Annotated in this window: 56 protein-coding genes and 3 pseudogenes (2 of these 59 only partly in view); 34 read left to right on the top strand and 25 right to left on the bottom strand. The window is 65.3% G+C overall.

Features of this window, described 5'->3' with window-relative positions:
* The 4 genes from WS70_RS17705 to pxpB form a co-directional block, all read right to left on the bottom strand.
* Window positions 1-130, bottom strand: the beginning of a protein-coding gene (locus tag WS70_RS17705; protein ID WP_059469372.1) for a DUF969 domain-containing protein. Its footprint begins 620 nt before the window's first position; the window shows 130 of its 750 coding nt (coding positions 1-130); the start codon lies at window positions 128-130; its stop codon lies off the left edge, out of view.
* A 505-nt stretch (window positions 131-635) separates the two neighbouring features.
* Window positions 636-1400 (bottom strand): 5-oxoprolinase subunit PxpA, encoded by a 765-nt coding sequence (pxpA, locus tag WS70_RS17695; RefSeq protein ID WP_059469353.1) that lies wholly within the window; start codon window positions 1398-1400, stop codon window positions 636-638.
* A gap of 56 nt (window positions 1401-1456) precedes the next feature.
* Window positions 1457-2536 carry a 5-oxoprolinase subunit C family protein gene (locus tag WS70_RS17690; RefSeq protein WP_059597535.1) on the bottom strand — a complete coding sequence of 360 codons (1080 nt, stop codon included), beginning with the start codon at window positions 2534-2536 and terminating at the stop codon, window positions 1457-1459.
* Window positions 2533-3189 (bottom strand): 5-oxoprolinase subunit PxpB, encoded by a 657-nt coding sequence (gene pxpB / locus WS70_RS17685; protein WP_059597534.1) that lies wholly within the window; start codon window positions 3187-3189, stop codon window positions 2533-2535. Before pxpB ends, WS70_RS17690 begins: the two co-directional genes overlap by 4 nt.
* Window positions 3190-3337: 148 nt before the next feature.
* Between pxpB and WS70_RS17680 the strand changes: the two genes are divergently transcribed.
* The gene (locus tag WS70_RS17680) at window positions 3338-3850 is read left to right on the top strand and encodes a winged helix DNA-binding protein (protein WP_059469350.1); all 513 of its coding nucleotides are present in this window, start codon (window positions 3338-3340) and stop codon (window positions 3848-3850) included.
* 197 nt (window positions 3851-4047) lie between these two features.
* On the opposite strand, the gene WS70_RS17675 is transcribed toward WS70_RS17680, so the two are convergent.
* A complete protein-coding gene (locus tag WS70_RS17675; RefSeq protein ID WP_059597533.1) occupies window positions 4048-4644 on the bottom strand; it encodes a 5-formyltetrahydrofolate cyclo-ligase in 597 nt (198 codons plus the stop codon).
* A gap of 21 nt (window positions 4645-4665) precedes the next feature.
* Between WS70_RS17675 and WS70_RS17670 the strand changes: the two genes are divergently transcribed.
* The 6 genes from WS70_RS17670 to WS70_RS17645 all read left to right on the top strand — a co-directional run bounded on the left by WS70_RS17670 (window position 4666) and on the right by WS70_RS17645 (window position 12867).
* Window positions 4666-6621: a lytic transglycosylase domain-containing protein gene (locus WS70_RS17670; RefSeq protein WP_059469348.1), complete on the top strand. Its 1956-nt coding sequence runs from the start codon at window positions 4666-4668 to the stop codon at window positions 6619-6621.
* A gap of 114 nt (window positions 6622-6735) precedes the next feature.
* A complete protein-coding gene (locus WS70_RS17665) occupies window positions 6736-7695 on the top strand; it encodes a complex I NDUFA9 subunit family protein (RefSeq protein WP_059469347.1) in 960 nt (319 codons plus the stop codon).
* 64 nt (window positions 7696-7759) lie between these two features.
* Window positions 7760-8407, top strand: a complete 648-nt coding sequence (locus WS70_RS17660) for a glutathione S-transferase family protein (RefSeq protein ID WP_059469346.1) — start codon at window positions 7760-7762, stop codon at window positions 8405-8407.
* A complete protein-coding gene (locus WS70_RS17655) occupies window positions 8404-9645 on the top strand; it encodes a multifunctional CCA addition/repair protein (RefSeq protein WP_059597532.1) in 1242 nt (413 codons plus the stop codon). Before WS70_RS17660 ends, WS70_RS17655 begins: the two co-directional genes overlap by 4 nt.
* 617 nt (window positions 9646-10262) lie before the next feature.
* Window positions 10263-10445 (top strand): hypothetical protein, encoded by a 183-nt coding sequence (locus WS70_RS31640; protein WP_156437907.1) that lies wholly within the window; start codon window positions 10263-10265, stop codon window positions 10443-10445.
* 217 nt (window positions 10446-10662) lie between these two features.
* Window positions 10663-12867 carry an ATP-binding protein gene (locus WS70_RS17645; protein WP_059597531.1) on the top strand — a complete coding sequence of 735 codons (2205 nt, stop codon included), beginning with the start codon at window positions 10663-10665 and terminating at the stop codon, window positions 12865-12867.
* On the opposite strand, the gene WS70_RS17640 is transcribed toward WS70_RS17645, so the two are convergent.
* On the bottom strand, window positions 12831-13553 hold the full coding sequence (locus WS70_RS17640) for a response regulator transcription factor (protein ID WP_059469342.1): 723 nt from the start codon (window positions 13551-13553) through the stop codon (window positions 12831-12833). The two genes, WS70_RS17645 and WS70_RS17640, sit on opposite strands and share 37 nt — an antisense overlap.
* A 473-nt stretch (window positions 13554-14026) precedes the next feature.
* On the opposite strand from WS70_RS17640, the gene WS70_RS17630 reads away from it, so the two are divergent.
* Window positions 14027-15598 (top strand): helix-turn-helix domain-containing protein, encoded by a 1572-nt coding sequence (locus WS70_RS17630; protein ID WP_059597529.1) that lies wholly within the window; start codon window positions 14027-14029, stop codon window positions 15596-15598.
* Here WS70_RS17630 and WS70_RS17625 read toward each other — a convergent pair.
* From WS70_RS17625 to WS70_RS17565, 13 genes are all read right to left on the bottom strand, one after another.
* Entirely contained in the window at window positions 15579-16292 is a 714-nt protein-coding gene (locus WS70_RS17625) for a glycoside hydrolase domain-containing protein (RefSeq protein WP_059597528.1), read from the bottom strand. The two genes, WS70_RS17630 and WS70_RS17625, sit on opposite strands and share 20 nt — an antisense overlap.
* Before the next feature lie 50 nt (window positions 16293-16342).
* Window positions 16343-16996 (bottom strand): glycoside hydrolase domain-containing protein, encoded by a 654-nt coding sequence (locus WS70_RS17620; protein WP_059469371.1) that lies wholly within the window; start codon window positions 16994-16996, stop codon window positions 16343-16345.
* Between the two features lie 53 nt (window positions 16997-17049).
* Window positions 17050-18969 carry a hypothetical protein gene (locus WS70_RS17615; RefSeq protein WP_059597539.1) on the bottom strand — a complete coding sequence of 640 codons (1920 nt, stop codon included), beginning with the start codon at window positions 18967-18969 and terminating at the stop codon, window positions 17050-17052.
* Between the two features lie 217 nt (window positions 18970-19186).
* On the bottom strand, window positions 19187-19486 hold the full coding sequence (locus tag WS70_RS17610; protein WP_226382781.1) for a hypothetical protein: 300 nt from the start codon (window positions 19484-19486) through the stop codon (window positions 19187-19189).
* A gap of 59 nt (window positions 19487-19545) precedes the next feature.
* Window positions 19546-19863 carry a hypothetical protein gene (locus tag WS70_RS17605; protein ID WP_059469337.1) on the bottom strand — a complete coding sequence of 106 codons (318 nt, stop codon included), beginning with the start codon at window positions 19861-19863 and terminating at the stop codon, window positions 19546-19548.
* Window positions 19860-20960, bottom strand: a complete 1101-nt coding sequence (locus tag WS70_RS17600; protein ID WP_059469336.1) for a hypothetical protein — start codon at window positions 20958-20960, stop codon at window positions 19860-19862. The genes WS70_RS17605 and WS70_RS17600 overlap by 4 nt, the downstream gene beginning before the upstream one ends.
* A gap of 43 nt (window positions 20961-21003) precedes the next feature.
* Window positions 21004-21351 carry a hypothetical protein gene (locus WS70_RS17595; protein WP_059469335.1) on the bottom strand — a complete coding sequence of 116 codons (348 nt, stop codon included), beginning with the start codon at window positions 21349-21351 and terminating at the stop codon, window positions 21004-21006.
* Between the two features lie 49 nt (window positions 21352-21400).
* Window positions 21401-21934 (bottom strand): RebB family R body protein, encoded by a 534-nt coding sequence (locus WS70_RS17590; protein WP_059597527.1) that lies wholly within the window; start codon window positions 21932-21934, stop codon window positions 21401-21403.
* Between the two features lie 5 nt (window positions 21935-21939).
* Entirely contained in the window at window positions 21940-22092 is a 153-nt protein-coding gene (locus WS70_RS17585; RefSeq protein WP_236861869.1) for a RebB family R body protein, read from the bottom strand.
* 127 nt (window positions 22093-22219) lie between these two features.
* Window positions 22220-22492: a RebB family R body protein gene (locus tag WS70_RS17580; protein ID WP_059469332.1), complete on the bottom strand. Its 273-nt coding sequence runs from the start codon at window positions 22490-22492 to the stop codon at window positions 22220-22222.
* A gap of 59 nt (window positions 22493-22551) precedes the next feature.
* A complete protein-coding gene (locus WS70_RS17575; protein ID WP_006024228.1) occupies window positions 22552-22818 on the bottom strand; it encodes a RebB family R body protein in 267 nt (88 codons plus the stop codon).
* A 38-nt stretch (window positions 22819-22856) separates the two neighbouring features.
* Entirely contained in the window at window positions 22857-23126 is a 270-nt protein-coding gene (locus tag WS70_RS17570; RefSeq protein WP_006024229.1) for a RebB family R body protein, read from the bottom strand.
* A 32-nt stretch (window positions 23127-23158) separates the two neighbouring features.
* Window positions 23159-23449: a RebB family R body protein gene (locus WS70_RS17565; RefSeq protein WP_006024230.1), complete on the bottom strand. Its 291-nt coding sequence runs from the start codon at window positions 23447-23449 to the stop codon at window positions 23159-23161.
* Window positions 23450-23633: 184 nt separating this feature from the next.
* Here WS70_RS17565 and WS70_RS32970 point away from each other — a divergent pair, with 184 nt between their 5' ends.
* Complete coding sequence (locus tag WS70_RS32970; RefSeq protein ID WP_226382780.1) at window positions 23634-24065, top strand: hypothetical protein; 432 nt, start codon at window positions 23634-23636, stop codon at window positions 24063-24065.
* Window positions 24066-24317: 252 nt separating this feature from the next.
* On the opposite strand, the gene WS70_RS17555 is transcribed toward WS70_RS32970, so the two are convergent.
* The 3 genes from WS70_RS17555 to flgA all read right to left on the bottom strand — a co-directional run bounded on the left by WS70_RS17555 (window position 24318) and on the right by flgA (window position 26875).
* Window positions 24318-24755, bottom strand: coding sequence for a flagella synthesis protein FlgN (locus tag WS70_RS17555; protein WP_059469331.1), 438 nt, complete (start codon window positions 24753-24755; stop codon window positions 24318-24320).
* 79 nt (window positions 24756-24834) lie between these two features.
* Window positions 24835-25179, bottom strand: coding sequence for a flagellar biosynthesis anti-sigma factor FlgM (flgM, locus tag WS70_RS17550; RefSeq protein ID WP_059469330.1), 345 nt, complete (start codon window positions 25177-25179; stop codon window positions 24835-24837).
* 103 nt (window positions 25180-25282) lie between these two features.
* A complete protein-coding gene (gene flgA / locus WS70_RS32425; protein ID WP_059597526.1) occupies window positions 25283-26875 on the bottom strand; it encodes a flagellar basal body P-ring formation chaperone FlgA in 1593 nt (530 codons plus the stop codon).
* A 236-nt stretch (window positions 26876-27111) separates the two neighbouring features.
* Here flgA and flgB point away from each other — a divergent pair, with 236 nt between their 5' ends.
* The 14 genes from flgB (at window position 27112) to WS70_RS17470 (ending at window position 41043) form a co-directional block, all read left to right on the top strand.
* On the top strand, window positions 27112-27603 hold the full coding sequence (flgB, locus tag WS70_RS17535; RefSeq protein ID WP_010112961.1) for a flagellar basal body rod protein FlgB: 492 nt from the start codon (window positions 27112-27114) through the stop codon (window positions 27601-27603).
* 83 nt (window positions 27604-27686) lie between these two features.
* The gene (gene flgC / locus WS70_RS17530) at window positions 27687-28112 is read left to right on the top strand and encodes a flagellar basal body rod protein FlgC (protein ID WP_059469328.1); all 426 of its coding nucleotides are present in this window, start codon (window positions 27687-27689) and stop codon (window positions 28110-28112) included.
* A gap of 53 nt (window positions 28113-28165) precedes the next feature.
* The gene (gene flgD / locus WS70_RS17525) at window positions 28166-28999 is read left to right on the top strand and encodes a flagellar hook assembly protein FlgD (protein ID WP_059469327.1); all 834 of its coding nucleotides are present in this window, start codon (window positions 28166-28168) and stop codon (window positions 28997-28999) included.
* Window positions 29000-29026: 27 nt separating this feature from the next.
* Window positions 29027-30268 carry a flagellar hook protein FlgE gene (flgE, locus tag WS70_RS17520; RefSeq protein ID WP_059597525.1) on the top strand — a complete coding sequence of 414 codons (1242 nt, stop codon included), beginning with the start codon at window positions 29027-29029 and terminating at the stop codon, window positions 30266-30268.
* Between the two features lie 26 nt (window positions 30269-30294).
* Window positions 30295-31056: a flagellar basal-body rod protein FlgF gene (gene flgF, locus WS70_RS17515; protein WP_059469325.1), complete on the top strand. Its 762-nt coding sequence runs from the start codon at window positions 30295-30297 to the stop codon at window positions 31054-31056.
* A 32-nt stretch (window positions 31057-31088) separates the two neighbouring features.
* Entirely contained in the window at window positions 31089-31877 is a 789-nt protein-coding gene (flgG, locus tag WS70_RS17510; protein WP_059597524.1) for a flagellar basal-body rod protein FlgG, read from the top strand.
* 20 nt (window positions 31878-31897) lie between these two features.
* Window positions 31898-32614, top strand: coding sequence for a flagellar basal body L-ring protein FlgH (gene flgH, locus WS70_RS17505; RefSeq protein ID WP_059469323.1), 717 nt, complete (start codon window positions 31898-31900; stop codon window positions 32612-32614).
* The gene (locus tag WS70_RS17500) at window positions 32608-33798 is read left to right on the top strand and encodes a flagellar basal body P-ring protein FlgI (RefSeq protein WP_059469322.1); all 1191 of its coding nucleotides are present in this window, start codon (window positions 32608-32610) and stop codon (window positions 33796-33798) included. The genes flgH and WS70_RS17500 overlap by 7 nt, the downstream gene beginning before the upstream one ends.
* Window positions 33799-34728: a flagellar assembly peptidoglycan hydrolase FlgJ gene (gene flgJ / locus WS70_RS17495; protein ID WP_059469321.1), complete on the top strand. Its 930-nt coding sequence runs from the start codon at window positions 33799-33801 to the stop codon at window positions 34726-34728.
* Window positions 34729-34951: 223 nt separating this feature from the next.
* Window positions 34952-35710 carry a flagellar brake protein gene (locus WS70_RS17490; protein ID WP_059469320.1) on the top strand — a complete coding sequence of 253 codons (759 nt, stop codon included), beginning with the start codon at window positions 34952-34954 and terminating at the stop codon, window positions 35708-35710.
* Window positions 35711-35882: 172 nt separating this feature from the next.
* Window positions 35883-37889, top strand: coding sequence for a flagellar hook-associated protein FlgK (gene flgK, locus WS70_RS17485; protein WP_059469319.1), 2007 nt, complete (start codon window positions 35883-35885; stop codon window positions 37887-37889).
* Between the two features lie 15 nt (window positions 37890-37904).
* A complete protein-coding gene (flgL, locus tag WS70_RS17480) occupies window positions 37905-39137 on the top strand; it encodes a flagellar hook-associated protein FlgL (RefSeq protein ID WP_059597523.1) in 1233 nt (410 codons plus the stop codon).
* A 93-nt stretch (window positions 39138-39230) separates the two neighbouring features.
* Window positions 39231-39677: a hypothetical protein gene (locus tag WS70_RS17475; protein ID WP_159082914.1), complete on the top strand. Its 447-nt coding sequence runs from the start codon at window positions 39231-39233 to the stop codon at window positions 39675-39677.
* A 58-nt stretch (window positions 39678-39735) separates the two neighbouring features.
* A complete protein-coding gene (locus WS70_RS17470) occupies window positions 39736-41043 on the top strand; it encodes a solute carrier family 23 protein (RefSeq protein WP_059469316.1) in 1308 nt (435 codons plus the stop codon).
* 372 nt (window positions 41044-41415) lie between these two features.
* On the opposite strand, the pseudogene WS70_RS33640 reads toward WS70_RS17470, so the two are convergent.
* Both WS70_RS33640 and WS70_RS17460 read right to left on the bottom strand, forming a co-directional pair.
* Window positions 41416-41511, bottom strand: a pseudogene (locus tag WS70_RS33640) (transcriptional regulator); the annotation flags it as partial.
* Between the two features lie 215 nt (window positions 41512-41726).
* Window positions 41727-41969: pseudogene (locus tag WS70_RS17460) on the bottom strand (IS110 family transposase); the annotation flags it as partial.
* A 458-nt stretch (window positions 41970-42427) separates the two neighbouring features.
* Between WS70_RS17460 and WS70_RS17455 the strand changes: the two are divergent.
* From WS70_RS17455 to tssF, 9 genes are all read left to right on the top strand, one after another.
* The gene (locus WS70_RS17455) at window positions 42428-44899 is read left to right on the top strand and encodes a type VI secretion system Vgr family protein (RefSeq protein ID WP_059597521.1); all 2472 of its coding nucleotides are present in this window, start codon (window positions 42428-42430) and stop codon (window positions 44897-44899) included.
* Window positions 44900-44910: 11 nt separating this feature from the next.
* The gene (locus WS70_RS17450; protein ID WP_226382779.1) at window positions 44911-45663 is read left to right on the top strand and encodes a DUF4123 domain-containing protein; all 753 of its coding nucleotides are present in this window, start codon (window positions 44911-44913) and stop codon (window positions 45661-45663) included.
* A 40-nt stretch (window positions 45664-45703) separates the two neighbouring features.
* Entirely contained in the window at window positions 45704-48271 is a 2568-nt protein-coding gene (locus WS70_RS17445) for a T6SS effector BTH_I2691 family protein (protein WP_059597519.1), read from the top strand.
* 3 nt (window positions 48272-48274) lie between these two features.
* On the top strand, window positions 48275-49348 hold the full coding sequence (locus tag WS70_RS17440; RefSeq protein ID WP_108033972.1) for a DUF6708 domain-containing protein: 1074 nt from the start codon (window positions 48275-48277) through the stop codon (window positions 49346-49348).
* Between the two features lie 152 nt (window positions 49349-49500).
* Complete coding sequence (locus WS70_RS17435) at window positions 49501-50571, top strand: DUF6708 domain-containing protein (RefSeq protein WP_108033971.1); 1071 nt, start codon at window positions 49501-49503, stop codon at window positions 50569-50571.
* A gap of 20 nt (window positions 50572-50591) precedes the next feature.
* Entirely contained in the window at window positions 50592-50963 is a 372-nt protein-coding gene (locus tag WS70_RS17430; protein ID WP_156438201.1) for a hypothetical protein, read from the top strand.
* 80 nt (window positions 50964-51043) lie between these two features.
* Window positions 51044-51304, top strand: a complete 261-nt coding sequence (locus WS70_RS17425) for a PAAR domain-containing protein (RefSeq protein ID WP_059471967.1) — start codon at window positions 51044-51046, stop codon at window positions 51302-51304.
* Window positions 51305-51316: 12 nt separating this feature from the next.
* On the top strand, window positions 51317-52243 hold the full coding sequence (locus WS70_RS17420; protein WP_059471966.1) for an AcrVA2 family anti-CRISPR protein: 927 nt from the start codon (window positions 51317-51319) through the stop codon (window positions 52241-52243).
* 4 nt (window positions 52244-52247) lie between these two features.
* Window positions 52248-54125 carry a type VI secretion system baseplate subunit TssF gene (gene tssF / locus WS70_RS17415; protein ID WP_059596858.1) on the top strand — a complete coding sequence of 626 codons (1878 nt, stop codon included), beginning with the start codon at window positions 52248-52250 and terminating at the stop codon, window positions 54123-54125.
* A gap of 74 nt (window positions 54126-54199) precedes the next feature.
* Here the strand turns inward: tssF and WS70_RS17410 are convergent.
* A pseudogene (locus tag WS70_RS17410) lies at window positions 54200-54996 on the bottom strand (transcriptional regulator GcvA); the annotation flags it as partial.
* A 97-nt stretch (window positions 54997-55093) separates the two neighbouring features.
* On the opposite strand from WS70_RS17410, the gene WS70_RS17405 reads away from it, so the two are divergent.
* Entirely contained in the window at window positions 55094-55696 is a 603-nt protein-coding gene (locus WS70_RS17405; protein ID WP_059471964.1) for a chromate transporter, read from the top strand.
* Window positions 55693-56067 carry the 5' portion of a chromate transporter gene (locus WS70_RS17400; protein WP_010113459.1) on the top strand. The gene runs 156 nt beyond the window's last position, so only the first 375 of its 531 coding nucleotides appear in the window; the start codon lies at window positions 55693-55695; its stop codon lies beyond the right edge, outside the window. The genes WS70_RS17405 and WS70_RS17400 overlap by 4 nt, the downstream gene beginning before the upstream one ends.

The raw sequence follows: 56067 nt of genomic DNA, 5'->3' as shown, positions 1-56067 counted from the left end.
GGAAGTGCGCGCTCGCGGCCGTCGCGATCGCCGCGGTCGCGACGATCAGCATCGGATTGAAGCGCAGCGCGAAGCCGGCGACGATCACAGCGACGCCAATCAGCGGCCATAGACTTACGGTGCCTTGCATGAACATTCTCCTGACATGGGTTGACGCGCGCCGTCTTCGGGCGGCGCACGGCGGCTTGCGATCGGCGCGCGGCCGTCGCGCCGATGGGCCTTCGCGGCTCTGACGGCCGCTCGGGACTGCGGGGCGGGCGCGCGGTTCTTGCGCGCCCGCCCGATCCAGGCGATGGCGACGGCTGTCGCGCGCAAGCGTGAGCGCGCGCCGGCCTTCGCAGCGTCGGCGAATCGTTCGTGCGGCGGGCGTGGCCCGCCGCATGCAAGGCGTCGTGTGTGCCCGGCGGGTGGCGAGCGCCAGGCGGTTCTCATGCTTCGCGGCCCGTCGTGCACTGCGCGGGCCGGCCGGGCGGTCGTTCGTGCAAGCCGGGGCGGGCGGCGCGCGTCGGCGCTGCCGCCGCTCGGACGGCCACGCATGTCACGCGTGGCGCAATGCGCGCGCGCGGCGTCGGCAAGCCGCTCGCGCCAGGCCGGGTCGCTGCGTCGACGAGCGCCGCCGGCTGCGCGTCCGGTCCTTACGCGCGTTCCCCTGCGTGCACCGCGCCGGGCGCTTGCACGTCGATGCCGGCGGCTTCGAGCGCCGCGCGGATCCGTTTGGCGAACGCGAGCGCGTGCGCCCCGTCGCCGTGCAGGCAGACCGTCTGTGCATTGAGGGGCACCCATTCGCCCGTGACCGCGCGCACGCGCCGGCCGCAGACCATCTCGAGCGTGCGCGCGAGCATCTCGTCCTCGTCGTCGACGAGCGCGCCCGGCTGGCTGCGCGGCACGAGCGAGCCGTCCGCGCGATAGCCGCGATCGGCGAACACTTCCTCGACGGCGGCGAGCCCCGCGTGCCGCGCGGCGTCGACGAAGCCGCTCTTCGCGAGGCCGAACACCATGAGCGACGGATCGAAATCGTGGATCGCGGAGACGACCGCGTCGGCGATCTCGGGATCGCGCGCGGCCTGGTTGTACAGTGCGCCGTGCGGCTTCACGTGCACGATGCGCCCGCCTTCCGCCAGCGCGATCGCAGACAGCGCGCCCAGTTGATACAGCACGCCGGCGTAGATTTCGCCTGCCGGCAGGTCCATTTCCTTGCGGCCGAAGTTCTCCGGATCGTGAAAGCTCGGATGTGCGCCGATCGACACGCCTTTCTCCACAGCCCAGCGCACGCAGTCGCGCATTGCCTGGGCGCCGCCCGCGTGCCAGCCGCACGCGATGTTCGCCGACGTGACGAGGCCGAGAAGCGCCTCGTCCGAGCCGCACCCTTCGCCGAGGTCGGCGTTCAAATCGATTTCCATGATGTTTCTGCCCAAAGCGTTCGCGCCCGGCCGCGCAGCCGCGCCCGGTCCTTCAATCATGCCGCCACTCCACGCGCGGCGAGCGCGCGCTGCAGCGCCTCCTCGCGCATCTCGATCGCGATGTCGATCTGCCGCAGGTACGCGCGCTCGGCGGCGAGCGCGTCGCGCGCGGCCGCCACCGTCACGCGGACAAAGCGGATCGGCAGGTTCAGGCGCGCCTGCGCGAGCTTCCAGAGGTCCGCGCGGATCACCGCGCCGATCCGCGGATAGCCGCCCGTCGTCTGCGCATCGTTCATCAGCACGATCGGCTGGCCGTTGCCCGGCACCTGGATCGTGCCCGGCAGCACCGCGTGCGACAGCATGTCGCCCGGTTCGGCGCGCTCGAGCTTCGCGCCCGAAAGCCGGTAGCCCATCCGGTTGCTGCTCGGCGTGACGATCCATTCCTCGTCCCAGAACGTCTGCTGCGACGCCGGCGTGAAGCTCGCATACTGCGGACCGGGCAGCACGCGCACGGGCATCGCCCAAGCGGCGTGCGTATGCTTGTGGCGGCGCGGCTGCTCGTCGACGCGCGCGAACGCGCACCACGCAGGCGCCTTCACGCCGAACTCGGGCGCGTCGGGCGCGACGCACGCGGGCGCGCCGGCAGGCGGCGTGCCGACGGGCAGACGGTCGCCGTCGCGCAGCACGCGGCCGCCGAGGCCGCCGAAGCGCGACGCGAGATCGGTGCTGCGCGAGCCGAGCATCGGCAGCACGTCGAGGCCGCCCGCGACACACAGGTAGCCGCGCATCCCGCGCTTCGCGACGGGCAGCGTGAGCGTCTCGCCGGCCGCGACGGGCACGCTCCACCACGAGTAGATCGGCACGCCGTCGAGCGTCGCGCCGAACTCGGTGCCGGTGATCGCGATGCGCGTCGCGCGCGGGAAGCGGAACGTCGCGGGGCCGAGCGTGATTTCGATCGCGGCGGCGTCGGGCCGGTTGCCGACAAGGCGATTGCCGACTTCGAGCGCGAGCGAGTCGAGCGCGCCGCTCTGCGCGACGCCGAGATGGCGATAGCCTCGGCGTCCGAGATCCTGGATCGTCGAAAGGGGACCGGCGCGCAGCACTTCGATGCCGCCCGTGGCTTGGCGTGAAGTCATCCGGTATGCACCCCTGCGACGGTGAAGCGCACGCGGTCGCCCGGCTGCAGGAGCGTCGGCGGCGTGCGCGCGGGATCGAAGAGGGCGAGCGGCGTGCGGCCGATCAACTGCCAGCCGCCCGGCGCGGCGGCCGGATAGATGCCAGTCTGCTCGCCGCCGATGCCGACCGAGCCGGCCGGCACTTCCAGCCGGGGTGCGGCGCGCCGCGGCGTGTGCAGCGAGTCGTCGAGGCCGCCCATGTACGTGAAGCCCGGCTGGAAGCCCAGGAAGAACACGACGTAGGTGCCGGTCGAATGGCGCCGCACGACTTCGCCGCGCGTGAGCCCCGTGTGCTTCGCGACCGCGTCGAGATCGGGACCGAACGCGCCGCCGTACTCGACGGGGATCTCGACTTCGCGGCCGCTTTCGGCGACGTCGTCGGCGTCGCGCCACGCGGTCTTCATCAGCGGCGCGAGCGCGTCGGCCGTCGTCTCGAGCGGGTCGAACACGATCGTCAGATTGTTCATCCCGGGCACGACGTCGACGACATGCGGCCAGCCCGCCGCCGCGCCCGCGACCGCCCACACGCGGCGCTGGCATTCGAGCGTTGCGGGAGGGGGCGCCTCGCAGACGAGGGCGGTATCGCCAAGCGGGTAGATGCGTGGAGTGGTCATCGATGGCAAGCAAACGGCGTTGGGCCGGGTGGAGAATACATTATCAATAAAATGTCGATAACTTCTCGTCAAAAATTTTGGGCGGACGCCGCGCAAACGATCTTGGCGTACACTTTCGCGCACCTCGACTCACGTCCGCCGATTCGCCATGCAGCGTCATCCGACCAAGATCGTATCGTCCGAACATCTCGTTTCCGAGGCAAGCGCGGAGCTGTCCGAGCTCGAATATGCGCTCATCATGGCGGGAAATGCGTTCAATCGCTGGATGGTCAGGTGCATGGCGGCCGCGGGGGCGAAAGACATGACGGCGGTCGAAGTGTCGCTGCTGCACCACGTGAGCCACCGGGACCGCAAGAAGAAGCTCGCCGACATTTGCTTCGTGCTCAACATCGAGGACACGCACGTCGCGACGTATGCACTCAAGAAGCTGGTAGCTAGAGGGTACGTAAAAAGCGAAAAGACAGGCAAGGAAGTGTTCTTTGACGCAACCGACGCGGGCCGCGCACTCTGCCTCAAGTATCGCGACGTGCGGGAGCGCTGCCTGATCGAGACCCTGAAGGACAGCGGGCTCACGAACGAGCAGATCGGCGACGCCGCGCAGTTGCTGCGTCACGCATCGGGGCTGTACGACACCGCGGCGCGCGCGGCCGCGTCGCTGTAGGCGGAATGCGCCGGAGATGCGGGCCCGCCGGGCCTCACGGTCCAGCGGGCGGTTGCGCGGCGCCGCGCCGACTGCGCGCGGTGCGTTGGTGCGTGCTTTCGCCCGGGATCGTTTGACGGAAGCGCGCCGCGCGGCGCGCGTCGTCATCGTTGCCGTCGTTGCCGAGTCGCGAGCGGCTTCGGCGCGCGGCGCGCCCGTCAGCCGCCCGACCGGTGGGTCCGCGTCTCGGTGACGATCCAGTCGAGCGGCAGATCGTGCGCTTCGCGCGGCAGTTCGTGCACGCCGCACGCGTCGTACGCGACGCCGACCGTCACGGGCCGCGCGGCGCCGGGCCACGCGGCGAGCGTGCGGTCGTAGTAGCCGCCGCCGTAGCCGAGCCGGAAGCAGCCGTGATCGAAGCCGACGCACGGAATCAGCAGCACCTCCGGCACGAGCCGCTCGCCCGCCGCGGGCTCCGGAATCCGGTGGCGGCCTTCGCGCATCGGCGCGTCGGGCGTCCATGCGTGGAAATCGAGCGGCGTGCGCGGCTGGCCGATCACGGGCAGCGCCGCCTGTCGGCCCGCGTCGCCTGCGAGCCACGACGCGATCGTGTCGCGCGCGTCGAATTCGCCCGACAGCGGCCAGTAGAAGCCGACCGTGCGCGGCGCGCAGTCCGCGAGGATCGCGAGCACGCGCTGCGCGAGCGCGTCGTGCGCGAGCGCCGAGCGATTCGCGTCGAGGCGGCGCTGCGCAAGCGTTTCGCGCAGCGTTTGCTTCGGATTCGGCGCCGGGGCGCGTGCTATGCTTTCGCTCACTAGAGTGCTCCGTTCACAACGATGTCAACCAGCCTTTTCCGAGTATATCGTGCGGTCGCGGCGCCCCTCGTCGCAGCCGTGCTGGCCGCAGGGACGGCCGCCTGCGCCGCGCAGACCGTCGACGACATGACGTCGAGCGACGACCAGGTCTTCGTCCAACTTCGCGAAGCCGCGCGCAGGAACGATCCGGTGCGCGCCGCGCAACTCGCGTCGACAATCCCGAACTACCCGGCGCCGTCGTATCTCGAATACTTCCAGATCAAGCCGCAGCTGTTCGATTCGTCGGGCCACGCGCGGCTCGACGCGCCCGACGCGCCGGTGCTGTCGTTCCTGTCGCGCTACGACGGCCAGGCGATCGCCGACCGGATGCGCAACGACTACCTGCTCGTGCTCGGCGCGCGCCACGACTGGCGCAACTTCGACGAACAGTACAAGCGCTTCGTGCTCGACGACGACACGCAGGTCAAATGCTATTCGCTCGAATCGCGCGCGGCGCGCGGCGAGAACGTCGCGGACATGGCGCGCGAACTGCTCGTCGAGCCGAAGTACTACGGCGATGCGTGCGTCGACCTCATCACCGCGCTCGCGACGAACAAGCAGTTCTCGAGCGACGACGTATGGGCGCAGGTGCGCCTCGCGTACGAGCAGAACTACACGACGCTCGGCGGCAAGATTGCCGACGCGCTCGGCCCGCGCCCGGCCGGCTTCGACCAGGCGACGAGCGCGCCGCCGCTCTTCCTCGCACGCGGCGTCGGCGCCGACGCGACGTCGCGGCAGCTCGCGCTCCTCGCGATCACGCGGATGGCGCGCAACGATCCGGAGACGGCGGCGGGGCAGCTTAGGTCGCTCGCGTCGACGCTGTCGGCGACCGAGCAGGCAATCGGCTGGGGCGAGATCGGCTATCAGGCGGCGATCAAGCGCCTGCCGCAGGCGGCGGCGTGGTACCGGCAGTCGATGGACGCGCCGCTCACGAATCCGGTGTACGAATGGCGCGTGCGCGCGGCGCTCCTCGCGGGCGACTGGCCGATGGTGCGCCGCTCGATCGAGCAGATGCCCGCGCCGCTGCGCGACGACACGACGTGGATCTACTGGCGCGCCCGCGCGCTGAAGGCGAGCGGCGACACGCTGAAGGCGAACCAGGAATTCGAGCGGATCGCCGGGCAGTTCAACTTCTACGGGCAGCTCGCGGGCGAGGAGCTCGGCCAGAAAACGGTGGTCCCGGCGCGCACGAAGGTGACGGACGCCGAGATCGACGCGATGAACAAGGTGCCGGGCTTCGCGCTCGCGCAGCGGTTCTACGCGCTCAATCTGCGGCTCGAAGGCAATCGCGAATGGAACTGGCCGCTGCGCGGAATGACCGATCGGCAACTGCTCGCCGCGGCCGAGTACGGCAAGCGCGTCGACCTGCTCGATCGCACGGTCAACACCGCCGATCGCACGACGGCCGAGCATGACTTCTCGCTGCGCTATCCGTCGCCGTACCGCGACATCGTCGAACGCTACGCGCGGACCAACGGGCTCGACATCGAATGGGCGTACGGGCTGATCCGCCAGGAGTCGCGCTTCATCACGAACGCGCGCTCGTCGGTGGGCGCGGGCGGCCTGATGCAGCTGATGCCGGCGACCGCGCAGCTCGTCGCGAAAAAGCTCGGCCTCGGCACGGTCACGCGCGCGCAGATGCACGACATCGACACGAACGTACAGCTCGGCACGTGGTATCTGTCCGACATCTATCAGAAGTTCGACGATTCGGCGGTGCTCGCGACGGCGGGCTACAACGCGGGGCCGGGCCGGCCGGCCCAGTGGCGGCAGGCGCTCGCGCGGCCCGTCGAGGGCGCGGTCTTCGCGGAGACGATCCCGTTTAACGAGACGCGCGAATACGTGAAGAACGTGCTGTCGAACGAGACGTACTACGCGGCGCTCTTCGAGAAGAAGCCGCAGTCGCTGAAGGCTCGCCTCGGCTTCATCGCGCCGTAACGCGCATCGCGGAACGTCCCGGAACGCAACGCACGCATTCCGGGCGTGTTCGGGGTTTCGTGCGGGTTTCGCCGCCGCGCGTCGCGCGGCGGCGCGCTTGGGTGAGGCACGATCATGCAGGGCCAGACCATCGCCGTGCTCGGCGGCACGGGCTTTATCGGCAGCAGGCTCGTCAACGCGCTCGTCGGCGCGGGCGCGCACGTGCGGATCGCGGCGCGGCGCCGCGAGCATGCGCGGCATCTCGCGACGCTGCCCGTCGAGATCGCCGAGCTTTCCGCATTCGACGTGCGCGAACTCGCCCGCTTCGTCGCGGGCGCGCACGCGGCCGTCAATCTCGTCGGCGTGCTGCACGGCGGGCGCGGCAAACCGTACGGCGAAGGCTTCGAGCGGCTGCACGTCGCGCTTCCCGCGGCGCTCGCCGCCGCATGCATCGAAGTGCACGTGCCGCGCGTGCTCCACGTGAGCGCGCTAGGCGCCGATCCGCGCGCGCCCAGCATGTACCTGCGCTCCAAAGGCGACGGCGAGGCCGCGCTGCACGCGCAGGCTGCGGCGGGCGTGCTCGACGTCACGGTGTTCCGGCCGTCGATCGTGTTCGGCCCGGGCGACGCATTCCTCAACACCTTCGCGCGGCTCCAGCGGATTTTCCCGGTGGTGCCGCTCGCGATGCCCGATGCGCTGATGCAGCCGATCTACGTCGGCGACGTCGCGCAGGCGATTGCGAACGCGTGCGCGCGCGACGCGACGCGCGGCAAGACCTACGAGCTCGGCGGGCCGCGCACGTACCGGCTCGAGGAGCTCGTCCGGTATGCGGGCAGGCTCGTCGGCCGCAGCGCGCGGATCGTCCGGCTGCCCGACGCGCTCGCGCGGCTGCAGGCCTGCGTGTTCGAGATGCTGCCGGGCGAGCCGCTGATCACGCGCGACAACCTCGCGTCGCTGTCGGTGCCGAGCGTGATGACGGGACCGATCGCCCCCGAGCTCGGGATCACGCCCGCGAGCCTCGAAAGCATCGCGCCGACCTACATCGGCGATGCCGCGATGCGCTCGCGCTTTTCCGACTGGCGCGCACGCCGGTAAACGAGCGGAACGTCCGTGGCCGCCGCGGGCTGACCGAACCATCGACAACCACAGGATGAACCCCATGAAACTCGTGATCGGAGACAAGAACTACTCGTCGTGGTCGATGCGCCCGTGGGTGCTGCTGAAGCACTTCGCGATCCCGTTCGACGAAGTGATGATCGGACTGCGCCTCGACGACACGACGACGCGCATCCGCGCGCATTCGCCGTCCGGCAAGGTGCCGTGCCTCGTCGACGACGACGGTGGCGCGGTCTGGGATTCGCTCGCGATCGTCGAGACGCTCGCCGAGCGCTTCCCGCAGCATGCGCTGTGGCCGCGCGATCCGGCCGTGCGGGCGATCGCGCGCAGCGTGTCGGCGGAGATGCATGCGGGCTTCGCCGCGCTGCGCAGCGAGATGCCGCTCAACGTGCGCGAGTCGCATCCGGGGCGGGGCGCGACGCCCGCTGCGCTCGCCGACGTTGCGCGCATCGACGAGCTGTGGCGCACGTGTCTCGCCGCGTCGGGCGGCCCGTTCCTGTTCGGCGATTTTTCGATTGCCGACGCGATGTATGCGCCCGTCGTGCTGCGATTCCAGACGTACGAGCCGCCGCTGTCGCCCGAAGCGAGCGCTTACGCCGCGAGCATCGCCGGACTGCCTGCCGTACGCGAATGGATCGACGGCGCGCGCCTCGAAACCCGCGTGATCGACGTGTACGGGCCGTCTCGATGAATGTCTACGCAGTGGGCGGCGCGATCCGCGACGAATTGCTCGGCCTGCCGGTGCGTGACCGCGACTACGTCGTCGTCGGCGCGACGCCCGAGCAGATGGTGGCGCAAGGCTTCAAGCCGGTCGGCAAGGATTTTCCGGTGTTCCTGCACCCGGGCACGCACGAGGAGTACGCGCTCGCGCGCACCGAGCGCAAGACCGCCGCCGGTTATCACGGCTTCCAGTTCTACTACGCGCCCGACGTGACGCTCGAGCAGGATCTCGTGCGGCGCGACCTGACGATCAATGCGATGGCGCGCGAAGTGAGCCCCGACGGCGCGCTCGTCGGGCCGGTCGTCGATCCGTTCGACGGGCAGGCGGACTTGCGCGCGAAGGTGTTCCGGCACGTCGGCGACGCGTTCGCCGAGGATCCGGTGCGGATTCTGCGCGTCGCGCGCTTCGCCGCGCGCTTCGCCGATTTCGTGGTCGCGCCGGAAACGACCGCGCTGATGCGCGAGATGGTCGCAGCGGGCGAGGTCGACGCGCTCGTGCCCGAGCGCGTATGGCAGGAGGTCGCGCGCGGGCTGATGGAGGGCAAGCCGTCGCGAATGTTCGCGGTGCTGCGCGAGTGCGGCGCGCTCGTGCGGGTCCTGCCCGAGATCGACGCGCTGTTCGGCGTGCCGCAGCGCGCCGACTATCACCCGGAAATCGACACGGGCGCGCACGTGATGATGGTGATCGATCACGCGGCGAAGCAGGGCTACTCGCTGCCCGTGCGCTTCGCGGCGCTCACGCACGATCTCGGCAAGGCGACGACGCCCGCCGACGTGCTGCCGCGCCACATCGGCCACGAGGGGCGCAGCATCGAACTGCTGAAGCCGCTGTGCGAGCGTCTGCGGGTGCCGAACGAGTGCCGCGATCTGGCGCTTGTCGTCGCGCGTGAGCACGGCAACCTGCATCGCGTGATGGAGATGGGCGCGGCCGCGCTCGTGCGCCTGTTCGAGCGCGCCGACGCGCTGCGCAAGCCTGCACGCTTCGCCGAGGCGCTGCAGGCGAGCGAGGCCGATGCGCGCGGTCGCCTCGGCCTCGAGGCGACGCCTTATCCTCAGGCCGAGCGGCTGCGGCAGGCGCTCGTCGCCGCGCGCGCGGTCGACGCGGGGGCGATCGCGCAAGGGCTCGCGGGCGAGCCGGCGAAGATCAGGGATGCGGTGCACCGCGCGCGCGTGAGCGCGGTGGCGGAGGTGATTGGCGAAGGAAAATGAGGCGGTCGAATGGCATTGGCGGCGAGTCTGCCGATTTGGCGCCAATGCCGCCCACGCGGGAGCCTGGCTGGCCTTTTGTGTGAAAGGCAAAGATGTAAGGCATCGAAGCGTCGCCGGACATCATCGTATGTTGACCGACGCTGCGCACGATCAACGTGCGGTTCCGGAAACGATAGCCAGGTCCGGCTTATTCATTTGATGACCGGCAATTTGCCGGAACGCGCCGGTTGGAAGGTTGCAAGTCGGTCACGGTTGGGTTCGAGGGCGGGCGTCGGCTGGCGTCCGGACACGCTGGAGGCCGCCGACACCGGCCCGTGGGGCGGGAAATATCGGCCGATCGTTGCGCTCCGCCGGCGGGTCCGGAGGGCGATGATTCCAGCCGCTGCCTTCGCGCAGGACATCCGCAAGATCATTCCGCAAGATCATTTGTGACCTGAAGGGAAGTTCTCGACGGATACGGTCCGCGTCGTCGAATCGCTGCGTTTGCAACCACGCGCGCACGTCAAGACGCGCGATCGCTTTGCGTTCGACAACGCAAGGCCGCGCTCGAGCCGATCCAACACGCACTGCGCCACATCATTGCTCACCGGATCGGTGCTCGGCGCGACTCGGCCCGCATGATCGACCAGTCCGTGCTGCGTTACTCCGAACGATTTGATGCGGGCATCCAAGTGTCAACCTGCCTCATGCACGGCATTCCGGATATCCCTCCCCATCTCGTGAGCGATTTCTTTCCCGAATTCCGGTTCGTGGTGAATGGTCTTGTCATTCGCCGGTTTTCAGATCCAGACGATCGATGAAGCCTTCGGCCTTCAATATTCCGCTTCAGATCGTTCTATATCACTTCTTCCCGAATTGGGTTCAGTAAAGCGATTGCGTCGCGGTTTTCGCCATGTTATTGGATCGAGATCCTTTGATTTACAAAACGAATACTGCCGTCGATTATTTCAGCGCCTAAAATTCAAACTGGCCAGCCCGACCCGATTATCTGACGGGTAATGCTTAACCAGAACAACTATGACTGCCGACACGCTGAGGGGCGTAATTCCTGAATTTGTCGACGCCGAGACCGAACAGCTCTTTCGTCGATGCCGTGTGTCGGAAACCGTGTATCAGGCGCGCGCGGCGTTATGGGTTGCGGTCATTGCCGCTCTGTCTTTTGTACTCAACGACATCAGGCAGGCCGGACTTGAGCGTGAGTCAGTCATGCAGTTCGGTCTGCGTTTCGCCTCAGTCCTGTGGTCGGCATGGCTGCTGTTGCGGTTGCGTCGGCCGATAGAGGCCTCCACGCTCCAATGTTTGCTATTGGCTTGGGCAATCGTAATCGACATGCTGGCGATTGCCGAGGGTGTCGCGAGTCCGTCGAATTTGCTGGTCATGCAGACCGTGCTATTCGGGCTCTTGACTGTCCTGCCGCTGCGCTTCGTGCCGAGCGCCATCAACGGCACATGCTTTGCAGTCGGGCTCATCGCGATCCTGCGGTGGCGGTGCGCGGCGATGTCGCCGCTGCTCTGTCCGCTATCGATTGCGATGGGTTTTGCGCTTGCCATTGGCTTGCAACAGGTTTGGCGTGCGGAGCGGATGCGCCGGCAGGAATTCGCCCGTGTGCGCAGCGAGACCCACCAACGCGAGGAACTGCGGCGTGCCAAGGATGTAGCCGAAGCAGCCGACCGGGCCAAGACAACGTTGTTGGCCATAGTCAGTCATGAGGTACGTATACCCATGAATGGCGTGCTCGGCGTGCTGCAACTGCTGGAAGATTCGCGACTGGATGCGATGCAGCGCCGCCAGGTCGCGATTGCGCGAGATTGCGCCGAACATCTGACCGGCTTGCTCGACAGCATGATCGATTACGTGCGCCTTGGGGCGGTGGTTGAAGAACCGGTTTCGACTGACTTCGATCCCCGGCAACTGATTCAAAGCGTCGTCGAGTTGATGTGGACGCGTGCGCTCGCCCGGCAGACAACCATCGACGTTCTCGTCAATCGTGACGTGCCGGAAGCGCTGCATGCCGATGCCGGAAGGTTGCGCCAGGTGCTGGTGAATCTGTTGAGCAATGCCGTCAAGTTTACCGAGCGAGGCCGCGTCGGCGTTTCGTTGACCATGCGGGGCCGCGTTGCGGGCGAGTTGCAGCTGGAGATCACCGTCGAGGACACCGGGATAGGTATCCCGGAAAACATGCTGGCGCGGATTTTTGACGAATTTACTCAAGCCGACGAATCGATTGGACGCCGCTTTGGCGGGGCAGGCTTGGGCTTGGCCGTGTGCCGGCGTGTCGTCGACATGCTGGGCGGCACGATCACTGCGGTCAGCGAGCACGGTGTCGGCAGTCGGTTCCAGGTCGTGGTGCCGGTGGCCGCGGCGATTGTCGCGGCGCCGCCGGACATATCGGCGTCACCTCCATCGCGACGCTTGAAGCTCCTCGTCGTCGACGACGACCCGATCAACCAGGTCGTGATTTGCGGCCTTCTCACTCAGGCGGGCCACGATGCTACGCCCGTGAACAGCGGAGAGGCTGCGGTTGCGGAGACCGCTCGTGAGCGTTTCGACGGCGTATTCCTGGACCTTCATATGCCGCTCGTGGACGGTATCGAGACCGCACGCCGGATACGCGCGCAGAACGCGCGTGCTGAGGAACGGTGGGAGATGCCGATCGTCGTGCTGACTGCGGATCTCCTTCGGGCGCAAAGCGCCGGCGTGACGGATATCTTCACCTCGGTTCTGGTGAAGCCGATCCGGCGAGACGCGTTGCGCCGGGTACTCGAGACCGTGGGCGGCACGGCTGTCGCGCGGCCTCGACCTTCAGACAAGATCTGGTCGACGGACGTAGCTGTGGATCTCGTTTGTCTGAGCGAGCATGCCGAGGCGCTCGGTGCTGCCGCAGTCGGCTGGCTCGTGCACCAGTTCCGGCATGAAGGGCGACGTTTGCTGAGCGACCTCGGCGAAGCCGTCGCAGAGCAAAACGCAAGTCGAATCAAAGCGCTTTCACACCGGCTGACGAGCTCAGCGGCGGCATTGGGACTCGTGAGACTCGGGCGGCTCGCCGAGCGAGTGAAACAGGCGGCCGGTCGGGACGAGGCATCGGAACTTTCCGCCCTCCTCATCGCGCTCGACATCGAATTCGAACACACTTTCGACGCACTGCGCAAAATCGCGCGCGAGGCGCGGCGCGTGCGACGCAGTCGTCAACCACCGCGATTCACCGCGGCATCGAGTCGGTAGCCGATCCCGACGACCGTGCTGATCGGGCTGCGCATCCCGCCGGCGTCGCCGGACATCTTGCGGCGCAGTCGCGCGATCAAGGTGTCCACGGTGCGTGAGTCCGTCGCGCGCTCGCGCTTGCTGACCACTTCGAGTAGATACTCGCGCGTGAGCGTCGCACCGCGAACCATCACGAGCGCGGCCAGCAGATCGAACTCGCGCGGGGTCAGGGGCAGCACGGCGCCGCCCGACAGCGCCAGCTCCCGGCGCCGAAGGTCGATCAGCCAGCGGTCGAAAGTCAGCACCGTATCGACAGGAGCGATCTCGCGATACAGCCGTTGCCGGCGCAACAGGGCGCGCACGCGGGCAAGCAGCTCGCGCAGCCGGATCGGCTTGGTGATGTAGTCGTCGCCGGCGGTTTCCAGGCCGAGGACGCGATCGATGTCGCCGTCGCGTTGCGTCACGAAGATGATGCCGGCGGTACTGTGCTCGCGCAGCTCGCGGGCAAGGGAGATGCCGTCGCCGTCGGGAAGGTTGATGTCCAGCAGCAGCACGTCGGCCGGCGCGGCGCGCAGCGCCTGGCGTGCTTGCGCGACGTTGCCGCTGGTAAGGAGATCAAAGCCGGCATCGCCCAGGTAGCGGGCCAGCATCGTGCGGGTAATGGGGTCGTCTTCGACGATGAGAATGCGCCCCGGCGAAGCTTCCATGGTTTCTCCTTCGGGGTAACCAATTCGGGCAATCGATTCGAGGATTGCAAAAGTTCAGCCCCGATTCCACCGTCGACGTCCGCCGACAAATTTCCAGTCGCCATGTTAAGCGGAGCGCGCAATCGAATGCGTGAAGTTCGCCGGCCGTCGCGCGGCCGTTCGCCGTGACGGCCCTGTCGTTCCGTGACGCTGCGCCGTATGTGAACAACGATTGACAACGGCGCGCTTGTCTCGTGCGATTCCACGCGAGCCTTGCATACTTCATGTGCATGCGATGGATGGCTCGCGGCTACGGCGCGCCGTCGTTGCGAAATGCCGATTCATACGAGGGAGACGCATGATGTGGACTGTTCCCGGATGCGATATCACGCATGCAAGACCGCTCGCCGGCGGCGGGCAATCGATGAAATACGGCATGAGCAGCTCGATGCCGGGATGATCGAAGTCGTCCATGTCCGAACGAGGTCATCGACGTGGAATCGCTATTGCGAAGCGTCTATCGTCCCTATCGGACGTTCCCGCATCTGCTCGAATCGCTGGTGCGGGCGTTCGCCCGGCAACTGGACTTGGGGAGCGCGTCCTTGTGGCTGCGCGGCGTGGGTGTCCTGCAGTTGAATCGCAACGGCGCACAGATCGATCTCGCATGGATCGAGGAAACGAACGTCGACGAACATTCCGAACCGGCCGCGCATTCGGCTCGATTCCCGGTGACATATGCGGGAGAGCAACTCGGCACGCTGCGGTTGAATGGGCGAGGCACCGCTGATCGATCGGAAGCATTCGCCGAATGGGGTGCCGCCTTTGCACATCGCTGCGCATTGTTGTGCAAGCGCTACGACGTGCAACGGTGGGCTCGGCAACGTCTGAGCCGCAGCTTGTTGCTCGTGGGCATGTCCGAACCGTTGCACCGCGTCGAGATTTTCGTCGAAAAGGCGTCGTACAGCACGTTGCCGGTGTTGCTCACCGGCGAGTTCGGCACCGAGAAGGCCCCGTTGGCGGCGGCGCTGCATTGTTGCGGACCTCGACGGGACGGGCCGTTCATTGAAGTCAACTGCGCCGATCCTGCCGGCGATCCGGCGCAATGGTTCAAACAGGCGGCCGGCGGCACCTTGTTCTTCAACGGCATCGACGAGCTTGCTACGCGGCTTCAGAACCAGCTGCGACAGCATCTGCATTCGCGGCTCGGACAATGGCTGGTGGTGCCGGACGAGTGCGAGGTGCGCGTGATCGCGTCGACGACGTCCGACTTGCGAAGATGCGTGGAAGAAGGGCGATTCTCGCAAGCACTGCTGGCCGAACTGGATTTCCTGTCGGTGACAGTGCCGTCGCTTCGCCTTCGCCAGGACGACATCGCGCCGCTGATCGTCGCGGCGCTCGAACATCATGGCTATGTCGCGGAGCGCAAGTGCAGCGACGCGCTGCTCGAGATTTGCCGGCTCTATGCGTGGCCGGAAAATCTGTATGAACTGGAGCGCGTGATCGCGCGCCTCGCGGTCATGACGGGCGATGCCGCCATCGGCCGTGCGGATGTCGCGCTTCACGTGCCGTGGATGATTTCGCAATCGCGTAGCGAGCGTGTCGGCACGTCGCGCGTCGCCGATCGAGATGACGAGGCGTCACGGCGCACGATGGAGCTGGCTGTTGCCACGTCGCGGTCTTCGGCGATGCCGGCCCACTGGGCGCAGTGTGCGATGACACGCAACGGCGCGGAGCTGGCGCGATTGCATAAGGCGCTGCGCAAGGCGCTGCTTTATCTCGGTGAACATTACGCCAATCCGATTTCAATGGAGCAGCTGGCGCAGCACGCTCACGTGAGCCCGTCGCATTTGAGCTATCTGTTCCGTCACACGTTGAATGTCGCGTTCAAGCCGCTGCTCCAGCAAATTCGCATCGAGAAGGCGAAGGAAATGCTGATGCGTGACGACTGTCCGCGCGTGACTGAAGTCGCGCTGAGCGTTGGCTTCGGCGACCTGAGTCATTTCGAAAAAAGCTTCAGGCGCATCGTGGGGTTGAGTCCGCGCGAATTCAGGAGCTCGATTGCGTGACGGGCCGCTGCCATCGCGATAGGGATGGGGCGGACGGGTCTTTCAGGTTCGACGCGCTCAGGTCCACCTGCATCGTTCCAGGCATCAACACGCAGTTTTGCAGGTGTTGCCATGCCATGGCGCCCGGATAACCGCAACCGGCAGGCGTGACGGCGGGGAATGCGTTCAGGGAGCCTAAATAAGGTTGCTGGTTCACCGTCGGCACGTTCCAGGCCCAGATGCGCAATTCGGGCGATGGGCTCAGGCCTGCCATCAGCGATGCCATCGAATCGGCCAGATCGTGCGAGCAATAGACGCCGGGCTGATACCCGCACTTCATGATCTCGGCGGCCCACGCACCGAGATAGGCCTGGGTATCGTCGTCGAGAGCGCTGCCGTCTTCCCAGTCGATGTATAGGTAGCCGTCGCGGGGAAAGCCTTCGGCGAGCGCCAATTGAGCGGCTTGTGAGCCGTCGGTGACGCCTTGGGCATCGGTCAGATCGTTCGATCCCGATTGCTGGCCGACATAAATGGGCAGCAGCCCCCAGCCTTGATCGATCAACGCCTGGCGGTTGCCCATCCAGCTGATGTCGGGATGGTTCGGCGCGGGAGCCAGATAGTAGCCGCACCAACTGAGGTTGGTGTTGGACTTCAGCCAGTCCAGTTGCAGTTGGCCGGGGAAGATCTTGGTGTCGAAGCCAGCATAGAACGACATGGTGTTGCTCCTTTTCGATGGCTCGCGGCGGCGAACCGTTCCGTAGACAGTTAGGATGCGGAAGGTGCGGACGGGTTTTCCAGCGTCGATGAGCTCAAGTCCACCTGCATCGTCCACAGCATCAACACGGCGTTGGTCTGGTATTGCCAGGCAGTCGCGGTCGAATAGCCGGAGTCGGCGGGGTCTTTGGCCGGAAAGTCGCTGACGGCGCCTGAATACAGATGTGGCTCGTCGGTCGGCGTCTTCGTCGCCCAGATGCGCGGCTTCGCCGCGGCTTTGTCCATCCGCGACGTGATGGACGAGGCCAAGGCAGTCGAGCAGTGGACGCCCGGCATATAGCCATTCTTCTGCACGGCGTCGGCCCACGCGCGGAGATAGGTCTCGGCGTTATCGGGAAGGCTGCTGCTTTTCCAGTCGATGAAGACGTAGGCGCTCCGTGGAAATCCTTCTTTACGCATCAGGTCGGCCGCTTGCTCGCCGTCCGTTTTACCTTGCTGTTCGGGGTTCGAATCAGTCGGATCAGTCGGTTGGCTCTTATAGACGGGCAGCAGGCCCCAGCCTTGCTTGATCAGGTCTTTGCGACGGCCTTTCCACTGGTCGGCGAGAGGGTAGCCGCACCAACTTAGGTTGGTGGCCTTCTTCAACCAGGCGAGCTGGTCTAGACCAGGGAACTCGTCGATGTCGAATCCTGCGTAGAAGGTCATGCCATTGCTCCTTTTTTGACGGCCCGCGGCGCGCGGCCTCGCCAGGCGCTCGATCACACCACGGGAAGCAGCGTTTTCAGCGCCTCGTATTGCCGTGAGATTACGTTGCGGATCAGGTAGTCTTCGATCAGTGCCGCGGCGATCTTGCGTTGCGCGGCAATTTCCGGCAGCGACGCAAAGTTCACGTAGGGGTTGACCGCGTCGCGCCGGAACGGCGCTTCGCCGGAAGTTGCGGTGGTAATGGACAGATAGGTGGTCGCCTTCCCCTCGTCGAACGCCACCATCGTCAGCTCGTGGGTGATGCCGGTAGCGCGCGGCACGCCGTAGGCCCGGTAGCGAACCGAATGCTCGGCCTCGGCGCTCTTGGGCCCGTCGAAATGCAGGCCGAACCGGGCCAGGAACAACGTGCCGAGCGCATCCACTTGCATCGGGGTTCGCACGCGAATCACGGCCGCCCTGAACACGCCCGATAGTCCGATTTGCCTCGGCGTCAGGTATTCGTTCTCCTCCAGGAAGCGGATCAGCACCAGGTCGTCGCTATACGCCGCTTCGAGCGCGCCCTCGACGACGCCGGGCACGCCCTTGGCGACTTCATCGACGATTTCCCTTAGCTCGTTTCGCCCTCTGTCGAATTCTTCCAGCCACGCGCGGCTCACGTGGTCATTCTTGGTGAAGCTGTCGTTTTGTTCCGCCGTTCTTTGGGCAATCCAGTCCATCAGGCGGCGCGCTTGCGTGAACGCGGCGTCCTTGTCTCCCAGAATGGCGTCTTTCAGATCGCCGCCGTATTTTTCGATGTACTGAGTGACTTTTTCCATGTGCGCAAGAGGGGTTGCGCCGATGTCAGGCACTCCGGCCATCTTGCTGAGTATGCGTCTGATTTGTTCTTTGTCGCCCGGCACCCAGATTTGCTTGAAGCGCGTGAAGCGCCTTTCGAGCTTATCCGGATGACGCGAACTGCCGTCCGCGATCTCGCACAGCATCGTGGCGATTTCTCGCAGGTGGTACATGATGTCCGGCAACGGCAGTATCACGCTGGCGATATCGTCGGTCGGCTCGGTCTCTGCGATGTCCGCATCGGGCGATTTCACGGAAACCGTCATTTTTTCAATCGCGATGTGCTTCTGCGCCAGTTCCTCCCAGACGGCCACTGCCTCGATCGTGTCGCGTCGCGGCAGCGTGACGTCGATCAACTCCATCAGCAGCGGCTTGCGAATATCCGCTTTCATTTGAGGGAATGGTTTAGGCAGCTTCGCCGGCAGCAGGATCGGCGGCTGTGCCGACAGCGCCGCGAACGGCAGAGGCGGAGGCAATTTGGCGTGCCAGGTATAACCGAGCCGATACAGGACGAACGGCCGGATCGCGTCGTTGAGCAGGATGCCGGGCATGCGTTCGGGGTGGTCAATGTCCGGTTCGGACAGCCTGCGCCGGTCGTTGGTCCAGAGCCCGAGCCGCTGCTGGTCGTATACCTGCCGCAGCGATTGCGGATCGTCGTATTCCAGCGTATAGGCCGAATAGTCCTTGCGTTCCAGATCGTCTCGCTGCGCCTTCCAATGCTTGACCGTCTCGTCGGCGAAGGTGTCGGCTACCCGCGCGATGTCTACGCCGGCCCGGATCATCGTGTCCGTCACCAGTTCTTCCAGCAGGCCGTAGATGAAGCGTTGCAGCGGCACGGGCGCCCACGGATCGATGACGACTTGCGTATCCCAGTCCGATGTTCCGCCGCCGTTTCGCATCGCAGCTTCTCCGCGAGGGTCGCGTATGCATTCGAACGCATTGCCGCCCTTCATGTAGAACTTCACCAGGTCCCGCCGGCCGGGGGCGACGTGGAAGTTCTCCTGCAACGACCGGTTCAGCTCGGCGATGCGCACGTCGATCTCCTGCAGCGCGTGCAGGACCTGGGCGCGAATGTCTCGCTTCTTGATACCTTCCGGTTTCCCCAGATCGTTGATCTGCTTGGTCAGCCAGCCGCTCATCATGCGCCGCGTCGCCCGCTGTTCGGACGTTTCCATACGTGCTCCCGGACTAAGTCCCAATAGCGGCGATTGAACGACGTCGCCGCGCGATGGCAAGACCGTCGTTGGCAATCCGAAAGACCGCGACCTCGCTCGGAGGCGGTTCGATCGGGACTCGACAGGACGCGAAGCCATTCGTCGCGAGCAGTCCCTTTGGGAAATCGAGGCGGTTCATGCGCTACCCCGCCCGCGATGCCGACGCCCCGGCCGCCGCCATCGCCTTCTCGGCCTGTCGCTGCGCTTCTTCGACCGCGCGAGTCTCGGCCTCTCCGGCTTGCCGCGACGCGTTTGCCACGGCGGCCTCGCCCGCAGCCGCGCCGCTTAACGCGGCCGCGAGCGCTTGCTCGGCCAACGCCATCGCCTCGAGCGCGGCATGACTCCCGTCGGCCGCGCCGGCGTGCGCCGTGCTGTTCAACGCGGCGCGCATCGCCTTGTCGCTGGCCGCGACCGCGTTGTCGACCGCCTCTTGCGCCTGCATTTCGGCGATCTGCGAAATGGACTCGGGCGGATTCGTTGCCGATACGTCACGTCGAGGTTTCATCGCGTGCCTCGCTTGTTCGGAGCCGGAACCGCACCGGTGGAAACGACATCCGTCTTTACGCCGGTGTGCAATGCGTGCAGCGATTCCAGCAGCGCCAGTTTGGCTTCCAAGACCATCTGCTGAGCTTTCGCGCGCGCTTCCTTGCGCATGTCGGCGACGGCGGCGTGCGGGTTCGTGAATTCAGCCGGTACGTCGGCCGGCGTGATGGACGGCGCGACGCCGGAAGGGGCACGCACGCTTAGCCGCTCGGCCGCCGCTTGCGAGTCTTCCGGCCGTTCGGATGCGTTCGAAATCGGTATCTTTGGAATGCTCACGATACGTTCTCCTGTTCTGCGATTGCGGTTTCCGTCACGGCGGGCGCAAGCGCCGCCGGCACGGCGGGTCTCGCGCCGAAGTCGTTCAGTGAAATCACGCCGCTGCCGCTCAACTGCAATTCGGCACGCAATTGAGCGGACTCGACGGGGAACAGACAGGTCGCGCCATCCTGGCCCATCGTGCCGCTGTCGGGCTGGTGGGCGGCCAGAAACGACTGTGCCGCGTGCATGAAGAGCTCGACGATGCGCTTGGCCGCTTCGCCGGTCTCGCCCTTGTAGGCGGTGTGCTGAACGATCTGCTGGGCGCCTTGCGACAGCCTCGCAAAGCCCACCATTCGGCCTTGAGCGAGCCAGTTGCGCACGGTCTGCGCGACGTCGGACGGACCTGCCAGGCCCTGCACCTGCGGACAGTCCAGTGCGCCGAAAAGAATCGGCAGCAGCGCTTCCGAGGCGTCCGTAGCCGCGGCTTCGCGTCGCTCGGGCGTGGCGGCGCTGCTGTTCAGTTGTTCCGCGTAGTCGAGGTAGAAGCGGTAGAAGTCGCAGAATTCGAGCACGGTGCGCGCCTGCTTCAACGCGAACGATGCGGCCTCCTGCTGCAGCGGCTGTTGCCGTGCGCCCTGCGGCAGGTGCATCAGGTTCGTGACCGCCAGGCTGTCGTCGAAGCCGAGAGCCTGGAACAGTGGCGCCGACTTGACGCCCAACTGCGCGAGGAAGCTGACGCCCGCGGCCAGCTCGTCGCGGGTGACGAGACCGTGTTCCGAGAGGACCTTCGCCACTTGCGCGGCCACGACGGAAGAGCCGTCGCCGCTCTCGGCGCGCGCGAGGATGTTCAAGTCAGCTAGGCTCAGCGTCATGAGCTTGACCGGGCTGATCGTCAGCCCGAGCTGCGGCAGCAGCGTGTAGCGCGACGCGTGCAGCCCTTGCTGGACCGTGGCGATCAGCTCCGTCTCGTCCGCGAAGTCGTAGCGCGCCGACGGCGCGGTGGCGGCCCAGACCAGCCACTCTATGCCGCCGTCGACGAACGCGAGCGCGAGCCGTCCGATGTCGGACAGCGCGTTGGGCAGCGGTATCAGCTTGCCGGCAACGGATACGGTCATGGCGATGCTCCTTGATCGGACTGCGGGGGCTTACGGGTTCGCTTCAGCCGGCCGGGAATCCCTTGAGCACGTTCGCGGCGACCGAGCCGATCTTCGCGTAGTCGTCGGTTGCGGACTTCATCATTTCCTGCGCCTGGGTGAGCGCCGTCGCGTATTGCGGCTTGCCGGTGGCGAGAAGCTGCGCCATCGCCACGCCGGCCGCCGTCGTCGCGATCGTGGTGATGTTGCGCAGCGCGTCGGTCGCGTCCTGCACCGCGAGCGCGGTCGATTGGGCGACCGACTGATAGGCCTTGCCCGCACCGCTCGTCAACACCACCTGCGGACTCATCGTCGCGAGCTGGCTCTGGTTGATCACGTCGATGACTTGAGAGTTGACCTTCGAGGGATCCATGACATTTCCTTCGGTGGAGTGGGTGTGTCAGCAGGCAGCGCGAAATCCTTCAGTTCTTGCCGCTCGGTCCGCCGTGGTTCGGCGTGCCGCCGCCCGGCTTCGACAGCGCGGCCGTGACCGATTGCGCGAACTGGTCCAGCGCATACTCGGCGTCGCCCGCGTCCTTCACGGCCGTGTCGGCCGAGGCCTTCAGCTCGTCGAGGGCGGCCTTGGCTTCGCCGAAGGCCGTCTCGCTTTCCTTGACGGCGGCCTCCACGACGGAGGCCGGCGACATTGATTCGTCGGGACCCGGCAGCGGATGCACGTCGGGCGGCGGCGTCGGCTCGGGCGGCGGAGGCGGCGGCGGGACCGGGAACGGTACGGCGAGGATCTTCGCGCACGCGGCCGTCAGCGCGGCCGAATTGATCATGCCTGCGCTTTGCTGGCGACTCACTGCGTTGTGCATGGCCATGCCGAGCGTTTCCAGCAAGACGGCGTCGAGCATGCCGAACGCCTGTGATGGCGATTGGCCGGTCGTCAGCGTGACGACGTTGCTGACGGCGTCGACGATTTGACTGTTGACGGAGCTGTCATCGGTACTCATGACGGTTAGCTTCCCTGTTGGCTTCCCTTTGCGATGATCAATGCGAGTACCTGAGTCGTGGCCGCGTCGGCGATGACCTGGCCTCGCTGCTGATTGGCGACGGCATTGCTCATCGCGATGCCGATGCTGTCGGCCATCGCGAGATAGGTCATTGCCATCGCGACTGCGGCCGTTTGGCCCACGGCGAGCGCTGGCATTGCATCGACCGGATCAGCGGGATACCCGATGGCTGGCGTGCGTGGCGCCCGCGTGCCCCAGTGTCTCGGCCGCGGGCGTCAAGCGCGGTTATCTCAGGCCGAGAATCTCCGCGGTGGCAGCGCCCGTGGTGCCTGTTTCCACCGTCAGCAGCGTGGACACGGCCTGCGTGGTGGATGCCTGCATCGTCACGTACGATTGCTGCTGATTGTTGGTGGCGTTGTGGGCGGCGTTCGACAGCGCCTGGCTCGTTGCCACATACAGGTTGCCCATCGCGACGGATGGCGCGTCGCCCAGCACTTTCGTGTTGACTTGCGAGACCGAATCGGTGATCTGGCTGTTGACTGAAGTGGGAAATGCCATGATTCATGCTCCTAAATGTTTGGATGACAGGTGGGGGTCGGTGATCAACGCATGAGCCCTCAGCCGAGGATTTTCTTGGTCGCCATTGCCGTACTGCCGGTATCCAACGAGTACAGCAGCGCGACACCCATCGTGGTCGCAGCCTGTGCCGTGACGTACATCTGTTGTTGCGCCAGCGTCGCGTTGTGCGCAGCGTTGGCCAACGCCTGCGCCGTGGCCTGGTACAGGTTGCCCATCGCAATGGACGGAGACACCCCCAGCACCTGGGTGTTCGCCTGCGTCACCGAATCGGTGATCTGGTTGTTGACGGCAGTGGGAAAGGCCATGTGTTCAACTCCTTGGGGTCAACTGTTTCCGGCGATCCTCAGGTGCCGAGGATCTTGGTGGTGGCGATCCCGGTCGTGGCCGTGTCGAGCGAATACAGCGTCGCGACGCCCATCGTGGTGGCGGCTTGCGCCGTGACGTAGCTCTGTTGCTGCGCGTAGGTCGCGTTGTGCGCCGCGTTGGCCAAGGCTTGCGCCGTGGCCTGGTACAGGTTGCCCATCGCGATGGCCGGCGCGTCGCCCAGCACTTTGGTGTTGGCCTGCGTGACGGAATCGGTGATCTGGTCATTGACGCTGGTCGGAAAAGCCATGTCGGGCTCCTCAATGAATTAGGCTTGGGCGGTCAGCTGCCGAGGCCGCGAACGCCGGTGCTCAGGATGTCCTTGGTCGACACGCCCGTGGCGGCGGTGTCGAGCGAGTACAGCGTCGCGACGCCCATCGTGGTGGCGGCCTGGGTCGTGACGTAGCTTTGCTGCTGCGCGTTGGTGGCGTTGTGGGCGGTATTGGCAAGTGCTTGCGCCGTGGCCTGATAGAGGTTGCCCATCGCGATCGCCGGCGCGTCGCCCAATACCTTGGTATTGGCCTGCGTGACGGAATCGGTGATCTGGTCATTGACGCTGGTCGGGAATGCCATGGTGGCTCCTTGATAAATGTAAGACTGCCTTTCGGCGGGATGTTCTTCCGGTACGAACCCTGCGCTGTGTGGTAGGGCCGTGAAAACATCGTAGGAAAGCAATGACGAGCGCGATTGGCGCAGCCGATGGAAAACACGGAGCCGAATCGCGGAAACCGTTGTAATCAGCCAAAACGGACTGCCCATGCGGATCAGCGATTTCGCTGCATGGGGGGCCAGCGCCTTTGCGGAACGAAACGCGGCATACGGAAAAAACACCGATTTGCGGTGGAATTTCCGATTGGATCCTGGGGAACGGAGCGTGCGACGCCGGACCGGTAAGCTGTCTCGAGTGTTTTCCTCGATTGCCGCCGAGGCGGACGCGCATCTCGGCAAGGCAATGCGGCTTTGCGGGAAAGAAAGCGAGGCAACGCGGCTATATACCGGACTTACGATTTGCGAGGGGGGAGGCGGCTTGCTGGCCGGATTCGACGTGAACACAGCGCTTGATCGAATTCATGCTTGCAGCGCACAGACGGACGACGAAGGGGCCGCGATGCCGCACAAACACAAAGGGGAAATGAGAAGGGCGGGCTGGAGCGCGAACCCGAACCCGGACTCGGAACAATCGGGCTAATGATGCACGGGATATTGGACCGGGCAGCCATCCACGAGCAGTTTGCCGTGCTCGAGAAGGTGATCTTTAAGTGTCTTGGGCGGTGAACTGATCCGCCACCTAGGGGACGAGAAGGGCGAACCGAAGTGAGCGGGCGGCGCAAACAGCTGCAACGGCAGCTGCCACGAACGGATTACGGTCGAATACGACTTGGCACGCTTCCGAGCTCACGTTGATCAAGAAACGCGCTTGTATGTTTAACCCAGACAGGCCCTAGCGCGCGGCCGCGACGCGTCCGTCCGGTCCGTAGAAGCCGTTGCGCTGCGGCGCGGCGCGCAGCACGGACAGCGTTCGTTCGTTATAGTCCATCCGGATGCGGATCAGCATCCCGTTGATCGCATTCGCGTGGCGCGCGCGTTCTGCCGATTGTTGCAGCAACTGCCAGCCGTTCGCGAGACGCGCGTCGTTTTCGGCCGCGCGATCCATGCCCGTCTTGCCGGCCGGCAGGCCGAGCGACGCGAGCAGCGTGTCGCGCTGGCGTTCGAGGTGCGCGAGCTTCTCGATCAGCTCGGATTTCCTGTCGACGATGCCCGGCAGCGCCTCGAGCGGCGACGCCGTCGTCAGCGCCTTTTCCTCGTAGGCGAGCAGGGACGCGAACGCTTCGACCGTCGCGTGCTCGTCGTTGACCGTGGCCAGCAGTTCGTCTCTCATCTCGTTTGGCTCGACATGCCGGCGCGCGGACCGTCCGCGCGCCGTGCTTCGCGTTTCTTCGTCCGGCCGCGAAGCCGGTTCAGCTGTTGCCCGCCTGCGGCGGCTGCTTCAGCAGTTCGCGGGCGGTCTGCAGGATGCCGTCGGCGATCTTGCCGGTGTCGATCGACAGTGTGCCGTTCTTGATCGCGTCCCGAATCGCCTCGACCTGGGCGGTATCGATGTCGGCGCTGCCCGATGCGGCCAGGCTGCGCAGCGTCGACGACAGGCCAGACAGGCTCACGTTCGCGTCTCCGCCCGTCGGCGCGCCCGCGGCGCTGGCGGGCGTCCGGGCCGAGGCCGGCTGGCCGGCTTGCGTGCGAGCCGCGCCCGCACTGGCGTTCGACAGCGTGCGGGCGTTCGAAGTAGTGGTGGAATCGACTTTCACGATGGTGTTTCCTGTACGGGTTTGACCACGATAACGGCAAGGCCGGCCCGAACTTTAGCACCCGTTTTTCGGTAAATCCCTGAATCAACGAAAGTTTGCAATCTTAGAGGGGGATCTCGACTGTCGCGGCGTCCTTGACGATCGCCGTGACGATCTGGCCCGCGGCCATGCGCACCCGTACCTGCTGGCCGGGCGCTGCGTTGTTGAGCACGCTGCCCTCGGCCGAAATCGTGAACCCCTGCCCCGACGCGACGACCCGCACCGTCTGGCCGATCGATACCGACGCCGCGCTCTTCAGGAGATCCCGGCGCAGCGGCAGCCCGGCCGCGACCCGCGTGAGCGCGGTCGCGCCGACCGCCTGGGTCGGATCGGTGATCACGGCGAGCGGCAGCATCGTCAGATCGCCGTCGCGCGCGACGAGGTCGGCCGCCGAGAGCGCCTCGCCGGGCGAGATCTGGCGCGCGGCGACGTAATAGGTCGCTTGGACGGCGAGCTTCGCCTGCAGATAGATCGTCCACGGACGCTCGCCCGCGCAGCGCACGCCGACCGTCGTGCGGCCCCAGAGGCGCGCGCCCGACGGCAGGAACGGCTCGAGCGTCGTACACGCGGCGAGGCCGCGCGGGAACGCGGGCGCGACGGTGATGGCGGTCTTGCCGGGCAGGCCCGCCGCCTGCTGTTGAAGAAACGCGAGCGCGGCGCGGCGGATCGTTTCGCCGTCCTGCTGGCCGGCCGGGACCGGAGCGGAGGCTGTCGCATTGGCGGAGGCGGCCGGCGCGGCGGTCGTCTGCGCGCCAGGGGCGTTCGTTGCGGGCGCGGCCGCGCGAATCGGCGCGGGACGGGCGGGCAGCGCGCTTGGCGCGGGCTCCGTGCGGAACGAGACGGGGATCATGCCGCTTTGTGCGGCGGCCTGGGCGCGCTGAGCCCGCCACGGCTGGGCGGCCGCCCGTGCGTTCGCGGGCGGGCCGGTGGGCACGGCCGCATCCTGCGCGACGACCGTCGCGACCTGCTGCGCGTTGGCCGGCGCGCGCGATGCAGCGACCGCGCGGAATGCGGGATTGACGTCGGCAGCAACGCTTGCCGCCGGATTGCTCCGGTTCGCGGTGACGGGCGCGGTCGCGCCGGCCGGATTGTTCCATCGGGCGCTCGTCGGCGCGGCGCTTGCGGGAAGATTCGATCCTGCCGTCGCCGATGCGGGATTCACCTGACCGTTCCACCCGCCTCGCGGGGCGGCCGCGATCGCTGGCCGCTTCCATCCGATCGCGGGCGATGCCGCAATCCGGCCGTTCGATGCGGGCGGACCCGGTTCGATCACGATCTGGCCGTTGCTCTGCTCGGCTGCCGTCGGGGCGTAGGCTGGATCGCTCGACCCGGCCCCCGGCGGCGCGCCGGCTCGGCCGTTCCATGCGGCGGCCGCCTGCGCGGCGGCCTGAGCGTTCCGCCCGCCCACGCGTGCCGTATTGCTGCCCGATCCGTTCCATCCGACGGCGGCCGGCGTGCTCGCTCCCGCTGCATTGGCGCCGCGCGCGTTCGCCGCATTCGCGTTCGCGAGCGCCGTTTCGGCCGATTCGCCGCGGCCCGGAATCACGATCATCCCGCCGTCGCCCGCCTGCTGCGCGAGCGCGGCGCACGTCCAGCCCGCCAGCGCGAGCGCCACGGCAAAGCGCGCGCGCGTTGCGCGGCTTGCGTCTGTCGTCATCGCGCCCTCCTCGAAACCGTTTGGTACGGGGTTGCATTCTAGGGATGGGCGCCCGCCGGCAAACCGCGAATAGAGGGGCCCTTTGCCGGTTATTCGCCCGATTGCCCGTTGCGTCGCCCGCCTACCATGCGTCCCATGGGAAAAAGCCTCTTTGGCCGTCCATGGTCAGCCGCCCGCGGTTCGCGGTCGACCGCCGGCGGCGAAAGAGCAGCGCATCTTCAGACGGAGACTCGCAGATGCTGGACAAACTCGATGCCGAATTCGCATTCGGCCGCCAGGCGCTCGACGTGCGCACGTATCGGCAGGAACTGCTGTCGTCGAACATCGCGAACGCCGATACGCCGGGCTACCGCGCGCGCGACGTCGACTTCTCGTCGACGCTCGCCCGTGCGCTGAAGCAGGACGGCGCGCGCTCCGCCGGCAACGCGGCGCAGCTTCCGCTCGCGCAGCCGGCCGGCGTGACGAGCGGGATGTCGATGGCGACGACGTCGGGCTCGCACATGGCGGGCAACGTGAAGCTGATCCCGACGGGCGGCCCGAGCGACGACTACGGCCGCGCGCAGTACCGGATCCCGCAGCAGCCGGCGCTCGACGGCAACACCGTCGATCTCGACACCGAGCGCGTGCAGTTCGCCGACAACGCGGTGCACTACCAGGCCGGGATGACGGTGATGACGCAGCAGATCAAGACGATGATCGCCGCGATCACGTCGAATTCGAGTTCGTGACGCGCCGCTTCGGCGCGTTTCCCGCGTGCCGCGCGCGTCACGGGAAACGTTTGAATGGGCGCGCAACGCGATAAGGAGTACGCATGCCTTCGTTGATGAACATTTTCGACGTCGCGGGTTCCGCGATGTCGGCCCAGTCGCAACGTCTGAACGTGACGGCGTCGAACCTCGCGAACGCCGACAGCGTGACGGGTCCCGACGGCAAGCCCTACAAGGCGAAGCAGGTGGTGTTCGCGACCGCGCCGATGGGCCGCGCGCGCACCGCGTCCGGCCAGGGCGTCGGCGGCGTGCAGGTGACCAAGGTGATCGACGATCCGTCGCCGATGAAGACGACCTACGACCCGTCGAACCCGGCCGCCGACCAGAACGGCTACGTGACGATGCCGAACGTCGATCCGGTGCAGGAGATGGTCAACATGATTTCCGCGTCGCGTTCATATCAGGCGAACGTCGAGACGCTCAACACCGCGAAGCAACTGATGCTGAAGACGCTGACGATCGGCAGCTGACGCGCCCTTTTCCATCGACTGAAAACACGCATAGCAGAGGAAGGCGAATCGGAATGACATCCTCCTTGACCACCATCGGCGGCAGCGGCACGACCGTGAACACGCTGCCGTTCGACACGATGAGCTCGAACAGCCAGTCGTCGAACACGACGGGCGCGAGCACGACGAGCGGTACGACCGGCACCAGCAGCTCGAACGCGAACATCAACGTCGCGAGCTCGCTGTCGACCACGTCGGCGAGCGATCTGCAGACGACGTTCCTCAAGCTGCTCGTCACGCAGTTGCAGAACCAGGATCCGACGAGCCCCGTCGACAGCTCGCAGATGACGTCGCAGCTCGCGCAGATCAACACGGTGAGCGGCATCGCGCAGTTGAACACGTCGCTCACGTCGCTGTCGTCGCAGCTCACGGCCGGCCAGCAGACGCAGGCGGCGATGTTGATCGGCTCGAACGTGCTGGCGCCGGGCAACACCGTACCTGTCAAGAGCGGCGCGGCGTCGCCGTTCGGCGTGCAGCTGACGAGCGCCGTGTCGAACCTGACGATCACCGTGAAGAACTCGTCAGGCGTCGTCGTCAACACGATCAACGCGGGCGCGCAGTCGGCGGGCACCGTGCCGTTCAACTGGACGCCGACCGACACGGCCGGCAACAAGCTGCCCGACGGCACCTACACGATCAGCGCGAGCTACACCGACACGTCCGGCCAGCAGTACGCGCCGACGACGCTGTCGTCCGCGCAGGTGCTGAGCGTCGTCAAGCAGGCCGACGGCACGCCGGGGCTCGTGCTGTCGAACGGATCGACGGTCGGCTTCAGCCAGGTCGCATCGATCTTCCCGAACACCACGACGAGCGCGTCGAACGGCAGCGCCTCGTCTTCCACCAACTGATCCAGCTTCTTCGCCACGGAGACCGAGATGGGCTATCAACAAGGTTTGAGCGGTTTGGCAGGCGCGTCGAGCGACCTCGACGTGATCGGCAACAACATCGCGAACGCGAACACGGTGGGCTTCAAGGGAAGCACCGCGCAGTTTTCCGACATGTATGCGAATTCGGTCGCGTCGGCTGTCAACAATCCGATCGGCATCGGCACGATGCTCGCATCGGTGCAGCAGCAGTTCAGCCAGGGCACGATCGCGTCGAGCACTTCGTCGCTGAACGTCGCGATCAACGGCAACGGCTTCTTCCAGATGTCGAACAACGGCGTCGTCACGTACTCGCGCGACGGCACGTTCCAGCGCGACAAGAACGGCTACATCGTCAACTCGCAGGGCCTGAACCTGATGGGCTACGCGGCCGACTCGAACGGCGTGATCAACAGCGCGGCGACCGTGCCGCTGCAGGCGCCGACGACCAACATCGCGCCGACCGCGACGACCAAGATCACCGGCCAGTTCAACCTGAACTCGCAGGACCCGGTGCCCGCGACGACGCCGTTCAACTATTCCGATCCGACGAGCTACAACTACACGACGTCGGTGCAGGCGTTCGATTCGCTTGGCGGCTCGCAGAACGTCAACCTGTACTTCGTGAAGAGCTCGACGACGGGCCAGTGGGAAGCGTACGCGGGCCCGTCGGGCCAGACGCCGACCGATCTCGGCTCGGTCAGCTTCAACACGGCGGGCACGATCACGGGCACGTCGACGCCGGCCGGTGCGCCGACGACGAACGTCGGTCAGTTCTCGTTCTCGATTCCGACGACGACGGGCGCGGCGAACCCGCAGAATCTGACGCTCGACCTGACGGGCACCACGCAGTACGGCGGCAAGAACGGCATCAACAACCTCGCGCAGAACGGATTCGCGAGCGGCGTGCTGACGACGTTCTCGATCGGCGCGGACGGCAAGCTGACCGGCAACTACTCGAACGGCCAGACGTCGACGCTCGGGCAGATCGTGCTCGCGAACTTCAACAATCCGAACGGCCTCGTGAGCGTCGGCAACAACCAGTACGTCGAGACGGCCACGTCGGGTGTGCCGCAGATCTCGGTGCCCGGCAGCACGAACCACGGGACGCTGCAGGGCAGCGCGCTCGAAAACTCGAACGTCGACCTGACGAGCCAGCTCGTGAATCTGATCACCGCGCAGCGCAACTACCAGGCGAACGCGCAGACGATCAAGACGCAGCAGACCGTCGACCAGACGCTCATCAACCTGTAAGCGGCCTTCGCGGACAACAGCCAGCCATGGACCGACTGATCTATACGGCGATGACGGGCGCGACGCAGTCGCTCGAGCAACAGTCCGTCGTCGCGAACAATCTCGCGAACACGTCGACGACGGGGTTCCGCGCACAGCTCGCGACGTTTCGTGCGGTGCCGATGAACTTCGACGACGGCAGCGGCAACGTCGATCCGTCGACGACCCGCACCTACACGCTGTCGTCGACGCCCGGCGCGGACTTCACGCCGGGCCCGATCGAGCGCACGGGCAATCCGCTCGATGTCGCGGTTCAGGGGCCGGGCTGGCTGTCGGTGATGCTGCCGGACGGCTCCGAGGCGTACACGCGCGCGGGCAACCTGCACGTCGACCAGAACGGGCAGCTCGTGACCGCGAACGACCTGCCCGTCGTCGGCAACGGCGGCCCGCTCGCCGTGCCGCCGAACGCGCAGCTGACGATCGGCCAGGACGGCACCGTGTCGGCGCTGATGCCGGGCGATCCGCCGACCGCCGTCGCGATGATCGATCAACTGAAGCTCGTGAATCCCGATCCCGCGACGATGAAGCGCGGCGACGACGGCCTGTTCCGCACCGCGGACGGCAATCCCGCCGATGCCGATCCGGCCGTGAAGGTCGTGCCGAATTCGCTCGAAGGCAGCAACGTCAATCCGGTGGCGGCGATGGTGTCGATGATCGACAACGCGCGCGCGTTCGAATTGCAGACGAAGCTGATCCAGTCCGCCGACCAGAACGAGCAGGCGGCGAACCAGCTGCTCAATTTCAGCTAAGCACAGCCAAGCGCCAGACAAGGAGTCAACACGTGAACCGTTCCCTTTACATCGCCGCGACCGGCATGAACGCGCAGCAGTCGCAGATGGACGTGATCTCGAACAATCTCGCGAACGTGAGCACCAACGGCTTCAAGGGCTCGCGCGCGGTGTTCGAGGATCTGCTGTACCAGACCGTGCGCCAGCCGGGCGCGAACTCGACGCAGCAAACCGAGCTGCCGTCGGGCCTGCAGCTCGGCACGGGCGTCCAGCAGGTCGCGACCGAACGGCTCTACACGCAGGGCAATCTGCAGCAGACGGGCGGCTCGAAAGACGTCGCGATCAACGGCCAGGGCTTCTTCCAGGTGCTGATGCCGGACGGCACGAACGCCTATACGCGCGACGGCTCGTTCCAGACCAATGCGCAGGGCCAGCTCGTCACGTCGAGCGGCTATCAGGTGATCCCGGCGATCACGATCCCGCAGAACGCGACGTCGCTCACGATCGGCAGCGACGGCGTCGTGTCGGTTACGCAGCCGGGGTCGAACAACGCGGTGCAGATCGGCTCGCTCCAGATCGCGACGTTCATCAATCCTGCCGGCCTCGAGGCGAAGGGTGAGAACCTGTTCGCGGAAACCACGTCGTCGGGCCAGCCGAACGTGTCGCAGCCGGGCCTGAACGGCGCGGGCACGCTCAACCAGGGCTACGTCGAGGCGTCGAACGTGAACGTCGTCCAGGAGCTCGTCAACATGATCCAGACGCAGCGCGCGTACGAAATCAACAGCAAGGCCGTGACCACGTCCGACCAGATGTTGCAGACCGTCACGCAGATGTCGCGCTAACCGGTCCCAGGTCCGAAGCCATGAAGCAGGTTCGTCTTCTCCCGCAACCGGCGCGCGGCGCGCGCAACGCGGCGGCGTGCCGCGCCGCCGCCGCCGTCGCGGCCGCGCTCGCGCTGGCCGGCTGCGCGCAGCTTCCGCGCGAGCCGATCATCCAGCAGCCGATGTCGGCGACGCCGCCGATGCCGCCCGCGATGCAGGCGCCCGGTTCGATCTACAACCCGGGCTATGCGGGCCGGCCGCTCTTCGAGGATCAGCGGCCGCGCAACGTCGGGGACATCCTGACGATCGTGATCGCGGAGAACATCAACGCGACGAAGTCGTCGGGCGCGAACACGAACCGGCAGGGCAACACGAGCTTCGACGTGCCGACCGCGGGCTTCCTCGGCGGCCTCTTCAACAAGGCGAATTTGTCCGCGCAGGGCGCGAACAAATTCGCCGCGACGGGCGGCGCGAGCGCGGCGAACACGTTCAACGGCACGATCACCGTGACGGTGACGAACGTGCTGCCGAACGGCAATCTCATCGTCAGCGGCGAGAAACAGATGCTGATCAACCAGGGCAACGAGTTCGTGCGCTTCTCGGGCATCGTCAATCCGAACACGATCTCGGGTCAGAACTCGGTCTACTCGACGCAGGTCGCGGACGCGAAGATCGAATACTCGGCGAAGGGCTACATCAACGAAGCCGAGACGATGGGCTGGCTGCAGCGCTTCTTCCTCAACATCGCGCCGTGGTGAAGACGATGCGTACCTTGCTCGCGCGCGTCGTGCGCGCTCTCCGTTGGACCCGCCGCGCAGCCGCGCGCTGCGCGCTCGCGGCCGCTTGCGTGCTCGCGCCCGTCGCCGCGCACGCGGAGCGCCTGAAGGATCTCGCGCAGATCCAGGGCGTGCGCGACAATCCGCTGATCGGCTACGGCCTCGTCGTCGGCCTCGACGGTACCGGCGACCAGACGATGCAGACGCCGTTTACGACGCAGACGCTCGCGAACATGCTCGCAAACCTCGGCATCTCGATCAACAACGGCTCGGCGAACGGCGGCTCGTCGGCGATGACGAACATGCAGCTGAAGAACGTCGCCGCGGTGATGGTGACGGCGACGCTGCCGCCGTTCGCGCGGCCGGGCGAGGCGATCGACGTGACGGTGTCGTCGCTCGGCAACGCGAAGAGCCTGCGCGGCGGCACGCTGCTCCTCACGCCGTTGAAGGGCGCGGACGGCCAGGTCTACGCGCTTGCGCAGGGCAACATGGCGGTGGGCGGCGCGGGCGCGAGCGCGAACGGCAGCCGCGTGCAGGTGAACCAGCTTGCGGCCGGGCGGATCGCCGGCGGCGCGATCGTCGAGCGGTCGGTGCCGAACGCGATCGCGCAGATGAACGGCGTGCTGCAACTGCAATTGAACGACATGGATTACGGCACCGCGCAGCGGATCGTGTCGGCGGTGAATTCGAGCTTCGGCCCGGGTACCGCGACGGCGCTCGACGGCCGCACGATCCAGCTCACGGCGCCCGCCGATTCGGCGCAGCAGGTCGCGTTCATGGCGCGGCTGCAGAACCTGGAAGTGAGTCCCGACAAGGCGGCCGCGAAGGTGATCCTGAACGCGCGCACGGGCTCGATCGTGATGAACCAGATGGTGACGCTGCAGAACTGCGCGGTCGCGCACGGCAATCTGTCGGTCGTCGTCAACACGCAGCCCGTCGTGTCGCAGCCGGGGCCGTTCTCGAACGGGCAGACGGTCGTCGCGCAGCAGTCGCAGATTCAGCTCAAGCAGGACAACGGCGCGCTGCGGATGGTGACGGCGGGCGCGAATCTCGCCGAAGTGGTGAAGGCGCTCAACTCGCTCGGCGCGACGCCCGCGGATCTGATGTCGATCCTGCAGGCGATGAAGGCGGCGGGCGCGCTGCGCGCGGATCTGGAGATCATCTAAGTGACGACTTTCACGAAAGCGAACGATCTGTCGCAGCGCTTCGCGCTCGACGTTCAAGGGTTCGACGCGATGCGCTCGAAGGCCGCGGCGGCGACGCCGCGCGAAGGCGTGAAGATGGTCGCGGGCCAGTTCGACGCGATGTTCACGCAGATGATGCTGAAGAGCATGCGCGACGCGACGCCGTCGAACAGCCCCTTCGATTCGAGCTCGTCGAAGATGTACACGTCGATGCTCGACCAGCAGCTCGCGCAGCAGATGTCGGGGAAGGGTATCGGCGTCGCGGACGCGCTGGCGAAGCAACTGATGCGCAACACGAACGTCGCGCCCGACGCGCAGGGCGAAGGCGGCCTTGTCGCGATGAACGCGCTTGCGAAGGCGTATGCGAACGCGTCGTCCGGAAACGGCGCGCTGGCGGGCACGCGCGGCTATTCGGCCGCGAGCGCGCTGACGCCGCCGCTCAAGGGCAACGGCAGCTCCGCGAACGCGGACGCGTTCGTCGAGAAGATGGCGGGCGCCGCGCAGGCGGCGAGCGCGGCGACGGGCATTCCGGCGCGCTTCATCGTCGGCCAGGCGGCGCTCGAATCCGGCTGGGGCAAGCGCGAGATCCGCGGCGCGAACGGCGAGTCGAGCCACAACGTGTTCGGCATCAAGGCGACGAAGGGCTGGACCGGGCGCACGGTGTCGGCCGTCACGACCGAATACGCGAACGGCAAGCCGCACCGCGTCGTCGCGCAGTTCCGCGCGTACGACTCGTACGAGCACGCGATGACCGACTACGCGAACCTGCTGAAGAACAACCCGCGCTACGCGGGCGTGCTGAATGCGGGGCACAGCGCGGAAGGCTTCGCGCACGGGATGCAGAAGGCCGGCTACGCGACCGATCCGCATTATGCGAAGAAGCTGATTACGATCATGCAGCAGATCGGCTGACGCGAACCGAGCAATCGTTCGGTGCATTCGGTACATTTCGGACCGCGCCAGGCTTTGGCCTCGCGCGGTTTTAACGTTTGCTAAAAAAATAAACTCCGGTTTCGATCTAAACTTTGCGCTGCTGTTGCCGCTAAACGTGAGAGACCAACGATCGGGCGGATCGCGCCCCGGTCATAACGCGCCCCCAACCCGCCGGGCGCATCGAGATAAATACCGGCAAGCCATGAATACCGAACAGTCGACGAGTCAGGCCGCGAGCGCCGCCGCGCATTCCGGCCATGATTACGGCCGCCGCAATCCGCTCGAGATCGGCGTCCAGCTGCGCAATCTCGTCAATCGTGGGGATTTCCTGACCGTCCAGTATCAGGGCGGCCAGCTCGTCACCCGTATCCTCGACGTCGACGTCGGCGCGCGAACCTTCGTGTTCGACTGGGGCGCGCTCGCCGATCAGAACGCGGGCATTCTCGCCGCGCCGCACTGCGTGTTCCATGCGTCGCCGGACGGCGTGCGCGTCGAATTCTCGACCGCGACCCCGCGCGAAACCCGCTACGAAAACCTCCCCGCATTCGAAGCCGACTTCCCCGACGTGCTGTACTGCGTGCAGCGCCGCGAATATTTCCGCGTCGACGCGCCGATCCTCGATCCGTACGTGTGCTGCGGCAGGCTGCCGGACGGCGAGAGCTTCCGGTTCGAAGTGCACAACCTGTCGCTCGGCGGCCTCGGGCTGCGCACGGTCGACGAGCGCGTGTCCGCGCTCGAGCCGGGCATGACGCTGCCCGACGTCGAGCTGAACCTGAACGGCCACGGGATGCTGTCGCTCGATCTGCAGCTCGTGTCGCACCGCTCGACCGACGCGCCGAACGGCGCGCGCCGCTACCAGCTCGGCTTTCGCTTCGTATCGCTGCCGGGCAACGCCGAGAACACGCTGCAGCGCCTCATCACGCAGCTCGAGATGAAGCGCCGGCAGCTCGCGCGGGCCTGATTCGCGGCGGGCGAAGCAGCCCGCGACGCCTGCGGCCGCGCTCGCGCGCCGACCGCAGGACGCCGCGCGCATTTTTGCGCATGCGGTCCCTCAATTTTTCTCACGCGCGGCCGTTATACCGGGAGTCCACGCAACCCGGCGGCCGCGGCGCGGCCGGCTCATAGGATCGCGCATGTCCAATACCCTCATGAACCTCGGGATCAGCGGCCTGAACGCCGCGCTCTGGGGGATCACCACGACCGGCCAGAACATCAGCAACTCGGCGACGCCCGGCTATTCCGTCGAGCGTCCCGTCTTCGCGGAAGCGAGCGGCCAGTACACGAGCAGCGGCTACCTGCCGCAAGGCGTGACGACCGTCACCGTCGAGCGCCAGTACAACCAGTATCTGTCGAACCAGCTCAACGCCGCGCAGACGCAGGGCAGCTCGCTGTCGACCTACTATTCGCTCGTCGCGCAGCTGAACAACTACGTCGGCAGCCCGACGGCCGGCATCTCGACCGCGATCACGAACTACTTCACCGGCCTGCAGACGGTCGCGAACAACGCGGCGGATCCGTCCACGCGGCAGACCGCGATCAGCAACGCGCAGACGCTTGCGAGCCAGCTCGTGGCCGCGAGCCAGCAGTACTCGCAGCTGCGCCAGACCGTGAACTCGCAGCTCACCGACACCGTCACGAAGATCAACGGCTACACCACGCAGATCGCGCAGCTCAACGAGCAGATCGCGTCGGCGAGCTCGCAGGGCCAGCCGCCGAACCAACTGCTCGACCAGCGCGATCTCGCGGTGTCGAACCTGTCGCAGCTCGCGGGTGTGCAGGTCGTGCAGAGCAACGGCAGCTACAGCGTGTTCCTGTCGGGCGGCCAGCCGCTCGTCGTCGGGAACGCGAGCTATCAGCTCGCCGCCGTCGCGTCGCCGTCCGATCCGAGCGAGCTCACGATCGTGTCGAAGGGCATGGCGGGCGCGAACCCGCCGGGCGAGACCCAGCCCCTGCCCGACGTGTCGCTGACGGGCGGCACGCTGGGCGGCCTGCTCGCGTTCCGCCGCCAGACGCTCGATCCCGCGCAGGCGCAGCTCGGCGCGCTCGCCGTCAGCTTCGCCGCGCAGGTCAACGCGCAGAACGCGCTCGGCATCGATCTGTCCGGCAATCCGGGCGGCAATCTCTTCACGGTCGGCAGCCCGGTCGTCTATGCGAACCAGGGCAATACCGGTAGCGCGACGCTGTCCGCGTCGATCGCGGACGGCACGCAGCCGCCGTCTAGCGACTACTCGCTGTCGTTCGACGGCGCGAAATACACGCTGACCGATCGTGCGACGGGCAGCGTCGTCGGCACGGCGACGCCGACATCCACGCCGCCGACGATGACGATCGGCGGCTTGAATCTGTCGCTGACGAGCACGCCCGCCGCAGGCGACGCGTTCACCGTGCTGCCGACGCGCGGCGCGCTCGACGGCTTCGCGCTCGCGACCTCGAACGGCTCGGCGATCGCGGCGGCGTCGCCGGTGCTCGCGGCGAGCGCGCCGACGAACAGCGGCACGGGCGCGATCACGCAGGGATCGGTGAGCACGGGCTATCAACTGCCGTCCGGCACGACGACGCTCACGTACAACGCATCGTCGAAGACGCTGTCGGGTTTCCCGGTCGGCACGACGGTGACGGTCGCGGGCCCCCCGTCGGTGTCGTACGACATCACGACCGCGACGCCGTCCGTGCCGTACGACCCGTCGCAGGGCGCGTCGATGACGATTTCGAGCACGACGCAGCCGCCGTCGTCGTCGACCGTGATCAACGGCGTGAGCGTGTCGCTGTCGGGCACGCCTGCGGACGGCGACCAGTTCACGATCGGCGCGAACAAGGGCACGAATGACGGCCGCAACGCGCTCGCGCTGTCGCAGCTCGTCAACTCGAAGACGATGAACAACGGCACGACGACGCTGACGGGCGCGTACGCGGGCTACGTGAACGCGATCGGCAACGCGGCGAGCCAGTTGAAGGCGTCGAGCACCGCGCAGACGGCGCTCGTCGGCCAGATCACGGCGCAGCAGCAGTCGGTGTCGGGCGTGAACCAGAACGAGGAAGCGGCGAATCTGATGCAGTATCAGCAGCTCTATCAGGCGAACGCGAAGGTGATCCAGACGGCGGATTCGCTGTTCCAGACCGTGCTCGGTCTGTTCAACTGAACGAGGTAGACGGCGATGCGCATTTCCAGCTCTCAGCTCTACAGCCTGAACGTCGACATGATGAACGACCAGCAGGCGCAGATCGCTCAGCTCTACCAGCAGGTGTCGAGCGGCGTCAGCCTGACGACGCCCGCCGACAATCCGCTCGCGGCCGCGCAGGCGGTCCAGCTGTCGGCGACGTCGGCGACGCTCGCGCAGTACACGTCGAATCAGTTCGTCGTCCAGACCGCGCTGCAGACCGAGAGCGCGACGCTCACGAGCGTAAGCGACGCGCTCAACGCCGCGCATCAGGCGATCTTGCACGTGGGCGACGGCGGGTTGTCGGACAGTGACCGCGCGGCGCTCGCCGAGCAGATCCAGGGCTCGCGCGACCACCTGCTCACACTCGCGAACACGGCGGACGGCGCCGGCAACTACCTGTTCTCGGGCTTCCAGCCGACGACGCAGCCGTTCTCGAACAAGCCGGGCGGCGGCGTCACGTACGCCGGCGACTATGGCGCGCGGACCGTGCAGATCGCCGACACGCGCACGATCTCGCAGGGCGACAACGGCGCGAGCGTGTTTACGTCGGTGCCGTTCCTCGGCAGCCTGCCGGTGCCCGCCGCGGGCGCGAGCAACACGGGCACGGGCACGATCGGCGCGGTCAGCATCACGAATCCGTCCGATCCGACCAACACGCACCAGTTCACGATCACGTTCGGCGGCACGGCGGCGGCGCCGACCTACACGGTGACCGACAACACGGTCGCGCCGCCGACGACGACCACTGCGCAGCCTTACTCGGCGGGCGTGGGGATCAATCTCGGCGGGCAGACGGTCGCGGTGTCGGGCACGCCGGCGGCGGGCGATACATTCACGGTGACGCCCGCGCCGCAGGCGGGCACCGACGTGTTCGCGACGCTCGACACGGTGATCGCCGCGCTGAAGACGCCCGTCGGCAACAGTGCGACCGCGTCGACCGCACTGACGAACACGATGGCCACCGCGTTGACGAAGCTGATGAACACGATGACGAACGTGCTGACCGTGCAGGCGTCGGTCGGCGGCCGCCTGCAGGAAGTGAAGGCGATGCAGTCGGTGACGACGACGAATTCGCTTCAGACGACGAACAGCCTGTCGAACCTGACCGACACGAACCTGCCGGCCGCGATCAGCCAGTTCCTGCAACTGCAGAATTCGCTGAGCGCCGCGCAGAAGGCGTTCGTGCAGATGCAGAATCTGTCGCTGTTCCAGTATCTGAATCCGTAAGCATCGCGGCTTGCGCTCGCGATTCGGCGGCGGCGTCCAGCCGATTCGCGTCCGCTCGGCGGCGGCTGCGCCGTCCGCGGCGAGCTTGATGCGGTGAAGCGGGCGGCGTGGGCCGCCCGTTTTGCTTTCGGGCGCGGTTTCGTTGCCGTCGATTTTGCGGGCGCGGGCGCCATGCCGGATGCGTCGGGACGGCAAGTCGCCGAATGGCCTTGTCGCCGCAGCCGTGCAGACCGCATCGGCCGCATCGGCCGCATGAGCTGCATGAGCCGCTTGAGCCGCTTGAGCCGCTTGAGCCGCTTGAGCCGCGTCGGACGCGACTGCGCCGGCTCGCATGTCTTCGGCGCACGCCGGCTGCGCGCCCGATGCACCCGCCTCCTTGCCCGCGTCCCGCCTGCTGCCTTCGACGCGGGCGGCCTTCGCCGCATCCGCGCGCGTTTCCTTTCCCGTTTCTTGCGTTTCCTGTCCGCGCGCATGCCGCGCGGCGGCCGTTTTTGCGCGCCGCTTGTCAGCGCGATTCCCGCTTCGTACACTCGCGCCTGATTTTGCCTCGACGCGCCGTCGCGCGCGCCTCAATCCAGACAACAAGGAGAATCCCGCGATGGCCGATTCCTATTTCCCGCGGTGGCGCGCGCAGCCGCGCGACGACGCGGCCTGCGTCGTCGCCCCCGACGAGCGCCTGCCGTGGCCGCAGACGTTCGCGATGGGCGTGCAGCACGTCGTCGCGATGTTCGGCTCGACCGTGCTCGCGCCGCTCCTGATGGGCTTCGATCCGAACCTCTGCATCCTGATGTCCGGGATCGGCACGCTGCTCTTCTTCGTGCTCGTCGGCGGCCGCGTGCCGAGCTATCTCGGCTCGAGCTTCGCGTTCATCGGCCTCGTGATCGCGGTGACGGGCTACGGCGGCGGCGGCGCGAACCCGAACGTGCCCGTCGCGCTCGGCGGGATCGTCGCATGCGGCGTCGTCTATGCGCTGATCGGCGTCGTCGTGTCGGCGATCGGCACCCGCTGGATCGAGGCGCTGATGCCGCCCGTCGTCACGGGCGCGATCGTCGCGGTGATCGGGCTCAACCTCGCGCCGATCGCGGTGAAGAGCGTCTCCGCGTCGACGTTCGATTCGACGCTCGCGCTCGTGACCGTGCTCTGCGTCGGCGGCGTCGCGGTGTTCGCGCGCGGGATGCTGCAGCGGCTCCTGATTCTCGTCGGCGTGCTGATCGCCTATGCGATCTACGCGGTGCTCACGAACGGCATGAGGCTCGGCAAGCCGATCGATTTCGCGAGCGTTGCGAACGCCGCGTGGTTCGGCGTGCCGACGTTCCATCGGCCGGTGTTCGATCCGCACGCGATGCTGCTGATCGCGCCCGTCGCGGTGATCCTCGTCGCCGAGAATCTCGGCCACATCAAGGCGGTGAGCGCGATGACGGGCCGCAACCTCGATCGCTACGTTGGCCGCGCGTTCGTCGGCGACGGGCTCGCGACGATCGTGTCGGGCAGCGTGGGCGGCACGGGCGTGACGACGTATGCGGAGAACATCGGCGTGATGGCGGTCACGCGGATCTACTCGACGCTCGTGTTCGTCGCGGCCGCGCTGATCGCGATCGTGCTCGGCTTCTCGCCGAAGTTCGGCGCGGTGATCCAGACGATTCCGGGACCGGTGCTGGGCGGCGTGTCGATCGTCGTGTTCGGCCTCATTGCGGTGACGGGCGCGCGGATCTGGGTCGTGAACCGCGTCGACTTCTCGGACAACCGGAATCTGATCGTCGCGGCCGTCACACTCGTGCTCGGCGCGGGCGACTTCTCGCTGAAGTTCGGCGGCTTCGCGCTCGGCGGGATCGGCACCGCGACGTTCGGCGCGATCATTCTCCATGCGCTGCTGCGCAGGGAGAAGGAGCCGGGGCCGATGGTGTGAGTGACGGCGGTTCGGGGGCGAAGCGCGGCGAGGCGCGGCGGGGGGGCGGCGGGGGGGCGGCGGGGGGCGATCGAGGCGCGGCGGTCGGAGTGCAGAGGTCGAAGCGCGGCGGTCGAAATGCGGCGGTAGAAGCGCGGCGGTCGAAATGCGGCGGTCGAAATGCGGCGGTCGAAATGCGGCGGTCGAAATGCGGCGGTCGAAATGCGGCGGTCGAAATGCGGCGGTCGAAATGCGGCGGTCGAAATGCGGCGGGTGGTGCGATCGCACGGCGTTCGCCGCGCGATCGATCCGGCGCTCAATCGGCGCGGCGCGTAGCGTAGCAAACGGTCGTCCGGTCGACTTTCCCGATCCGACGCCCGCCCGTCCGGGTATTCAGCCGCCGTGAGCCTGCGCTTCGAGCCACGCACAGAACCGGCCGACGAGCGCCTCGCCCGCCGTCTTGCGCGGCGCGATCCACCAGTAGCTGCGCGGTTGGGGGGGGGCGTAAGATTCGAAGGCGTCCCGTTTGGCCTTTATTTATGAGGGTTTCGGGCGGTTGGTTGTGCCGCATCGGTCCGGGAAGTATCGTACAATCCCTAATTTTTTCGGGTGCTTTTTCGGGTAGATTTTAGCGTGAAAGAAACGGGACTCAGGGCGAGCGCCTGCCTGACCAATGCAGGTCATCTGGAGGAGAACTCTGGCGGTCAGGCGGTGGTGGAGTTCTGGAAGCCGTGCTTGACCAGGGCCTTGATCCAGCGAGGTGCGTTGCGTTGAACGGCGAGGGCTTCATAGTCAACGACGGAGTCCCGGTAATGTTCGCGTCGCTTGAGGATGAAGTAGACGGTACGCAGAATCTTGTGGGCGAGTGCGATGATGGAGCGCTTGTAGCCTCGCCTGGGGAGGAGAGCCTGGAACTTCGCCTTGAACACTGACTGGGTGTGGCTGGCAAAGTCACTTTGACGGGAGGCCAAAAAATGCCACGCAAAGGTATGCCCGCCACTGCCCTCCCGGACGGCGGCGGCGTCTCTCACAGTTGTTCGAGCGCAAAGATCGACGGCAACACGCGGTAGACCATGGCTGGGCCGTGTCCGGGGGATGTCCTCCTTTCGGTACGTATATATTCCGTGCGTTGTCAGGCGGATAGCGGCACGCGATTGATTGATGTTGGTCGAGTTGCGAATTTATGAGAGGGAACGTGTGTTTTTTGCCGTTCGCCGAGCGAAAATCCCTCAATCTAACCTGACAGTTTTCCCCGTGGGCCTTCAAGGGGCTTTGTGGGATACGTCTGAGCTTATCGCTGCACGTCGGGGCGGGCACGAGCATTGTCAGCTCCACTTTGCCGGTGCATTCCAGGGCGCACGGGCGGCCCGGCGGCACTTCGCGCCCGGATCAACGGATAAGAACAATGCAGAATACGGCACAAGCCCTGAGAGACCTTGCGCTGGGGCCGCAGCACAACCGGCAAGTGCAAATTAGCTTTCCGGACGATAACGCACCTCACAATATCCTGCTGCCGAACGCATTCGAGGCAGTTGAAGCGCTATCGAAGGATTTCGCGTACAAGATTGAAATCCTGTCGGATAACGACCACCTTGCGCCGAAGGATTTCATCGGCAAGCGCGTGACGGCCAGCTTGGTGCGCGGCGACGGCAGCCGACGATATTTCAATGGCCATATCTTCGCGTTCCGGCACATTCGCACGGACGGCGGCTGGGTATTCTACGAGGCGCACGTGGGCCCGTGGCTGAGCTACCTGAAGTACAGCCAGCACAATCGCCTGTTCCTCGATCAGAACCTGCACGACCAGACAGCGACGGTTTTTCAGGACTATGGCGTGTTGCCCGAATGGGCGTGGCAGGTCGGGGAAGACGATCCGCGCATGACGATGGCCTGCCAGTTCGACGAAGACGATCACAATTACGTTCATCGGCGTTGGGAACACGCGGGCTATCTGTACTGGTACGAGCACACGGCCACGTCGCACAGGCTCACTATCTCTGATCCGACGCGTCCCGCGCCCGCGATCGATGGCAAGGTACACGAAATCCGCTTCCACAATGGCATGGGCGCAGAGGAATCGGACAGCATTCTGAGCTGGTCCCCGTTCCAGCAAACCACGTCGACCCATGCGGAATTGTCCCGTTTCGACTTCAAGACCCCGACGCCGACTCACGTTCAAACGAGTCTGTCGAGCCCGGAAGCCGCGCTGCCGCAGCTTGAATGGAACGAATACGCTGGCGCGTACGGCTATCGGAACATGGAGCATGGCTATCAGGTTGTCAATCGCCGGATGGAGGAAATCGAAGCGACGATCAAGCGTTTCGACGCAAAGGGCAACAATCGCTTCGTGCAGCCGGGGCGCTGGTTCCGACTGACGGACCGTTACGGCTCGGCGCTGAGCCGCGACCCGAGCGACGACGAATACCTGATTGTCTCGGTCCGGCACGTGGCGACCAACAACTATCTGCAAGACACGGGCGTGCTGGCGGAGTACCGCAACGAATTCACCTGTGTCCCCAAGGCCACGCCATGGCGTCCCGGACGCGGCTTCAACAGCGTCGACGCGAAGATTCTCGCGCCGCAGACAGCGACCGTTGTCGGCCCATCCGGCGCGAGCATTCACACCGACGAACATGGCCGGGTGCTGGTTCAATTCCACTGGGATCGCGACGGCAAGTATTCGACATGGGTGCGGGTCGCAAGCGGCTGGGCCGGCGGCGGCCAGGGGATCGCGGCGCTGCCCCGCATCGGTTCAGAAGTGATCGTGCAATGGCTCGACGGCAATCCGGACCATCCGATCATCACGGGCCGCGTGATGAATGCGCGCAACGTGCCGTCGTGGAAACTGCCGGACGAGAACGCGCTGATGGGCATCCGCAGCCGTGAGCTGACCGGCGCGGACGGCAACGCCTCGTCCGGCCGCAGCAATCACCTGATTTTCGACGATACGGCGAACGCCATTCAGGCGCAACTTCGGTCGGACCATGCGGCAAGCCAGTTGTCGCTCGGCAAGATCACGCGGATCGAGGACTGGCAGGGCCGAAAAGATGCCCGAGGCGAAGGCTTCGAGTTGCGTACCGATGAGGTTGGCGCGATCCGTACCGGCAGGGGCATGGTGATCAGCACAGAGGTGCGTCCCGCCGCGCAGGGGCACCTCTCGGACGTTAGCGAACCGACATCGCGGTTGACCAAAGCGCAAACGTTACACGGACAACTTGGCAAGCTCGCGCAGCACTATCAGGCGCAGGACAACGGAGTGGATCAGACGCCAATCGCCGATGCGCTGAAATTGCAGGTGGATGGCATCCAGGGCGCGGGGGCGACGGGCAGTCGTGACAAGGGCGATTTCCCGGAACTCAACGAAGCGCACCTGTTGTTGGCTGGCGCGGCCGGCATTGCCGTCACGACGCCCGCGACAGCGCACGTCACGGGCGGCCAGCACGTGGCCGTCACGGCCGGCGACAGCGTGTCGGTCGCGACAGGGAAATCGTTCTTCGCCAGCGTATCGGACAAGTTCTCGCTGTTCGTGCACAAGATGGGCATGAAGCTGATCGCGGCGAGCGGCAAAGTGCAGGTGCATGCGGAAAACGACGAGCTGGAGCTGCTGGCGAAGAAGGTCTTGTCGATCATCAGCACGACGGACTGGATCAACATCACCGCCAAGCAGGGCATTCGCTTGACGGCCGGCAACAGCCAGTTCGAAGTGAGCGCGAAAGGTATCGTGGGCTACACGCCCGGCGAGAACAAGATTCACGCGGGCAGCCACGATACTGTTGGGCCGCAGAGCGTTCCGGCGCAGTTCCCTGGACCGGACTTGTGCTCGCAATTGGCCGACGGTGCCGCACAAACCGGCCAAGCGTCGATCACGCTCGCCTGATGGACGGTCGAATGAAAACGTCCCCGCCCCCGATGCTGCCCGTGCCCGATCACCAGGCGCTACCGACGACCGGATTTCTGCTGGTGGAACCTGCGACACTCGCGCACGTGCCCGATCTGGCCGCGCTCGACATGCGCGCCTGCACGCCGCGCGTGCTGGCCCATCGCGAAGAACTGATGCCGCGGTTGATCGACCTCGCTGCGCTCGATCCGGAGGGGCAACGGATTGCGATCGAACGATGGCAGGAGGAAACAGAGGTTGAACGACCGCCCGCAATTTGCGCGTGGATCGACAGTGCCGTGGATGCCGATGCGCTTGCTGAACACATCGCACGGTATCTGGTCGGTCCTGGCGAGGGCGGGCATCCGGTGTTCTGGCGATACTATGATCCGCGTGTCTTGAGCCTCACGCTGGCGGTGTTCGATCCGATCCAGCGGATGGCCCTCCTGGGGCCCGTTCACGAATGGCGCTTCGTCTGGCATAGCCATCGCTGGCGCAGCGCCGGCCTAGGTGCCGAAATTGTGCCGCTGGACGCTCAACCGTCCGGCTGGCCGCGCCCGGACCAGTGGCCTCGCATCAACCGCAGTGAGATCGCCGACCAGATTCGCCGGCGGCTGCCGGCACTGTCGGCCGATCAGGCAGCGCAGTTGCCGGCTGCGCTCGATCGGGCCCTGTGCTCGGCGGGCGAGTTGGACGCGATGACCACCGATGCGCTCGTCGACGATGCGGTTCAACGTATGCGGCACGCTTTCCTGACCGAATAAAGGCTATCACTTCATACCATGAAATTCCGAGGGGCAACCCATGCCGACCACTAAAGGCTGTCCGCTGTGCGATCGTCAGTCGCTGCTGATTTATCCCGCTCGATACGCGATCGCGTGCCCGCGTGGTGCGTCGAAAGCGCCGGCTCTGTCTGGCAATTTTCGGATTGATGGGCGCGCCCCTCAGGCCGTCGCCGCCGCCAAGTACACGCTGCGCGCGTTGCGTCCTGGCTATCTGTACACGTACGACGAGAAACGGAAGAAGCTGAGCGCCTACATGGTGCTTGACGATGGAGTCATGTGGAGTTTCCCCCCGGACGTGACGCCACCGCCCGGCGATGCGGAGAGCGCGCTAACCCAAGGCTGTGCGAGAAACGGAGACATGGCTTTTGAGTCGCTCGGCCGTTGCGTGAGCGTCGAACACACGCCCGGAGGCGACGAAGCGACCAACCTCTGGATTGGCTGGTCGAACGTGCGATGGACCAAAGACCTCGTACACAACAAAATCAATGACGCAGCTTGGCGCAAGCAGCATATGCAATGCGTCAACATCCCCGCGATGCTAGGCGGAGGCGCGACCGATACGGGCGAATTTCAAGCCACGCAGGGCAAGATCGCCCATTTCGCGATGGATGCCCAGGCAATGAAGGCCGCGTTCGACTTCAGCAACCGCGCGCCCAAGGATGAGATTCGTCTACGTCAGCGCAACGTCGCCAAACGAATCGGCGACGCGATGGCCGAGTCGCCCAACAAGAAAGGTTTTGTGGTGGCGGTCAACGATCCCGTTGGCCTTACCAATGACCTCGCCGAACTGACCGTCCCCAACCTGAACAATGGTTTCGACGAACAGGTGTACTGGAAGTGGACATCGGCGCAACTGCTCGAACGAGCCGAAGCGGGAATCCGGGCCAATGCGAAGGCTGTGACCGGTCTGACCTATGGAACCTCGAAAACCATCGCGGACGCCAACGCGGTCAATATGAAGGTCGGCGCACCAATCGCGCCGGATGCAATTGGGTTTTTCCACGTGATGCGTTCCTGGATCAGGACGGGGAGTTTTGAACAGGCGGTAAAGGAGGAAGAGCGCAAGACCGAAAACGTCCCCGCAACACAGGAAGAGGCCGCGAATGAGGCGTGGGAGGACGCAGCGTTCAAGGTCGGTCCCGACGGGAAGCGAACCAGCGTGCTCGATGAAGAGGCGTTGAAACGCTTCCCGCAGGAGTATCAGCAAGCACTCGAGGCCTTCAAGCCGAAATGGCAGCCCCTGGTACAGGCACATGCGGATTGGCTCAAGTCTCAACTGCTCGCCGAATGGATGGCTGGGGTTCATGATCAGCAGGATCTTCGAAGTGGTTACGCATATAGTGAGTCGTGCGCACAGGCCATTGGTGCTGCTGTCGGCACGGAGGCTTGCAAGAAAGTGCTCGATGGCTGGTTGAACGGTCAGGCGTCGAACATCCGCAATCTGTACGCGCGCGCCCTGATGTTCAATCAGGACACGCTGATGAAAGCGGCGGATGCACAGGTACACGGTTCTGATATCCAGTACGAGAACTTCCTGAACCTCTACAAGGAAGCGTTCAAAAAGATCGAAAATCTCGGCAACGCGGCCAACCTGCGCGATCGGCTCATCGTGACGACTGCCAATCAGATCGTCGACGTACTTACGAAGGCCACGCGGGGTGCCGCGCTCGGCTTCGTGACCATTCGTTTGGCGATACAGTCCGGCGTTCGACTCAAACCGTCGCAAGTCAGCAAGCTTGCAATCCGCGACTGGGCTTTACAGCAAGCCCGGGAGTTGGGCGTCAAACTGGATGGCAACCGGACCGAACAGCGCGCGTCGGCGACTCAAGTCGGGAAACAGGTCTTGAGGACGGCACCACCAAGTGACCCGAATGTCGTCGCCTATGAGATGGATGTCGAGGCCCTGGTCCGAGACGGGAAACTGGAGGCCGGCGCGATCAAGGCCGTTAAGGTTCCGGGCGTGGATGCCGCCAAGAAGTGGCTCGGCTCAGCCCGAGAGTTCAATCTCGGCGTCGTGACGGTGATTTTCCAGATGGCGACGCTTACCTTCGCGGCAAAGGATTGGGCGGGCAGCGATCAGTTCAGCCAACGCGAAACCGGTCTGAAAGCAGTTGGAGCCGTCGTTTCGATCGTCGGGACCGTTATTGAAACCGCGTCGGAAACCGTGGCGAAAGCGCCGGCTCATCCGCTGTCGGCGTTCATCATGAAGCAGTGGGCCGGCGCCAGCGAATGGGCCGAGGTCGGGGCGAAGGTCGGTCGCGGCCTTGGTGCGATTGCCGGTATCGTGTTGGCTGGGTATGACATCGTCAAGAACATGCCGGAGGCATATGGCAATAAAGAATACGGTCTAACTGCTCTCTATGCTCTAAGTGGAGTTCTAGGCGTATACGTTGCGGCTGCCGCATTCTTCAGCCTGCCGCTGTTCTGGCCTGCCTTGATCCTATCTATTTTGGTGGGTATCGCAATCGCGATTTTCAAGGCGTCGGCCCTCAAAGACTGGGTGTCTCGCTGCAAGTTCAGTAAGGGGGAACACTACGACTCGCTCGAGGCAGAGCTCAAGGCTTTCACCTCGGCGGCAGGAGGTTGATACATGGACGAACGCGTCATGAAGAAGTGTATCGGCAAGCCAGTGCCGGAATGGGATCTGGCGCATCGCTTGCCGATCAATCGATCCGTTGGTCCAGACGTCCAGGATTTTGGGTCGACGTTCAGCATTAATTCAACCTACATGGACGTGATCGAACCGTCCTTTCTAGAGAAGCAGTGGTTTGTCACTGGTGTTGTAGTGGCCTTCTTAGGTATTGGGATTGGCCCGTATGTGTATTTCCTGACGCACGCTGACCCAGCTCCTCCGTTTTGGATGTTCGTATTTAATTGCATAGCCATCTTCCCAATAGTCCTTTTCGGCACGCTAGTCTGGAAGCTTGGGCGCGGCCTATTCTTTGGTCTGCGCTATCGGCCAATCCGCTTTCATCGTGAAGCCCGCAAGCTTTTTGCGATTCGTGTGCGCCGCTTCTTCGCGAAGCCAGGCGAGGGCGATGTCATTTGGGAAGCGCCGTGGACGGAAGATTCGATTTTCTGTCTGCACCGCGAAGACACGTCTTTCGGTACGATCTTCCACATCCGTCATTACACGGTCGATGACCACGGCAATGTCACTCGTGTGTTCTCGATCGGCCGGGAATGGACCGGCAAGCGGCAGGTCGAAATGGCGCTCGCGCAGTGGAACTATTGGTGCGCATACATGAACGATGGTCCGAACGGTTTGCCCAAGCCGATGCTGTTTCACACGCAGCGCGAGACGCCGCGCGAGTCGTTCCTGTTTTCGCTGTATAGCTTCGGGATGCGTGCGCCGGTCTTCATTCGTCTGCTGATGATGCCGCTGATTCTGATTTTTACCGTTATGCGAATCGTTGCGAATGCGACTTGTCGCGATCCTGTCTGGCCAGCCACGATTAAGCATATCTCGTTGATCGCGCCCGACGACCTTTACGCGGAACCACGCTCTGGGACGCCTGTCGGATGGGGCGACACGGTCTTGGCCCAGCAGCGCGGCGAGTACCCGAATGATCCCAAGGCTCGCGTCGAAGGCTGGACGGGTGAAACGGACGGTCGAATGCATGCCGCAGCTTGGCTCGACAAGCCGGCCGCTCGCGCAACTTGATGGGCCCTCGGGAGCCGGTTATCACAATCGCGATTTTCAAGGCGTCGGCCCTCAAAGACTGGGTGTCTCGCTGCAAGTTCAGTAAGGGGGAACACTACGACTCGCTCGAGGCAGAGCTCAAGGCTTTCACCTCGGCGGCAGGAGGTTGATACATGGACGAACGCGTCATGAAGAAGTGTATCGGCAAGCCAGTGCCGGAATGGGATCTGGCGCATCGCTTGCCGATCAATCGATCCGTTGGCCCCGATGTTCAGGATTTCGGCTCGACGTTCTGCATCAACACGACCTTCATGGATGTGATCGAGCCATCATTTCTTGAAAAGCAATGGTTCATCACTGGAATCATTTTCGCATTCGTATGTATAGGAATTGGGCCATATGTATATTGGCTAACGCATATTCGATATTCGGATGCCGCAGATTCATTGGGCGATGTTTTTGCTGTATGCATTTCTCTGGGTTTTTCCTTCCTTGTCTGGAAATTCGGGAGAGGTCTATTCTTTGGTCTGCGCTATCGCCCGATCCGCTTTCATCGCGAAGCTCGCAAGCTTTTTGCGATTCGTGCTCGCCGTTTCTTCGCGAAGCCCGGCGAGGGCGATGTCATTTGGGAAGCGCCGTGGACGGAAGATTCGATTTTCTGTCTGCACCGCGAAGACACGTCTTTCGGCACGATCTTCCACATCCGTCATTACACGGTCGACGACCACGGCAATGTCACTCGTGTGTTCTCGATCGGCCGGGAATGGACCGGCAAGCGGCAGGTCGAAATGGCGCTCGCGCAGTGGAACTATTGGTGCGCATACATGAACGATGGTCCGAACGGTTTGCCCAAGCCGATGCTGTTTCACACGCAGCGCGAGACGCCGCGCGAGTCGTTCCTGTTTTCGCTGTATGGCTTCGGGATGCGTGCGCCGGTCTTCATTCGTCTGCTGATGATGCCGTTGATTCTGGTTTTTACCGTTATGCGAATCGTTGCGAATGCGACTTGTCGCGATCCTGTCTGGCCAGCCACGATTAAGCATATCTCGTTGATCGCGCCCGATGACCTTTACGCGGAACCACGCTCTGGGACGCCTGTCGGATGGGGCGACACGGTCTTGGCCCAGCAGCGCGGCGAGTACCCGAATGATCCCAAGGCCCGCGTCGAAGGCTGGACGGGTGAAACGGACGGTCGAATGCATGCCGCAGCTTGGCTCGACAAGCCGGCCGCTCGCGCAACTTGATGGGCCCTCGGGAGCCGGTTATGAAGTTCGCCACTACGATATGTGCGACGGCATTCTATCTTTTTGCCTCGAACGTGCACGCTAAATGCGATGATGTTGGCCGCCTTGCGGCTGCTATTGCGCTCGTGCATCTCAAGCAGGAAGGGCTGACGGATAACGACAAGGTTGATTTCAAGAAAACCCAGTGGAAGCAGCTCGCTGTTCAACATCTCGATACGCCCGAGTCGGTCGGCAATGACGAGTACCGTTACGTGCACGATATCGTCTTCACCGAGAAACGCGGAATGACCATCGAGGTCATCACGACAAGTGTCGCCACGCAGCACGAATCCTGTGCAATGTCGGATACAAATGTGTATGTCGTATCGAAACGATTTCTCACGGAAGAGTGATACGCCCGGCGTTGTATCACTGCACGAGATCGACGCGCTGAAGGGCCCCTGATGGTCGCGCAAATTGGAGTCAGCAGACGATGAAAGACGAAAACGGACGCGGCGTGATTCGCCTGCGCGACAAGACGACCCACGGTGGTGAAGTGATCACCGCGAGCGACGATTTGACAGCGCTTGGCGTTCCGGTTGCGCTGAAGGATCACCTGACATGGTGTCCGAAGTGCGGCGGGCAGTTCAGGATCATCCCGGAAAACAGCACGCGCAATCACCATGGTACGCCGGTCGCCTTTCACGACGATCCAACGGAGTGCGGCGCGCGATTGATTTCATCGCTCGAGTAAAAGGCGTCGCGCATGAACGGCTCGACGAATCGAATGAAGGAAACAGCATTGACCAGCGCATCGTCACGCAACATCGCCTTAGCATCCGATGCTCAGCGTCAAACGCTGCGCGCCGACATTCGTCAGCGGCTCGCTACCGCGCTGATGCGCTCAGGCGACGCCGTCACCGATCCGAAGCTCGCTCGCTTGCCTGGACCGGTTCGCTATCGGGTCAGGGGTGCGCTCGCCGCGTGGGACGCGCTGCGAACCGCAACAGACCGCCTGCTCGACGCCGCCTATATCGCGGAGGATGTGCCGATAGGCATGCTCGAGATGCCGACCGACACGCTATGCATCGTCCCCGAACCCACCCGCTGGAAACAAGCCGGCGACATTGAGGCGATCGCGATTTTCAAGAACGACCGGTCAATCGGATTTGCGACATGGTTAATGGCCGGCGGCCCCAGCGACGGTGCGGCAATGGATTCGATTACGCTGCCGCTGGAGGACCCCGACAAGACGATCCGTGAATTGGTGGATGAGTTGTTCCAACAGCCCGCGGCTGACGGATTGCCCGATTCGCCCGACGCTCAGCAGTTCTGGCGCAACGCCCTGAACTATGCGATCAAGATGTCGTTGTACCTCAACGCACGCGACGCGCAGGTTGTGCGTGATCGCGCTTATTCGAGCGCGTCGCGACACTTTCCGGGGCTCGGCAAGCGCAAGCGCACGGAACGGCTCGCGGAAATCGAACAGCTCTACGACCGACACATCGTCGGCCCCGCGATTTTCGACGCTGAGGCGGCCGGATCAGTTCCATCGGACAGCGCACAGCGCGAAGTGAGCAGTCACTGGCGGCGGCCGCATTTCCGGATGCAACCATACGGCCTGCAAGCGGCATTACGCAAACTTATCTTCGTCGGCCCAACGCTTGTGCGTCCCGACCGGCTGGGGCTGTAGCTGAATGGATCACCTGCTGTCGCATTACGAATACGAACTCGGGTTGCTCGCGCGGGCGTTGGGCGATTTCGCCATCCGCTATCCGAAGATCGCCGCCCGGCTCGGCATCCAGAGCGGCCGGACCGACGATCCGCATGTTACGCGTCTGATTCAGACCTTTTCGCTTCTTGCCGCGCGCCTCGATTCGAAGCTGGCTGACGACTATCCCGAATTCACCGAGGCGCTGCTAGAGGTTGTCCATCCGCACTACCTGCGAACCGTGCCATCGTGCGCGATTGCCCGATTCGAACCACGGGGGATCGTCGGTCAACTGACAGAACCGGTCGTCGTGCCGCGCGGTATGGCGTTGAACGCGCGCACGGCCCCGGTGCGATTCCGGTCGACCTACAACGTGACCATCTCGCCGTTGCAAATCCGGTCCGCGCGGTATACACCGACGACGCTGGCACCGTCGGCCGTGAGATTGCCAGCCGACGCAACCGGTGTGCTGTCGATCAGCTTTACGTCGGCCGCTGGTCCGTTCACGGCGGCCATTCCGGACGGTCCCATACGTGTATTCCTTACCGGTGAGCGGCCGTTCGTCTCGTCGCTGCTGGACGCTTTGCTGTTGCGCGCGGCTGCCGCGTACGTTGAGGTCGATCGATGTGGGCGCTGGCGGGCCCTATCGAAGGTGCCGTTCGAACCGGTCGGTTTCTCCGATGACGAACGCTTGTTGCCGGACAGCCGAACCACCAGCCGGATCGCGACCACCTATCGTTACCTGCTGGAATACTTCGCGTTTCCCGAGTTGTTCGATTTCGTTGATCTAGACATGGGACGCGTGCGGCGTGCAGCAAGCGCCCCCGACGCTCGGGAACTGACCTTGCATGTCGTATTGCGCGATACGCCCGCCGACCCGGTCGCTGCGCTGGCGCTCGCGTCGCTCGACGCAACGGCGTTCAAGCTGTTCTGCACGCCCGTCGTGAATCTATTTTCACAGCCGGCCCAACCCATTGTGTTGAAGGGGCAGGATGCCTATCCGGTTCAGCCCGTGCGACTGGCGAAACATTCGCCGCTGGGCGTGTATTCGGTCGACGCGGTCTATCTGGGCGAGTTGTCCAGGAAAAAAGACAAAGACGAGGACGTGCCGCTCGAAAGCGATCGCCCCAGAATTCTGGTGCGGCCTTATCAGGCCCTGAGTCACGATCCACGCGCTGATTCAGCGGCGGTCTATTGGGTCGCGTTTCGTGATCGCGACGCCGGATCGGCCGGCCATCAAACCATGATGTTGTCGTTGGTCGGACTGGATGGACAGTCGGCCCGGCCGAAGCTGCCGCAAATCGATGTAATGACGACAGTGACAAATCGCGACCTGCCGGCGCGCTTGCCCATCGGCAATTCACTGGGCGATTTGCTGCTCGAAAACAAGGCGCTGGATTGTCCGATCCAATTGATCACTCGGCCGACGTTGACGGCCGAGCTGCCGCGTGGCAACGGCGCGTTGTGGCGCGTGCTGTCGACGTTGTCGCCGCATTCGCTGGACCTGACGCGGGACGGGCTGCCGGCCCTGAAAGCATTCCTGCGGCTCCACGCGGTGCGCACAACGCCGCTGGTACAGCGCTGCATCGACGCGATCACCGATCTGGACTACAAGCCGGCGATCAAATGGATGTCGCTGGATAGTCAGTTTCCGTCGTTCGTGCGTGGCATCGAAATCATGCTGTCGTTCGATGAGACCGCGCTGCGAGAGGTCAGTCTGGTCGTGTTCACGAAACTGCTCGAACGGTTCTTCGCGTCGTACGAGCCGATGAACAGCTATGTTCAGTTGGTGGTCCGTTCGGCGCAGACCGGCCAGGAACTGACGCGAGGTGCGGCCACGCCCGGCATGCAGCCGCTGATCTGATCCCGGGCAGGTCTGATCTACAACCGGATAGAGGTATCCTTAGGGGCCTTGATTTATAAGGCTTGCTTGCTTCACCAGTAGCTGCGCGTCGCGATTCGCGGGCCCGGCAGCGGCGTCACGAGCCGGCCGCTCGCAAGCTCGTCGGCGATGAGCGGCAGCGGCCCGAGTGCGGCGCCGAGGCCGTCCACCGCCGCCTGCAGCGCGAGATAGAAGTGGTCGAACGACTGCTTCTTGCGGCCCTTCATCGGCGTGCCCGCCGCGGCGAACCACTCGCGCCATGCGTCGGGGCGCGTATCCGAATGCGGCAGCACGTGGCGTGCGAGATCGTCCGCGCCCGCGATCGGCGCGCGTTTCAGGAGCGCCGGACTGCACACGGGAATCATGCTTTTGTCGAGGAACCGGCCGCTCGCGCAGTTCGGCAAGCGGCCGGGCCCGCGCCGGATCGCGACGTCGAAGCCGTCGAGCGAGCCGAGCGGCGCATTCGACGTCGACAGCTTCAGCTCGACGTTCGGCGCTTCGCGCTGGAACCGTGACAGGCGCGGCAGCAGTCATTTCATTGCGAATGTCGGCAGCGCGTTGATGCGCAGCACGCGCGCGGCGCCCGTCCGCGCAACTGCTCGGTCGCGCGTGCGATGCTGTCGAACGCCGCCTCGACGGTCGCGAGATAGCGGCGGCCTTCGTCGGTGAGCTTCACCCGCTTGCCGTGCCGGAGGAACACCGGCTTGCCGAGCCACGCCTCGAACGCGGCGATCTGCCGGTTGATGGCACCGTGGGTCACATGCGGCTCCTCGCCCGCGGCGCTGAAGCTTTCATGTCTTGCAGCTGCCTCGAAGGCCTTCAGTGCAGGAAATGGCGGGAGATCGCGTGCCATGCTTGTGATTCTAGATCACAAAGCCGCGCCGATAAAATCGTTTGGAGTCCACGGCGAACGGGCGTAACCTCGGCTCGTGAAAATTGCGAGGACTCCCATGCAATCTTGTTCCGAACCCGCTGGCGGCGGACATGCGGTCGACGTCCGCGTCGTCGATCTGTTCGTCGGTTTCCTCGGCCTCGGGCTGATGTCGTTCGGCGGCGCGCTGCCGTTCGCGCGCCGCGCGCTCGTCGAGGAGCGCCGCTGGCTGACCGCCGACGCGTTCACCGATCTGCTCGGTCTCTGCCAGTTTTTGCCGGGCGGCAACGTGATCAACCTGTCGGTCGCGGTCGGCATGAAGTTTCGCGGCGTGCCGGGCGCGATCGCGGGCCTGCTCGGCCTCGTCGCCGGGCCGACGCTCGTCGTCATCGGGCTTGGCGTGCTGTATGCGAAGACGCAGCACAATCCGAGTGTCCATCATCTGTTCGGCGGCCTCGCGGCGGCCGCGGCGGGCCTCCTCGTCGCGATGGCGGTGAAGGTCGCGAAGCCGCTGCGCGACGCGCGCATGGCCGCGTGCGTCGCGGCGCTCGCGTTCGTTGCGATCGCGGTGCTGCGCACGCCGCTGTTGCCGACGATGCTCGTGCTGACGCCGGTGAGCATCTGGCTCGCCTCGCGCGCGCCGCGCGAGGCGAACACGAGCGCGCAGGGCGTGCGGCGATGAGCGACACGCTTGCCGCGCTCGCGGTGATCTTCGGCCAGCTATCGCTGCTCGCGTTCGGCGGCGGCAACACGATCCTGCCCGAGATGCAGCGTCAGGTCGTCGATGTCCATCACTGGATGAGCGCGCAGGCGTTCACCGCGCTCTTCGCGCTCGCGCAGGCGGCGCCGGGGCCGAACATGATGATCGTGCCGCTCGTCGGCTGGCACGTCGCGAGCTGGCCGGGCCTGCTCGTGTCGTCGCTCGCGAAGTTCGGGCCGTCGTCGATCGTGACGATGCTCGCGCTGCACGCGTGGGAGCGCTTCAAGGACAAGCCGTGGCGTCGCTACGTGCAGCAGGGGATGATGCCCGTCACCGCGGGCCTCGTCGTCGCG

It is taken from the genome of Burkholderia mayonis (assembly GCF_001523745.2).
Taxonomy (GTDB): Bacteria; Pseudomonadota; Gammaproteobacteria; order Burkholderiales; family Burkholderiaceae; genus Burkholderia; species Burkholderia mayonis.
This window is presented reverse-complemented; position numbering and strand designations above follow the sequence as displayed.

What these genes read in the sequence shown, in the direction of transcription:
- pxpA (WP_059469353.1), bottom strand. Translation starts at nt 1,400, where the DNA reads ATGGAAATCGATTTGAACGCCGACCTCGGCGAAGGGTGCGGCTCGGAC.
- WS70_RS17690 (WP_059597535.1), bottom strand. Translation starts at nt 2,536, where the DNA reads ATGACTTCACGCCAAGCCACGGGCGGCATCGAAGTGCTGCGCGCCGGT.
- pxpB (WP_059597534.1), bottom strand. Translation starts at nt 3,189, where the DNA reads ATGACCACTCCACGCATCTACCCGCTTGGCGATACCGCCCTCGTCTGC.
- WS70_RS17680 (WP_059469350.1), top strand. Translation starts at nt 3,338, where the DNA reads ATGCAGCGTCATCCGACCAAGATCGTATCGTCCGAACATCTCGTTTCC.
- WS70_RS17670 (WP_059469348.1), top strand. Translation starts at nt 4,666, where the DNA reads ATGTCAACCAGCCTTTTCCGAGTATATCGTGCGGTCGCGGCGCCCCTC.
- WS70_RS17665 (WP_059469347.1), top strand. Translation starts at nt 6,736, where the DNA reads ATGCAGGGCCAGACCATCGCCGTGCTCGGCGGCACGGGCTTTATCGGC.
- WS70_RS17660 (WP_059469346.1), top strand. Translation starts at nt 7,760, where the DNA reads ATGAAACTCGTGATCGGAGACAAGAACTACTCGTCGTGGTCGATGCGC.
- WS70_RS17655 (WP_059597532.1), top strand. Translation starts at nt 8,404, where the DNA reads ATGAATGTCTACGCAGTGGGCGGCGCGATCCGCGACGAATTGCTCGGC.
- WS70_RS31640 (WP_156437907.1), top strand. Translation starts at nt 10,263, where the DNA reads ATGATCGACCAGTCCGTGCTGCGTTACTCCGAACGATTTGATGCGGGC.
- WS70_RS17645 (WP_059597531.1), top strand. Translation starts at nt 10,663, where the DNA reads ATGACTGCCGACACGCTGAGGGGCGTAATTCCTGAATTTGTCGACGCC.
- WS70_RS17640 (WP_059469342.1), bottom strand. Translation starts at nt 13,553, where the DNA reads ATGGAAGCTTCGCCGGGGCGCATTCTCATCGTCGAAGACGACCCCATT.
- WS70_RS17625 (WP_059597528.1), bottom strand. Translation starts at nt 16,292, where the DNA reads ATGTCGTTCTATGCTGGCTTCGACACCAAGATCTTCCCCGGCCAACTG.
- WS70_RS17620 (WP_059469371.1), bottom strand. Translation starts at nt 16,996, where the DNA reads ATGACCTTCTACGCAGGATTCGACATCGACGAGTTCCCTGGTCTAGAC.
- WS70_RS17615 (WP_059597539.1), bottom strand. Translation starts at nt 18,969, where the DNA reads ATGAGCGGCTGGCTGACCAAGCAGATCAACGATCTGGGGAAACCGGAA.
- WS70_RS17610 (WP_226382781.1), bottom strand. Translation starts at nt 19,486, where the DNA reads ATGCAGGCGCAAGAGGCGGTCGACAACGCGGTCGCGGCCAGCGACAAG.
- WS70_RS17600 (WP_059469336.1), bottom strand. Translation starts at nt 20,960, where the DNA reads ATGACCGTATCCGTTGCCGGCAAGCTGATACCGCTGCCCAACGCGCTG.
- WS70_RS17595 (WP_059469335.1), bottom strand. Translation starts at nt 21,351, where the DNA reads ATGGATCCCTCGAAGGTCAACTCTCAAGTCATCGACGTGATCAACCAG.
- WS70_RS17590 (WP_059597527.1), bottom strand. Translation starts at nt 21,934, where the DNA reads ATGAGTACCGATGACAGCTCCGTCAACAGTCAAATCGTCGACGCCGTC.
- WS70_RS17585 (WP_236861869.1), bottom strand. Translation starts at nt 22,092, where the DNA reads ATGGCAATGACCTATCTCGCGATGGCCGACAGCATCGGCATCGCGATG.
- WS70_RS17580 (WP_059469332.1), bottom strand. Translation starts at nt 22,492, where the DNA reads ATGGCATTTCCCACTTCAGTCAACAGCCAGATCACCGATTCGGTCTCG.
- WS70_RS17575 (WP_006024228.1), bottom strand. Translation starts at nt 22,818, where the DNA reads ATGGCCTTTCCCACTGCCGTCAACAACCAGATCACCGATTCGGTGACG.
- WS70_RS17570 (WP_006024229.1), bottom strand. Translation starts at nt 23,126, where the DNA reads ATGGCTTTTCCGACCAGCGTCAATGACCAGATCACCGATTCCGTCACG.
- WS70_RS17565 (WP_006024230.1), bottom strand. Translation starts at nt 23,449, where the DNA reads ATGGCATTCCCGACCAGCGTCAATGACCAGATCACCGATTCCGTCACG.
- WS70_RS32970 (WP_226382780.1), top strand. Translation starts at nt 23,634, where the DNA reads ATGCGGATCAGCGATTTCGCTGCATGGGGGGCCAGCGCCTTTGCGGAA.
- WS70_RS17555 (WP_059469331.1), bottom strand. Translation starts at nt 24,755, where the DNA reads ATGAGAGACGAACTGCTGGCCACGGTCAACGACGAGCACGCGACGGTC.
- flgA (WP_059597526.1), bottom strand. Translation starts at nt 26,875, where the DNA reads ATGACGACAGACGCAAGCCGCGCAACGCGCGCGCGCTTTGCCGTGGCG.
- flgB (WP_010112961.1), top strand. Translation starts at nt 27,112, where the DNA reads ATGCTGGACAAACTCGATGCCGAATTCGCATTCGGCCGCCAGGCGCTC.
- flgC (WP_059469328.1), top strand. Translation starts at nt 27,687, where the DNA reads ATGCCTTCGTTGATGAACATTTTCGACGTCGCGGGTTCCGCGATGTCG.
- flgD (WP_059469327.1), top strand. Translation starts at nt 28,166, where the DNA reads ATGACATCCTCCTTGACCACCATCGGCGGCAGCGGCACGACCGTGAAC.
- flgE (WP_059597525.1), top strand. Translation starts at nt 29,027, where the DNA reads ATGGGCTATCAACAAGGTTTGAGCGGTTTGGCAGGCGCGTCGAGCGAC.
- flgF (WP_059469325.1), top strand. Translation starts at nt 30,295, where the DNA reads ATGGACCGACTGATCTATACGGCGATGACGGGCGCGACGCAGTCGCTC.
- flgH (WP_059469323.1), top strand. Translation starts at nt 31,898, where the DNA reads ATGAAGCAGGTTCGTCTTCTCCCGCAACCGGCGCGCGGCGCGCGCAAC.
- WS70_RS17490 (WP_059469320.1), top strand. Translation starts at nt 34,952, where the DNA reads ATGAATACCGAACAGTCGACGAGTCAGGCCGCGAGCGCCGCCGCGCAT.
- flgK (WP_059469319.1), top strand. Translation starts at nt 35,883, where the DNA reads ATGTCCAATACCCTCATGAACCTCGGGATCAGCGGCCTGAACGCCGCG.
- flgL (WP_059597523.1), top strand. Translation starts at nt 37,905, where the DNA reads ATGCGCATTTCCAGCTCTCAGCTCTACAGCCTGAACGTCGACATGATG.
- WS70_RS17470 (WP_059469316.1), top strand. Translation starts at nt 39,736, where the DNA reads ATGGCCGATTCCTATTTCCCGCGGTGGCGCGCGCAGCCGCGCGACGAC.
- WS70_RS17455 (WP_059597521.1), top strand. Translation starts at nt 42,428, where the DNA reads ATGCAGAATACGGCACAAGCCCTGAGAGACCTTGCGCTGGGGCCGCAG.
- WS70_RS17450 (WP_226382779.1), top strand. Translation starts at nt 44,911, where the DNA reads ATGAAAACGTCCCCGCCCCCGATGCTGCCCGTGCCCGATCACCAGGCG.
- WS70_RS17445 (WP_059597519.1), top strand. Translation starts at nt 45,704, where the DNA reads ATGCCGACCACTAAAGGCTGTCCGCTGTGCGATCGTCAGTCGCTGCTG.
- WS70_RS17440 (WP_108033972.1), top strand. Translation starts at nt 48,275, where the DNA reads ATGGACGAACGCGTCATGAAGAAGTGTATCGGCAAGCCAGTGCCGGAA.
- WS70_RS17435 (WP_108033971.1), top strand. Translation starts at nt 49,501, where the DNA reads ATGGACGAACGCGTCATGAAGAAGTGTATCGGCAAGCCAGTGCCGGAA.
- WS70_RS17430 (WP_156438201.1), top strand. Translation starts at nt 50,592, where the DNA reads ATGAAGTTCGCCACTACGATATGTGCGACGGCATTCTATCTTTTTGCC.
- WS70_RS17425 (WP_059471967.1), top strand. Translation starts at nt 51,044, where the DNA reads ATGAAAGACGAAAACGGACGCGGCGTGATTCGCCTGCGCGACAAGACG.
- WS70_RS17420 (WP_059471966.1), top strand. Translation starts at nt 51,317, where the DNA reads ATGAACGGCTCGACGAATCGAATGAAGGAAACAGCATTGACCAGCGCA.
- tssF (WP_059596858.1), top strand. Translation starts at nt 52,248, where the DNA reads ATGGATCACCTGCTGTCGCATTACGAATACGAACTCGGGTTGCTCGCG.
- WS70_RS17405 (WP_059471964.1), top strand. Translation starts at nt 55,094, where the DNA reads ATGCAATCTTGTTCCGAACCCGCTGGCGGCGGACATGCGGTCGACGTC.